The sequence below is a fragment of the Kocuria massiliensis genome (genome assembly GCF_900169715.1).
GTDB lineage: Bacteria > Actinomycetota > Actinomycetes > Actinomycetales > Micrococcaceae > Rothia > Rothia massiliensis.
The window spans coordinates 517416-574484 of sequence record NZ_LT835161.1 but is presented as its reverse complement, the minus strand read 5'-3'; the positions used below and the strand labels follow the sequence as shown (position 1 = coordinate 574484).

The window sequence follows — 57069 nt, the reverse complement described above, 5'->3', positions numbered from 1 at the left end:
CGACGTCGCGCTCCGATTCACCTCGGTCACGGTGGTAGTCACGGATCGCTTGCAGACCGGCGTACTCCCCCTGAGAGCCGGCATTCGGCTGAAGGGAAACGTCGGAATAACCGGTGACCGCGGTCAGCCACTCCTCCAGGTTCTGGATCAGTTCAAGCCAGCCTTCCGCTTGATCCCGCGGGGCGAGCGGATGGATCGAGGCGAATTCCGGCCACGAGATGGGCTCCATCTCGGCCGCGGAGTTCAGCTTCATGGTGCACGAACCGAGCGGAATCATCGTGCGATCGAGCGCGAGGTCCTTGTCGGACAGCTCCCGCAAATAACGCATCATCTGAGTTTCGCTTCGGTGTGCGTGGAACACCGGGTGACGGAGGTAGTCGTCCTGCCGCAGCACCTCCTCCGGGAGGTCGTACGCACCGGGGCTGTCTGAAGGCGCCGCGTCGAATGCGCTCAGAACGTCATCGAGTTGAGCAAACGTGTGCGGCTCGCCAATGCTGATGCCCACCCGGTCGTTATCGATCTTGCGGAGGTTGATGCCCTTGGCCAAGGCGGCGGCCATGACCTCATCGGCGCGGCCCTGGGTCACTGCCGTCACGGTATCGAAGAAGGTTTCGTGGGCGAGCTCGATGCCCGCGGCGTCGAGTCCGGCCGCAAGATATGCAGCCTTGTCATGGATCTCTTCGGCGATGCGACGAAGCCCCTCCGGACCGTGATAGACGGCGTACGCCCCTGCCACGATCGCCAACAAAGCCTGGGCCGTGCAGATGTTAGACGTGGCCTTTTCGCGCCGAATGTGTTGCTCGCGGGTCTGGAGCGACAGACGATAGGCGGGCCGTCCAGACGCGTCGGTGCTCACGCCCACCAAACGGCCGGGCAAGGACCTCTCGAAGCCGCGGCGAACGGCGATAAATGCCGCGTGAGGTCCGCCAAAGAAGAGGGGGATGCCGAAGCGTTGCGAGCTTCCGACGGCAATGTCCGCGCCTTGGGCGCCCGGAGAAGAGATCAGCGTCAGAGCCAACGGGTCGGTCGCGATCGTCACGAGGGCGTTGCGTTCGTGGGCTTGGGACGCGAGATCGGTGTTGTCGATGACTTGGCCTTCGGAGCCAATCTGGGCCGCGATCACCCCAAAAAGTTCCTCGTCAGGCAGACCCTCGGAGAGATCGACGATGCGGTGCTCGATACCGAGGGCGGTCAGACGACCCTCTACAATGCGGAGGGTCTGCGGTAGGAGCCGGGCGTCGACGGCGACCGCCCCGCCCTTGACCTTGCGATTGGCCCGGCGCATCATCACGACGGCTTCGGCGGCAGAGGTTGCCTCGTCCAACATTGACGCGTTGGCAATGTCCATGCCGGTCAGGTCCATGATGGCGTTTTGGAAATTGAGCAACGCTTCCAACCGGCCCTGCGAGATTTCCGGTTGATAGGGCGTGTATGAGGTATACCAACCCGGGCTCTCCAGGATGTTTCGCCGCAGAACGGCCGGCGTAATGGTCTCGGAGTATCCTTGACCGATCATTTGGACCTTGACCTGATTTCGGTGCGCGAGCCCGCGCAGTCGACGCGTTGCCTCGTCTTCGCTCAGCGGCTGGGAAAGCCCGGGAAGAGTCATGGGCTCGGAACGCCTGATCGAGGCGGGCACGGCCGCGTCGGACAACGAAGCCAAAGAGTCGTATCCCAGCTCGTTAAGCATGGAGGCGATGTCGGACGGGCGGGGCCCAAGGTGGCGGTCGATGAAGGACATGTGTACTCCGAGGTCGGCGAATGTGCCCTCCCCGCTCTGTGCCTTGACCTGAGAGTTTTCGACGCCGCGACGGTGCGACGTCTTGCCCCTTCGGCGGGACCGTGGGGTCCCTTTCCAGAGTTGCCTGACGTTTTCGGTTCATGGGCCTGAGAGTTTCCCGGGGAGGGTTTGCTCCTTCGGCGTCCGGTCGAGCCGAATCTCTCCCGAAAGCGCTTTCGCGGCAATTGACCTTAAGTTTGCCACACCACATCGGGACGTCCAACCACCAGCCCCGCTCCTCGGTCGGGTCACCGATAAGCGGGGCTGGTGGATGAATTTGGTGCACCTGCCGTGCACGGTCTGGCTCCTACATGATCCTTGCTCGACCGTGCCCGGAATGGTGCTTGGTTGATTCGACGACGGCGTTACCTCGAGGTGAGTTCGTGGCGGCGCCGAGTGCAGCGACAGGAATCCTGTTTTCCGGCCGCTACCCTCGGTACAGCTCCAGCGAGATAGCGCGTACAGAGAGATAATTCACCTGAGTTGGCAATAGGTGTACCAATGGCAGGTGGCGCCTCGGGGGTAGCCCTGAAGGTCGCCTTCGTGCCGGTTCGGGCCTAGGAATCGAGACCTACCCAGTCGATCGAGCCATTCCGGAGAAACTGCTCTTTCCAGATCGGAACCTCGGCCTTGATCGAGTCCGCGAGGTCCTCGCACGCACTAAAGGCTGCCCCTCGATGTGCCGCTGCCGCCATGACCGTCAACGCGGATTCGCCGATCTCCAAGGGGCCGATGCGGTGCACAGCCCAGAGACGTGCATCCGCGTGACGCGCCGATACCGTTTCCGCCGTGCGTCTCATGAACTCGCCCACGTCAGGGTGGGCCGTATACGTGAGGCCGCTGACGTCCCGGCCCCCGTCGTGATCGCGCACAATACCGTCGAAGACCACGAGGGCGCCCATGGCCCGGGTCATGGTCGCGGCACGCCCCTCCATCTGCAGGTGCTCCAGTGGCTCCTCGACAACGTCCGCGCGGATAACTCGCCCCGTTTCCTGCGCAACGCGCGATGGATCCCCGTTTGACTCATGAGTGGTCATGGCAATCCTCCAATTGGCTCAGGATATGCGGGTAAATGCCGTCCAGAACAGCGATCCCATCTTTGACTCCCCCACGAGAACCGGGCAACGTCACCACGAAAGTCCTCCCGACGACGCCAGCTACGCCTCGCGAAAGGACCGCCGTCGAAGTGGATCGTAAACCGCGTTCCCAGAGGGCGTGCATGATTCCGGGGATCTGCCGATCAAGGTATGGGGCGACGGCCTCTACCGTTCGATCATCACTGTTCAGACCCGTTCCACCGCTTGTCAGAATGAAAGTCGGGCGGTTTTCCGGATCCTCGATCACGCGGGCGAACGTCGCCTCGATCTGGGAGTCTTCGACGACCAGCGCATCAGGGGTCTCAAACCCAGCGCCTTGAAGCCATTCCACGGCAATCGGCCCGGACTGGTCTTCATAGATTCCCCGGGCAGCGCGGGTAGAGGCCACGATGACCAGTCCCGTCTTCTTGCGGGTATCGCTCATGAGGTGCGCTCCCGCTGCCAATCCCCGGATTTCCCTCCAGATTTCGCCACAACGTAGATCCCTTGCATTTCCGCGTGCTTATCCACGGCCTTAATCATGTCGTAGAGCGCGAGTAAGGCCGTATTCACAGCGGTCAATGCCTCCATCTCGACGCCGGTCACCCCCGAGGTCTTCACGGTGGCCTCGACCCGAATGCCCTCCTCCAACCGTTCGAAGTCCACCGTGATTTTGCCAAGCGGCAAGGGATGACACAGCGGGATGAGCTCGGACGTCTTCTTGGCACCCATGATTCCGGCGATACGCGCCACCGGCAACGCGTCGCCTTTCGGCAGGTCCGCCGCGTAGACGAGATCGATGACGTCCGGTCGAGTTTTCAGGGTTCCGGTTGCCGTGGCTTCGCGCTGCGTTACGCCTTTAGCGGTCACGTCAACCATATGGGCGGTTCCATCAGCCCGAACGTGGGTCAGCCCGGTAGGTTCTTCGGTCATAGTGTTGTCTCCATCAGTCAGTGGTGGTGCTCGGGGGGGCTAGCATCCGAGGTTGAGCAAGTGCGCTGTCACGACGTCGCCGTGGCTCAGTTGCGCGTTGGCCGGCACCTCAAGGAGACAGTCCGCCTCCGCCATCTGTGACAGAAGGTGCGAGCCGGCCCCACCGACGACGGCGACCCTGCGAGCTGATCCTTCATTCACAATTCGGCCCCGTCGAAACTGCGTCTTACCCTCGACCCCATGCACCGGAGTTTCGAGCACCGCCTGGACGGACTGCGGTTGCCGTGTCCCCCATACCGCCGCCGCGGCCGTGGCTATGACGACGCGGAAGGAAACGAGGGTGCTGACCGGGTTTCCCGGCAGACAAATCACCGGCACACCCTCACAGTCACCGTACCCCTGCGGCCCGCCCGGCTGCTGCGATACGTGACCGAACCACGACGTCGCGCTCGAACCGATGATCTGGCGGATGACCTCGAACGCGCCGTGGCTGATGCCTCCGGAGGTGATGATCACGTCAGGACGGTATTGCCGGACGGCCTCCCGGAGTCGAGACGCGCCATCCTCGGGCCGGTCGCTCGTATGGACCCGGCCCACGACGTCGAGCCCATATTCGACGCACAAAGCCGACAACATGGGTGCATTAGCGTCAAAGACTCCGGCTGCTCCGAGCGATTCCGCCGTCGAGTCCATTCCGAGAACTTCTTCGCCACCTGTGCAGATCAGCACCCGCGGTTGTGCACGGACCACAACTTCCTGGCATCCCATCCCCGCGAGGATTCCGAGTCTATGGGGCGTCACAGCTTGCCCACGCCCTAGAACCCTTTCACCTCGCATGATGTCGGAACCTGACGTCCGAATGAATTGCCCAGACGGTGCCTTGGGAACGGAAACTCGACGGCCAGCCTCCACGAATTCCGGCGGTTCGCAGCGTTCGACGGGAACCACCGCGCCAACCCCATCGGGAAGCTTCGCCCCCGTCATGATCGGGCAGACGGTTCCTTGCTCCAGGCCGTTCGGGTAGACCTTCTCCGGATCGGACCCTGCGGCCACCACGGGCCCCACGAGAAATACCCGGTCCTCCCGCTCGACATCGGAGGCAGCCAGGGCAAAGCCATCCATCTGGGAGTTATCGAAGCGCGGAGAGTCCAACGGTGCCAACACGTCTTCGGCGAGAACTCGACCGAGAGCGTCCGGACCCACCGGAATGGTTTCGCTGCGGGGCCGAGCACCGAAGGAGCGAAGGTGTTGGATCACCCGGTCGAGGTGTTCCCGAGGCGACCTGGCCTCGGTGGCAGATTTGGAGGGACGTTCGGACATCAGACTCCCTAACGTTGACGGAGGCCGCCGAGCCAGCGGGCCAGCACTAGCAGCGCCACCACGACGATGTACAGGGCAAGCAGCATGATGCAACTTCCCAACGCGGCGTCGACGTCGTCGGAGGACAGGCCCAGCTCAATATTCAGCGGGATGGTACGGGTAACGCCGTCTATATTGCCGGCGAAGGTGATAGTTGCCCCAAATTCGCCGAGGGCTCGGGCAAAGCTCAGCAAGGAGGCGGTGATCAGGCCGGGGGCCGCAATGGGTAACAGCACCTTGCGCATGATCTCTCCGCGCCGGGCCCCCTCCGTCGCCGCGATTTCCTCAAATCGACGAGGAATCGAGGAGAGTGCGGTCACGGCAGTGGACACGAAAAAGGGAAGGGAAACAAATACCTGCGCGAGCACCACCGCCCACGGCGTGAAGGAAACGCTCAATCCGGTGGAGGCAAGAAATTGCCCGAGAAGCCCATTGCGCCCCCAGAAATACATGAGGGCAAGCCCAGAAACCACCGGTGAGAGCACTAATGGGGCGTACACGACAAAGGCGACGCCTCCACCCATCACCGGAATAAGCGTTGAACCACGTCCCCCACGCGATTCACTGCGATGTCGAGCCCATTGCGCCAAGAGCAACGAGAGCGGCAGCCCCACCAGGATGCACAGCACCGTGGCAGTGACCGCCGTCCCGAGGGAAAGCTTGAGGGCCGCGACCGCCGAGGGTGCCGACAAGAGCTCCTCGGCTCGATGCCAGGGAATCTTGATGACCAACCCCAACAGCGGCCCCACCACCACCAGTACAGCGATGGCGGCTGGGACAAACATCCACAGCGGAAACGCGTAATTGCGACTATTCGCCCGGCTCAAAACCGTACTTCTTCAGGATCTGCTGGGCATCGTTGGACGCTAACCACTGGTAGAAGTCCTTAACGTCCGAACGGTCCTGACCGGAGGTGGTCATGGCCGCCGGGTACTTATTATTCGAGATCCCTTGGAGATCGATTGCGGTGACGTCCTTGCCACCATTCTTCAAATTCAGTGCGTCCGTCGAATAGATGAAGCCCGCGTCCACTTCACCCTGGCTCACCTTGGTAGAAACGGCCGAGACATTGGCTTCCTGGCTCGCCTTATTCAGGTGCACTCCCGCGGCATCCGTGGCTGATTTCGCCAACGTGCCACACGGAACCTCGGGGGCGCATACCGCCACCGGTCGATCCGCGGCGTCCTGGATACTGGAGACGTGCCCCGGGTTGCCCGGAGCCGTCACCAGCTGAAGCGTGTTGCTGGCGATGACTTTGGGCTCGGGCGAATTATGGAAGGCATCCGTTTTCAGAGCCTTATTCATATTGGCCTGGTCTGCCGAGATGAAAAGGTCGGCGGAAGCTCCCTCACGCATTTGCTGCACGAGCTTTGACGAACCGGCGAAGTTCCACGAAATCTTGACGCCCGGGTGGTCTGCCTCGTACTTCTTAGCGAGGTCCTCCCCGGCCTTGTGCAAGGATGCCGCGGCGAACACGGTAATCGTCTTCTGCTGCTCGCCGTCTGAGGCGGACGCGCTTCCGCTGGAAGTGGCGTCGCTCGCCCCTGAGCTTCCGCATCCCGAGAGCGCCAAGACGCCGATCGCCATGGTAGAAGCACCCATCAGAGCCCATCGGGTTTTCCGGTTCGAGCCCCCTGTGGTCGAGGCATTCATAGAGCTGTACTGATGCATAGGTGCTCCTTCGCAGGTGTGGTGATGCATCGCGATCCCAAGGATCGGACCGAAATTTAAGTATAGGCACGAGGCAATGCCCTTCACTTTTGTGACGCGGCCCACTGCGATGGGTGGCGCATCATAAACGGTCTTTCTCTCGGCCTGGACACGGCGAGTAACGTAGATAGAAAGGCCAAGACCCCAACGAATTGGCCGTAAGGAGGATTCGTGGGACTACTCGAAGATCGCCACGGACGCATCGCACATGATCTGCGCCTTTCCCTCATCGATAAGTGCAATCTCCGGTGCACGTATTGCATGCCCGCCGAAGGGTTGGACTGGCTTAAGAAGAACGAGATGCTCACCGCGGATGAAGCCGTGCGCATCGCGGACATCGGAGTCCGCCTCTTGGGCATTAGAGAGGTTCGCTTCACCGGAGGTGAACCCTTGGTCCGACGCGACCTAGAGCACATTATTGGCTCGTTACATCAAGCTCACCCGAACTTGCCCATGTCGATCACGACCAACGGCATCGGCCTGGAAAAACGCATCGATGATCTCGTCGCGGCGGGCTTGCAACGCATCAATGTTTCCTTGGACACCATCTGCCCCGAAACTTTTGCGAAGATGACCCGGAGACAACGCCTCCCTCAGGTTCTTCGGGGCCTAGAAGGCGCCAAAGAGGCCGGCCTTCACCTGGTGAAGATCAACGCCGTACTCATGAACGGCATCAACGACGACCAGGCGGCCGAGTTGCTGGAATGGTGCCTCGATCAGGGGTTCCAACTCCGGTTTATCGAGCAGATGCCATTGGACGCCGACCACGGGTGGACCCGAGACGGCATGGTCACCGCGGAACGAATGCGGGAACTCCTTTCGGAGAAATTCACCTTGGCTCCGCACACCGAACCCCGTGGCTCGGCCCCGGCTCAACTGTGGGATGTGTTCCCGGGCGCTTCCGACCCGTCGTCCCATCCCCTCGGGCAAGTCGGTATCATCGCTTCTGTGACCGAGCCCTTCTGCCAGTCGTGTAGTCGCACTCGGATCACGGCCGACGGCAAGATTCGCAGTTGCCTCTTTTCTCACGAGGAAACTGACCTATTGACCGCGATCCGGTCCGACGCCTCCGACGAGGAGATCGCCGAAATATGGCAAGCAGCCATGTGGGTAAAACCCAAGGCGCACGGTCAAGACACAGTGGGGCTGGACACCCCCGAATTTGTGCAACCGGATCGAAGCATGAGTGCAATCGGAGGATAACGCTGTGTTGACCGTCCACTATTTTGCCGCTGCCAAGGCGGCCCGCGGCGTCGAGACCGAAGAGTTAGATATATCGGCCCTAGGCAACGGCTCTCCTACGACCTTGGCGGATGTTTTGGCACATCTTGGCTCCACGCACACGGAAGGTCGGGCCTCCGGAAAAACCTTGACGGAGGTCTTCGCACGGTGCACCTTCCTGGTCGACGGCACATCCTCCCGTCGGGAAGACGCCGTCCCGTCCACCGGCCGGCTGGACATCATGCCCCCCTTTGCCGGTGGATGACGGCTCCGTGATTCGCCGAGAATATTTTGCGCTCATACTGGCCGGCGGGCGGTCATCGCGCCTTCATCACACAGCTCCCGCACCCACTCCCGATAAGCCGCTACTCCGCGATTCTTCGGGTACTTTGCTGGAGCACAGTCTCCGCGAGCTGAGCCGATGGGCAGACGTACCCAGTGAACGATGCGTCATCGTGGGGCCTCAAGACCTGCCCGTGCCTGCGGGCACCACAGTCACCCGCGAGGACCCGCCCTTTTCGGGGCCGGCCGCCGCAATCCATGCGGGGCTGGTCGCTGTGGGACGTCTGCTGTCGCCGCAGGACGACGCAGAATCCCGTACCGAACCATGGGTTTATCTGACGGCGGCGGATATGCCCCAGTCGGGACCCGGATTCACCGCGTTACGCAAGGCAGTCGAATCTACGGAGGCGACCGTGGACGCCGCCGTCGGCATTGACGATCACCATTGGCAACCGCTTCTGAGCTTGGTTCGTTGGAGCGCCGCACTCCAAGCTTTCGGGCCCGATTCCGCTGGAGCGTCGATACGGTCACGGCTCTCCAAGCTGAATCTCGTGGAGGCGCCGATTCCTCACGCGGCTGGAGCCGACGTCGATACGTGGGAGGATGCCGTGACTTTGGGCTTTACTTCGGTCACCGGCGAGGAGGACTCATGAGGAAGTCCTGGGAGGGGGCCCGCCAGGATCTCTACGCCGCTGCATCGCGACTCGGTGGCCTCGCTGAGACCACGAATCTGGACGTGTCCGCGGCTCTAGGCCACACCCTCGCCGAACCCATCCATTCGCCCGTACCCATCCCACATTTCGATTCTTCCGCGATGGACGGATACGCGGTGTCGGGACCGCCCCCGTGGCGGCTTCTTTTCGCTCCCCACGAGGCCTCCGGTCGAGAAAACCTTCATCGTGGCCATCACTCGGTTGCCGCGGGAACGGCCTGTCCGGTGCTCACCGGTTCGCTCTTGCCGGAGGGCACCGAGGGGATTCTTCGGTCGGAGCACGCGCACGTAAACTCCGGATATGTTCGGCCTCAGCCCGGGCACGACATCGTCCCGGGGCGAGACATCCGACGAACAGGCGAAGAGTTGCCCCTCGGAAGTCTGCTCCTACCGGCCGGAACCTTCCTCAACCCGCGCCATATCGCCCATCTGGGGGCCTGCGGCGTCGATACGGCACCGGTGTTCCGCCCGACTCCGGTTGCTCTTGCCCTCACCGGGAACGAAGTCATTGAACGGGGAATACCACGTCCTGGCGAGGTCCGAGACGCATTCTCCGACTCGCTTCCGGCGCTCATCTCCGGGTGGGGCGGCGCCGTCAACCACTGCGACAGACTCCATGACGACTATCGCGCCGTGGAGCAATGGATCGATACGTCGTCGGAACGGTTACTCATCCTCACCGGTGGTTCCGGAGGGTCCGGCCAAGACTTTGCACGACAGGTGATTGAGCAGAATGCCACACGAATCCTGGCCTCGTCCGTGGATATGCGGCCAGGCCACCCCACCTTGCTGGCCGAGCTCCCGAATGACCGCCTCGTTCTGGCGCTTCCAGGAAATCCGTTGGCCGCGTATACCGCCCTCTATTCCTTCGCCCCGGTTGCGCTGGCAGGACTCATGGGCAGGGAAGAACCAGCCGTTCACGACGCTCGGGTAGCGATGACCGTGGGACCGCTGTCCATGTCCGGGGTCCGGCTGATCCCGAGTATCCTTCGAGGCCATATGATCGAGCCTTTGCCTCGAGTTCAATCCCATATGCTCTCAGGCTTGGCCGCAGCCGACGCCTTCGCTCTCATACCTCATGAGGGAGCCGACGAAGGCGCCGTCGTGGGAATGATCCACCTGCGATCACCCTTCTGAGGCCCGCGGATCCTTGATACTCGCAGGGTGCCTAACCGTTAAACGGGAGAAGGCCTCCCCACCGCAAGGTGGGAAGGCCTTCAACCAAAGAATTCCGGAAGGAATTACTTGAGGGTGACGGTGGCGCCGGCGCCCTCGAGCTGCTCCTTGGCCTTGTCGGCGTCTTCCTTGGAAGCACCTTCGAGGACAGCCTTCGGAGCGCTGTCGACGAGGTCCTTGGCTTCCTTGAGGCCGAGCGAGGTCAAGGCACGAACTTCCTTGATCACTGCGATCTTCTTGTCGCCAGCGGACTCGAGAACGACGTCGAATTCGCTCTGCTCTTCAGCAGCAGCACCGGCGTCGCCACCGGCGGCCGGGGCGGCAGCAACTGCGGCCGGAGCAGCAGCGGTGACGTCGAAGGTCTCCTCGAAGGCCTTGACGAAGTCGGACAGCTCGATCAGGGAGAGTTCCTTGAAAGCTTCAATGAGTTCTTCGGTGGTCAGCTTAGCCATGTGTTTGGCTCCTTCTCATGTCTTGTTGCGGTGGATTCCCGCAACGGATCTTGCGTTCTCCTGCTCCCCAGGCTGAGGCGCAGGGCCAACGGTGTCCCGTTGATGACGTCCGGGGACGTCTTAGGCAGCGGATTCTCCACCCTGCTCCTCGACCTTCGCGCGCAGGGCCTCTGCGGTGCGAACGGTCTTGGAGAGCGGTGCCTGGAACAGTGCAGCAGCCTTGGACAGCGTGCCCTTTGCGGCACCTGCAACCTTGGCCAGAAGCACCTCGCGAGATTCAAGATCCGCAAGCTTCTTGATGTCGTCCTCGTTGAGCGTCTTACCTTCGAAGTAACCGCTCTTGAGGACCAGCTGGGGGTTGTCCTTGGCGAAGTCACGCAGGCTCTTGGTCGCCTCGACCGGTTCCCCGGTGATGAAGGCGATGGCGGTGGGGCCGTTGAGGTCATCGAAGTTCAGGCCTTCGATGCCGGCTTCCCTGGCCGCAATGGCGGTCAGCGTGTTCTTCACCACGGCATATTCAGCGTTCTCACCGAGGGAACGGCGCAGCTCTTTGAGCTTTGCCACGGTGAGCCCACGATACTCAGTCAAAACAGCGGCATCCGAGTTGGAGAAAAGCTCCTTCAACTCCGATACAGCGGCTGCCTTTTCCGGTGTCGCCATGGTACTCCTTCCGGTCTGATTGCCGGACGCCCATGAGCCTACAAAAAATGCCCCGCGCAGATGGCGGGGCACAGCAACCCTCAACGCACATGAGAATGCACGGAGGTTAGTGTGTCACGTTCACCTGCGCTGGCCGTTCCTTGCGGGAACTCTTATGGCGGATAAACACACCCTGACGGGCATGAGAAACATACGACCGGCGGTCTTTGGTGTTACCAGTAAACCACATCGGTGCCCTGAGGACCACCCTGAACCCTGAGATGCGGTGTAGTTCACTCTCTGTGGTCTCGCCTAAGATGCCAGAACTCTGTTTCCGGTCTTCGCGTCGAACTCATGGACGCGGCCTGGCGGTACGGACAATTCAACCCATTCCCCTCGCATGGCCCTTGCCGCCTTCTCCGAAGAAGGCACGATCGCCCGCAGCCGTTGCTGCTGAGACTCAGATTCCACATCGAGCAGGGTTTCTTCGCCCAGGAAACTGGATCCGGTCACGCGGACTCGAGTCCTGATCCCGTCAGTCATCGACGTGCCGTGACTCGCAGAGGGGACCGAGCGGACCACACAGTGCTCGGGTCTAAAACCCAGAAGCTTTCCCGTTGGCGACTCCACGAAGTTCATGGGGTAACTCCCCAGGAACTCCCCAACGAATCGCGTCGCGGGTTGGTTCCACAGTTCCCAGGGAGTCCCGAGCTGCTCCACCATTCCGTCCCTCACAACGGCTACGGTGTCGCCCAAGGCGAAGGCTTCCTCCAAATGATGCGTCACATACATCATGGTGAGCCCTTGCTGACGCTGAACGGAACGAAGATCTTCTCGAATGACTCTCGCCAACGCGGGATCCAGGTGGGCCAGCGGCTCGTCAAAGAGATACAGGTTGACGTCTCGCACAAGGGCCCGGGCAATACCGACGCGTTGACGCTGCCCACCGGAGAGTTGGTGAATACGACGGGGCCCAAGCTCACCGATGCGCATCATCTCCAGCGCTTGGTGAGCCCGACGACGCCGAGACGCTATGTCCCCTGCATTCTGGGAGCGGCCGGCTGCGAGCTTGAGCGGAAAAAGCACATTTTCCAAGACCGTCAAGTGTGGATAGAGCGGGGTGTCCTGGAATGCCACGGAAATCTCGCCCAGGCGCACCGGGCGACCCTCGATGGTGACGTGTCCGGCATCGGGGCGCTCCAACCCGGCGGCCAGTCTCACAAGAGTGGTCTTCCCTCCACCGGATGGCCCGACGACGGATAGCATCTTGCCGGTCTCTAGCGTGAGGTCGACGCCGCGCAGTACCGGCTCGCCACCGAAATTCTTTTCGATGCCCCTGAATTCCAAGCCCATACGACCGACTCCTCACCGAGTACAACCCCTCTAGTCTACGTCGCCTACCTCTCCACGCCGGTTGGATATGACAAGGCCCCGATCATCACATCGATGATCGGGGCCTTCATGCTGTGCCGCAGGTGCTCAGGCAACCTCCGGCGCGGCGGGGAACGTCTTACTTCTCGGCAACCGAGGGGTCGACGGGAACGCCGGGGCCGAACGTGGTAGCCACGGTGACCTTCGAAATGTAGCGGCCCTTCGAGGAGGACGGCTTCAAACGAACGATCTCTTCGAGAGCCGCGCGGAAGTTCTCTTCCAACTGAGCGGCATCGAACGAGGCCTTACCGATGATGAAGTGAAGGTTGGCGTTGCGGTCGACACGGAAGTCGATCTTGCCGCCCTTGATGTCGCCAACGGCCTTGACGACGTCCATCGTGACCGTGCCGGTCTTCGGGTTCGGCATGAGGTTACGGGGGCCGAGGACCTTACCGAGGCGGCCGACCTTGCCCATCATGTCCGGGGTAGCCACGGCGGCGTCGAAGTCGACCCAACCGTCAGCAACCTTGGCAATGAGCTCGTCCGAACCGACAAAGTCAGCACCGGCTTCTTCTGCCGCTGCGGCCTTGTCACCCTGAGCGAAGACGACCACGCGGGCGGTCTTACCGGTGCCATTCGGCAGGTTCACGGTGCCGCGAACCATCTGATCCGCCTTACGGGGGTCAACCGAAAGGCGAAGGGCGACCTCAACGGTCGCGTCGGCCTTGGAGGAGTTGATCTCCTGAGCCTTGGCGATTGCTTCGCCGATGCCGTAGAGCTTGTCCTGCTCAATCTTGGCTGCGGCTTCCTTGTACGCTTTGCTGCGCTGTGCCATCTGCTATTTCTCCTTGTGCAGTTGTGGTCTCTCGGACCGCGCGGGCCCTGCCACCGGCCCCTTCGTGTGGGGCCTCCCGCGACGTACGCGGGCTTAATTTATGGTCTATTTCGAGAAATCCCTAGTAGGGAATTACTCGACGGTGATGCCCATCGAACGGGCGGTTCCGGCAACGATCTTCGACGCGGCGTCGAGATCATTGGCGTTGAGGTCCGGCATCTTGGTCTCGGCGATTTCGCGGACCTGATCCATCGAAATCTTGCCCACCTTGTTGGTGTGGGGAACACCGGAACCCTTTGCGACGCCGGCGGCCTTCTTGATGAGGTCGGCGGCCGGAGGGGTCTTGGTGATGAACGTGAAGGAACGGTCTTCGTAGACCGTGATTTCCACGGGGATCACGTTTCCGCGCATGGATTCCGTTGCAGCGTTGTATGCCTTGCAGAATTCCATGATGTTGACGCCGTGCTGACCGAGCGCGGGGCCGACCGGAGGTGCCGGGTTAGCGGCGCCTGCCTGGATCTGCAGCTTAATCAGGCCTGAGACCTTTTTCTTGGGAGCCAATGGAGGTCCTTTTCGTAAACGGGGCTGACCGTCGCACAGGAGCGTACGGCGGCGGTGGGTCACCGTGGCGCGGCGACCCGGCGTGGAGGCTCGCCAAAGCTTAACGAGCACACGCGATCACCATCTTAGACCTTGCCTTCGCTGATTCTCCACCTGAGGGGACGAATCTCACCCTTTAACGCGACGACGCGGCCCTCCCCACGTGGGAAGGAGCCGCGCCGACGGTTTCCAGATGGAATCTTAGATCTTGGTGACCTGATTGAAGCTCAAGGTCACGGGCGTCTCGCGTTCGAACAGGGAGACGAGGACCACGAGCTGCTGAGCCTCGGGCTTGATCTCGGAAATCGTCGCCGGAAGCGTCTCGAACGGACCTTCCTTGACGATGACGGATTCGCCAACCTCGAAGCCGACATTGAGCTGCGGCGCAACCGCCTCCGGGATGGGCTCGCCTGCTTCCTTGGCCGCCTCGGCCTGCTCGGCCTCGAAGACCGGTGCGAGCATGTCGACGACCTCATCGAGTCGCAACGGCACCGGGTTGTAGGCATCTTGGCCCACGAATCCGGTGACACCCGGGGTGTGGCGGACGACGCCCCACGACTCATCGGTCAGGTTCATGCGTACCAGCACGTAACCGGGGATGCGCACACGGCGCACGGTCTTCCGCTGACCGTTCTTAATCTCGACGACCTCTTCCATGGGGACCTGGATCTCGAAGAGATCGTCCTCCATGTTCATCGACTGAGCACGCGTGGTCAGGTTAGTTTTCACCCGATTTTCGTAGCCCGCGTAGGTATGGATGACGAACCAGTCGCCCTCCTGACGGCGCAACTTGGAACGGAATTCCTGCATCGGATCGACCTCGTCGGCTGCGTCTGCCGCATCCGCCGCGTCCTGAACCGTGTCATCGAAGTCATCGGAAGCGTCGTCAGAGGCCGCGGAATCTTCCTGCGCGGAGGAGACCAGGGCCGATTCCGTTTGTTCGAATCCGGACTGGCTGGACTGCTCCGCAGCCGCGGCCTGCTCAGCCTGCTCGGGCGAGGCCTCTTCAACCTGGTTTTCGGCGGAGTTCTCGAGTTCCTGCTCGGACACTGCGTTTCCTGCTTTCTTGGGGGTTCTCACGCCCGCGCAACCAAACACCTGGTCGCCAGACGAGATCGTCTGAATGGTCTGGACTTAGCCTTGGCCGCCGGCGGGCTTTTGCCCGAAGGTTCCGTCACCGAAGAGCCAGAATGTTCCCTGGCCGAAGAGGTAGTCCAGGCCAAAGATCAGCAACATCATGAAGGCCACGAACACCAGGACGATGACGACGTAGTTTGCCAATTCGCGCCGAGTGGGGCTGACGACCTTTTTAAGTTCGGCAATGACCTGCTTGAAAAATAAAAGAATACGTCCGAAGAAGCCGCGCTTGCTCGTGCTGGCATCTTCCTCGGCGGCTCCCGTAGCGGCAGCTCTAGCCATTCGGTACCGCCCCTTTCTGACGTTATGGCTTGGACGTTGTGCAACGTTCTCGACTATATGCCACGAATGAGGTCTTCGTGAGGGGATGAATATGCAGGGCAGACAGGACTCGAACCTGCAACCTGCGGTTTTGGAGACCGCTGCGCTACCAATTGCGCCACTGCCCTTCGACGGAGACCGTCGTTCGCCGTTTCGCATCACCTCGTTGCCTTGCAGGCATGAGCGATCCGCGGTGGCGAGCACCGAACGTTCACTTTAGCGAGTTTGCCGAATCATCGCAATTTGCCGTGGATCACTCTGGAACATGAAGCCCCATGCGAAGCCTGAACGGTCGTCCACAGCCTGGTCACGAGCGTGTGTCGTTCCCGCCTTGGCACCTATGATGGGTATCACCGTCCCCGTCCTCAACGAAAGTGAACATCATGTCCACTCACGAGCGCATCTCCTCGCGCATCGCGGCCATCGCACCCTCTGCCACACTCGCCGTCGATTCCAAAGCGAAGGCGCTCAAGGCCGAAGGTCGCCCGGTGATCGGATTTGGGGCAGGCGAGCCGGACTTTCCGACCCCCGCCCCCATCGTGGACGCCGCGCGAGAAGCACTGAACGACCCCTCGAACTTCCGGTATACGCCCGCCACGGGCCTGCCGGAACTCAAGCGCGCCATTGCGGAGAAGACCCTGCGCGATTCTGGCTACTCGGTGGACCCCTCGCAGGTGATCGTGACCAATGGCGGTAAGCAGGCGGTCTATCAGGCGTTTGCGACCGTGATCGATGAAGGAGACGACGTCCTCCTTCCTGCGCCGTATTGGACCACCTACCCGGAAGCTATCCGGCTAGCCGGCGGGCGCCCGGTCGAAGTCTTCGCCGGCTCGGACCAGGAATACAAGGTTACCGTGGATCAGCTGGAGGAGGCATACACGCCTCACACCAAGGCACTGATTTTCGTCTCCCCTTCGAACCCGACGGGTGCGGTTTACACCCCGGAGGAGACCGCAGCCATTGGTGCGTGGGCCGCGGAGAAGGGCATCTTCGTCCTGACCGATGAAATTTATGAACACCTCACGTACGACGACGCCCCTTTCACCTCGATCGCTACCGCTGCGCCTGAGCTTGGAGAGAACGTCATCGTCCTCAACGGCGTGGCCAAAACCTACGCCATGACCGGCTGGAGGGTGGGCTGGATGATCGGCGCCCCCGACGTCATCAAGGCCGCATCCAACCTGCAGTCGCATCTCACCTCGAACGTCAACAACATCGCCCAGCGTGCCGCCTTGGCGGCACTCACTCTCCCCCAGGACGAACTAGACCGTATGCGAGAAGCCTTTGATCGGCGCCGTCGCACCATTGTCGACGGTTTGAACGCGATCGACGGCGTCACCTGCCCTACGCCGAAGGGCGCCTTCTACGCCTACGCTGACGTCACCGGTCTCCTTGGGGCCACCCTGGCAGGTCGCACGGTGACGACGTCCGCAGAACTGGCGGATCTCATTTTGGAGAAAGCTGAAGTTGCCGTAGTTCCCGGCGAGGCCTTCGGCCCGAGCGGGTACTTGCGGTTGTCATATGCCCTCTCGGACGACGACCTCCAGGAAGGATTGGGGCGCATCCAGCGCTTCCTCGCGACCGCGGAACGGTAGGCTCCCGCGCCGAAAATCCCACACAATCCCACATCATTTTCCAGGGGCATCCCGCATTTCATGACGCGGGATGCCCCTTGCCGATTCCACCGGTGTGGGGATCCACAAGTTCGCAACAATTCGCTACACTGGAATTAGCATTCTGGCTGGATCAATGCAAGGAGACCCCATGAAAATCGGACTTCTCACCAGCGGTGGCGACTGCCCCGGTTTGAACGCCGTGATTCGCGGCGCTGTTCTCAACGGTGTCAAAACATACGACGACGAATTCGTGGGGTTCCGCGACGGGTGGCGGGGCCTCCTGGAAGCCGACATCATGGACCTTCCCCGCGCCGAAGTCCGCGGCCTGGCCCGGACCGGCGGCACGATTCTCGGCACGTCTCGCACCAACCCCTTCGAGGGCCCCTTGGGCGGTCCGGAGAACATCTCCCGTGTCCTCGCCGAACACTCCATCGACGCGGTCGTGGCCATCGGCGGTGAAGGCACCCTCGCCGGCGCCAAACGCCTCTCCGATGCTGGCTTGCCCGTCGTGGGCGTTCCCAAAACCATCGACAATGACCTCAACGCCACCGATTTCACCTTCGGTTTCGACACCGCCGTGTCTATCGCAACCGACGCCATGGACCGGCTCCGCACCACCGGAGAGTCACATCACCGATGCATGGTTGCCGAGGTCATGGGTCGCCATGTTGGGTGGATCGCCTTGCATTCCGGGATGTCAGCCGGTGCCCACGCGGTACTGATTCCCGAACAAAAAGTTCCCATGACGCAGGTGGCCGACTGGGTTCGTGAGGTCCACGAACGCGGACGCTCACCGCTCGTCGTCGTCGCCGAAGGGTTCATTCCCGAAGGCATGGATGACGTTCTGCACGAGAAAGGACTCGAGCAAGACGGCCGCCCCCGTCTTGGCGGCATCGGCGAATACGTGACCCGGGAGATCGAGAAAATGACGGGCATCGAGACCCGCAATACAACTCTCGGTCACATCCAGCGCGGTGGCGCGCCGACGGGCTTCGACCGCGTCCTCGCGACTCGACTCGGCATGGCCGTGGTGGATCTCATTCACGACGGCGAGTGGGGCAAGATGGTCGCCCTTCACGGAACGGACATCGACCGCGTCGACTTTGCCGAAGCGCTCAAGGGCCTGAAATCTGTGCCCCAGCACCGCTGGGACGAGGCCAAGATCCTCTTCGGACGGTAATCCAGGCGACGGCACGTCCATTCGAGTCTCACGACGACGGGGCGCCGCTTCCAGCTAAGGAAGCGGCGCCCCGTCGTCGTGAGTCAGTGGACGCGTCGGATCATTTCAAGAAATCCCCGCGAGTTCGACGCCCGACGGCTTGTCCGGCGTCCGGACTGACCACAACAGTCTGGGCCGCCGCGTATTCCACGGTGACGGACCCTTCCGTCTCAGCCCCTGCTTCCACATGCGAGGTTGAATCTCGGATGATCAGAGATTCCTCCGGGTCCACCCCGCGCTTAATGACGGCGAGCGCAATGGGACCGGCTTCGTGATGGAGCGCGACGCTCGTGATCCGTCCCGCGGGACGTTTTCCGCCGGGTGCGAAGACCTCGGCCCCCACCTCGGGGAGGGTGTGTTCTGACCCATCTACATCAAGGAACACCAGGCGGCGCGGCGGATGGCCCAGGTTGTGAACTCGAGCGATGGTTTCCTGCCCCTTGTAACACCCCTTGCTGAGGTGAACGGCCGTTCGCATCAGGTCGAGTTCGTGCGGGATCGATTTTTCGTCCACTTCCGTCGCGTAGCGAGGCCTCCAGGCGGCAATGCGCAATGCTTCCAACGCCCAGCTCCCGCACCACTCGACGGTCAATTCACCGAGTAGGGTCCGGGGAACCAGAGTTTCCCAGTACTCCCATTCCTCACCAGGATGAGCTTCAACGGCGGAGTACGACGTGCCGCCCGGCCCAATCGCCGGCCACGGATCCTGCCACTCCGCGACGTCGTCGGGCACCCCGGCCCGCCCCGCCAGCGAACGGGTGGAACCCACCACGGCATAATTCGCCGTCACGTCATTGACCTCGACCCGCAACATGAAGCGCATGGAATCGAGGAAGGTCGCGAGCGCCTCTTGCTGCCCGGACTCCACGATGAGCCAGATGGCCTCTGCGCCGACGATCACGTGTGGTTGAAATTCGATGCGTCCTTGAGCGGAGAGGAGCGTCAGTTCCGAACTGGTGCCCACGGGCAATCCGGAGATGACCTGCGAGGACAAGGTCGTCAACCAGCTCGCACGATCGTCACCGGTGACGCTGACTACCCCTCGGTGGGATAGGTCAACGGCGGCAGGGCTTCCATCGGCGGAACGCTCGAGACGACGTTGTTCCTTGATGGGATCGCCATAATGAGCGGCCACGCCCGCATCAGGCCCGGAGGCCTCGACCGCTCCATGCACCGAGAGGATCGGGGAGGTATAGGTCATGCGGCCTCGTCCACCTTCCGCAGACGCGCCGAGGCGTGCGACGAAAGCTGCTGCCCCTGTGCGGCCATGTCCCAGGCCCACATGAGTTCGCCGTTGACGAGCCCAAACATTCGCGACGCGGCGGTGTACTCCTTGGCGTTGGCTCCTCGCATCACGGCGTCGGTGGCCATTTGGATGCGAGGTCCTTCGATGACTCCCACGTAGAGTTCGCTGACTCCCCCGGGATGGTTGATGGTCGCGAGGATGTCGAAACCGTTATCCGAGTTGCGGAGCTTCTCAACCTCCGAAGCCGTAGTGATAACGGCCTCCTCAGAGCCGGGCAAGAGGCCTGGGCCGAGGTCCGAGTCCCCCAGCTTCCGGTCAAGCTGCCAGAATCCGGTTTCTACGGTAATCAGACGAGTGCGGTTGCCCTCCTCATCCAGGAGATAGGACTCCGCTCGATATTCGAGGTATGGCTGGCCGTTGTGCGTGAAATCGACGATCTGGCCGAATTGACGCTCCTCGGCTTCTGCGTATCCCAGTACGCCAACACCCTCCCAATGGCCCAAAAGCCACGCGAAGGGAACTAGTTCGGGGGTCAAATCTGACGGAATCTCAATAGGCATATGACCATCTTAAACGCCGATAGCCCGAGCATCTATGCTCGGGCTATCGAATCGAAGAGTAGGGGCTACTTCTGTCCCCGGAAGAGGCCGCTGATCACCAATGCGGCGCATCCGAGAATCGACAAGGAGGCAAGCCCCAAGAGGGTCAAAAAGAGGATTTCCAGTGCAATGATCATGAGCTCAAACTATCACGCGCTCGATGAAGATCGCGCCGGCATATCCAAGAATTCCGAGGAAAGCCACTGGTGTGACGCCGAGGGTCATGGCTCCTCGCCTCGGCCCGCCCGAAGGCCCCGCGAAGATCATCCGTGCTCCGACGATCCCAATGCAGATCGCGACGACGACACCGCTCCCCCACACGATCACCGGGGCATGGCTATGACGATGCACGAGGGACATCCCGACCCACCCGGCCGCGCTCACCGAGGTTAAGACGCCCACCGAGGCGGTAATGATCGATTCGAGCCGGGCGGCGGCACCCTCGCCACGCAACAATTCCATGAGGAAAGCCACCACGATGCCTACGGCCACGACCGCCGGCAAGAGGGTCAACAGCCGTCCCACAGGGGCGTAATACACGACGGCGCAACTCACCCACCCGCAGGCCGCAAAAAGTATGTTGTGGGCTGGAACCCACTTGGCTCCGCGAAGGTCCGTGAGCCCCGACGCCGCCGGCCAGCCCCAGGCAATGATCGCAACCATCAAGGCGGTCGCGACGATGGACCACTCTGGCGACATGACGGCGCCAGCGAGCGACGCGACGAGCGCCACGATGCTCGACACGGCCACCAGCCAGTATCTTTGCTTGCCCTCGGTGCCGACGGTGCGCAACGAGTACGTACCCGTCGACGTCTCGCTGTGCGCCATGATCCCTCCGAAATGTTCTGCGGCGTGCTGTCTACCCGTCCCTGCGCCTTTCGACGCGGTTCGTCATTTTCAGTCTATCCAGCTCGAACCGTCAAACAACGCAACACATTGGCGGGCTTGATGGGACCCATCACCTTATACTGACGGACAATGGCAACGGTGCCACAGCGATACCTCGGCCCGTGGGCCCGGTATCTCCGTTCATCGTCCCCTGGGGCGCCCCGCGCCGCCGGGCATAACCGCCCGATCCGGAAGGTACAGGTTCATGGCCACAATCCTGGTGCTCAGTGACACCACGACGCCGGGTTCCGAACCGGTGCCCTCCCTCGAGCTTTTGAACCACAAGGTTTCGGCTCGTCCGGTGAACCTGCCCGCCGCCGAGATCGAATCGACTGACGTAGACGTCATTTTCCTCGACGGCCGTGAAGGCCTCGTCACCGCGCGCAATACCGCCCAAATGCTTAAGGGCGCCGGGCTTGGCGTACCGGTGGTCATGGTGCTCACCGAAGGGGGCATGGCCGCGGTCTCCGACTCGTGGATGGTCGACGACGTCATGTTGACCACCGCGGGACCGGCCGAGGTAGAGGCCCGGATCCGGCTCGCGGGAGTTCGAACCGATGATGAGCAGAGCGATTCGGACGTGCTGAGGTGCGGCGACGTCGTCGTGGACGAGGCTTCATACTCGGCCAAAGCGGGAACCCACACGCTCAACCTCACCTACAAAGAATTTGAGCTCCTGAAGTTCATGGTTCTGAACGCCGGCCGGGTGTTCACCCGGGCTCAACTGCTCTCCGAGGTGTGGGGCTATGACTATTACGGCGGAACCAGAACTGTCGATGTACATATTCGGCGCCTCCGCGCCAAGCTCGGCCCGGATCACGATCAGCTGATCACCACGGTCCGCAACGTCGGATACAGCTTCACTGAGTTGCGCCATCCGGCCTCGGATGCTTGAGGTTTAATGCCTCTTCACGGTGACGGCGACTCGGAGGGACTTTCGCCCCAGACCTCCTCCATGAGCCACCTTCCGAGTGGGTAGAGTGGGATATGACGCGTCGGGGCCGACCCGACCAGTTTGGAATCGACTCGGAATGGGTAGGTACGCGGTGAATTCTGCGCTCAATGGACCATCTTCTCGATACTCCGTTCGCCTCGCGAGGCCGACTAGCGACCTCGCGGAGAAAATCGACGACCTGACGCACACCGTTCGGGCCCACGACGGCGCGAGCCCTTTCTCCGAGCAGACCCTCGTGGAACTTCGCCGGGCTGCTCAGAACTCTGAAGACGCCACTGACCCCGTGATCGTCGCGGCCTACGATGGTGAAAAGCTCGTGGGCGTTGCCATCGCCACCGCCCCGGAAGACCCCGATTCCACGGGCACGGTGGAAGGCACCGTTCTCCCCGAGTACCGAGCAGGCGGCGTCGGCCGCAACATCGCCGAGTTCCTCCTCGGCAATGAGGGATTGGGAGATGCTGCCGCCCAATACCGCGTGTGGGTTCATGGCTCAGGCGAATCCGCCGAGTCGAAGGACTATTCGGCTCCCCTGGCTGCCGCGCATCTCGCCCAAGTCTTCGGATACACCCCCGTACGGGAACTCTGGAAGATGCGCCTCGAATTGAACCCCAAGACTCGCGCCCACATTGCGACCAAGGCCGAGGAGCACAGCCCCCGCGGACCAGTTCGGGTTCGGTCCTTCGAAGATTCCGACGCCGAAGCGTGGGTTCGACTCAATGCGCGGGCCTTCGCGGATCACCCCGAGCAAGGCCAGTTGGGGGTTTCCGATCTCCGCGACCGTCAGAAAGAATCCTGGTTCCGTCCGGAAGGATTCTTCCTCGCCGAGTCTCTGCAGGATTCGACCGGAAGTCCCGCGCTGCTCGGCTACCACTGGACCAAGATTGAGGACCAGCCAGACGGCGAGCGCGAGGGCGAGGTCTACGCCGTAGGCGTGTCCCCGGACGCTCAAGGAACCGGGCTCGGCCGGGCCCTGACGTTGCGGGGGATGGACTACCTAGCCAAGATCGGCAACGACGGTGCAGAGAGCCCGCTCGAGGCCATCGTCTTGTACGTAGACGCGGACAACCAGGCCGCCGTCGCGCTGTACCGTTCCTTGGGATTCCGCCCGTGGGATGTCGACACGATGTACGCGCCCGGCACGTCCACGAATACTTCTGCAGCTGGTGCAGGTTCCGACGGCCGAGCGGCTGAAGACAACGGTCAACACAATCTGACGCATCCCGGAGGAGCCTCAACCATCTCTAAGATCGAAAGAGCCGAGACCCGGGGCGACCGCATCGAGGCTCCCGAACACTATTCCATCCCGTTGTTGCAGGGAGACTTCGGCCCTGAACGATTCGCCGATCGTGAATCTTCATGGATCGATTTCAATACCCGCGTGCTCGAACTCGCCGAGGATCCGTCGCTCTACCTGCTCGAGCGTTTGAGCTTCCTATCGATCGTGGCCTCCAACCTGGACGAGTTCTTCATGGTGCGCGTCGCGGGCCTCAAGCGTCGCATCGCGACCGGAATCGCCGTACCCACGCCGGCCGGCCTGACCCCAGACGAGCAAATGGAGCTCATCAGCGAGTCGGCTCACCGTTTGCAGCTGCGTCACGCCGAGGTCTTCCAGAAGCAGGTCCTGCCGGAACTTGAAAAGGCCAAGCTGCACATCGTCGGTTGGGATGACCTGGAACCGGCCGCTCGGGAACGCCTCAGCGCACAATTCCAGGAGCGCGTTTTCCCCATCCTGACGCCTCTGGCCGTGGACCCCGCACACCCGTTCCCGTATATCTCGGGGCTCTCTTTGAACCTCGCGGTGATCGTCCGTAACCCGCAGACTGGCAAGGAACTCTTTGCCCGCATCAAGGTTCCGGATCAGCTGGACCGCATGATTTCGGTCGACGGCTCACGCAACGCGAATTCGCCGTCACGAACCGCCCGGTTCATTCCGCTGGAAGCCATCATTGCCCAGCACCTCGACCAGCTCTTCCCAGGCATGGAGGTTGTGGAGCACCACGTCTTCCGTGTGACTCGGAATGAGGACCTTGAGGTCGAAGAAGACGACGCCGAAAACCTGCTGCAAGCTCTCGAAAAGGAGCTGTTGCGCCGGCGTTTTGGGCCGCCCGTCCGTCTGGAGGTCGAAGACTCCATCAATCCGGCGATCTTGGATCTCTTGGTCTCCGAATTGCGCGTGGAGGATTCCGAGGTGTACCGCTTGCCGGCCCCGCTGGATCTGCGGGGAATGTCAAGCGTCGCGAAGGTCAACCGGCCCGCGTTGCACTATCCGAAGCACATCGCTCACACGAGCCGCTATTTGAATGCGGCGGAAACGTCGAAGGCTGCGGACGTTTTCTCTGCAACTCGCGAGCACGACGTCTTGCTCCAGCACCCGTACGATTCCTTCGCCACGAGCGTCCAGGCCTTCCTCGAGCAGGCCGCGGCCGATCCGCAGGTCATGGCCATCAAGCAGACGCTGTACCGGACCTCCGGCGACTCGCCGATCGTGGACGCTCTCATCGAGGCGGCAGAGGCCGGAAAGCAGGTTCTCGCGGTCGTGGAGATCAAGGCCCGCTTCGATGAACAGGCCAACATTTCTTGGGCTCGCAAGCTGGAAGAGGCCGGCGTCCATGTGGTCTACGGAATCGTCGGGCTCAAGACGCACTGCAAACTCTGCTTGGTCGTGCGCAAGGAGCCGGATGGCCTTCGCCGTTATTGCCACATTGGTACCGGCAATTACCACCCCTCAACCGCCCGCTTCTACGAGGACCTCGGCTTGCTGACCTCGGATCCCCAGGTCACCGAGGATGTCTCTCGGTTGTTCAACCAGCTGTCGGGCTATGCCCCCAAGACGTCCTTCAAGTCTCTCCTCGTTGCTCCGCGCTCGTTGCGCTCCGGACTCATCGACCGAATCAACCGAGAGATCGCTCACAAGCACGCTGGGCTGAATGCCAAGATTCAGGTCAAGTGCAATTCGATGGTGGACGAAGCGATCATCGACTCTCTCTACCGCGCTTCCCAGGCCGGTGTGGAGGTGAACGTCGTCGTTCGTGGCATCTGCGCCCTACGCCCCGGGGTACCCGGTTTGTCAGACAACATCACGGTGCGCTCCGTGCTGGGCCGATTCCTGGAGCATTCCCGGGTCTTCACCTTCGAAAACGGCGGCAAGCCGGTGGCGTACATAGGTTCGGCGGATATGATGCACCGGAATCTGGATCGTCGCGTCGAAGCGCTCGTCCGGATCAAAGATCCTGTACATATCAAGTACCTCTTGGACATGATGGCTTTGTATTTGTCGGACAAGACCTCCACGTGGCACTTGGATTCCGAAGGCACCTGGACTCGTCACTCGCGCGACGAGAACGGGAAGCCGTTGCGGGATGTCCAGTCGTACCTCATGGAGTCTCGTTCGCCTCGAGGTACTTACCCCGGTCAGTAAACCCCTGTCGGGTCATTCCGACTCATCAGTTCGCTCCCCCACCAAAGGAACCATTCCGCCGATGTCAGATTCTTCCAAAGCCAAGCCCGCGGTGATTGCTGCCGGAGCCCTCTGTTGGCGCGAGGGCTCTCTGGGCCTTGAACTCTTGATCATTCATCGCCCCAAGTACGACGACTGGTCCTGGCCTAAAGGGAAACTGGATGACGGCGAGTCGATCCCCGAGACGGCCGTGCGTGAGGTCCGTGAGGAAGTCGGCCTGAAGATCACACTCGGTGTGCCGCTGACGACGACGAGCTATCGCGTTTCCTCTGGCCTCAAGAACGTGTACTACTGGGCCTCCGAGATCCCCCAGAGCAAGAAGCCGCAGGTCGACGACAAAGAGGTGGACCGACTCGAATGGGTTTCCCCCGAGAAGGCTCGCTCTTTGTTGACGAATTCTTCGGATCGTTATCCCCTGGACCGGCTCGTGGAACTATACGAGGCGGATGATCTGCGGACCCGTCAGCTCATGATAGTGCGCCATGCCAAAGCCAAGCCGCGTTCTTCGTGGTCCCGCGCGGAAGGGGATCGTCCCTTGGCCGCCACGGGGAAACGACAGGCGCACGCGGTGTGGCGTCTGCTGGATGCATGGAAGCCTTCTCGCATTATCTCGAGCCCCTGGATGCGGTGCATGCAAACCGTGGCCGGTTATGCAAAGGCCAACGGGCTGCCCATCAAGGAGAAGAACCGCCTGACCGAAGCGGAGCACAAGCGCAAACCCGCCAAGGCGGCAAAGCTCATGGAGTCGCTCTTCGACTCGAATCATTCTACGGTGGTCTGCACGCATCGTCCGGTACTGCCCACAATCCTCAAGGTCGTGGGACATCACCTCCCGAAAGAGCTGAAGGCAAAATTGCCAGCGGAAGATCCATATCTGGCTCCCGGTCAGATGCTCGTGTCGGACCTCAGCATCAAGCACCGTGATCGCGTCATTTCGGTGGAAAAGATTGAGCCCTTCGATGACTGATACCTCCACGATCCCCACACCCTATGAAGACCTTCTCAGGGACATCCTCGCCCACGGAAACCACCGATCCGACCGCACAGGCACCGGCACCACGTCCGTTTTCGGACGCCAGCTGAGGTATGACCTTTCGACGTCGTTTCCCCTTCTCACCACGAAGACGGTGAGGTTCAAGGCCATCGCGATGGAGCTCTTGTGGTTCCTTCGCGGCTCGACCAACGTGCGCTGGTTGCAAGAGCGCAACGTCCATATCTGGGACGAATGGGCGGACGAAAACGGAGATTTGGGGCCGGTCTATGGCGCACAATGGCGATCGTGGCCTGCACCGAACGGTGAATCCATCGACCAAATCGACAAGGTCATCCAGTCTTTGCGGGCGAATCCATATTCGCGTCGGCACGTCGTGAGCGCTTGGAATCCCGCAGAAGTGGATGAGATGGCGTTGCCTCCGTGTCACGCGCTCTTCCAGTTCTATGTGGAGCCGACCGACGACGGACCGGATCGACTCTCGTGTCAGCTGTATCAGCGTTCGGCCGACATGTTCCTTGGCGTGCCATTTAACATCGCCTCCTATGCGTTGCTGACAAGCCTCGTCGCGGAGCAAGTGGGGATGCTTCCGGCGGAGTTCGTCTGGACCGGCGGCGACTGCCACATCTACGACAACCATCGCGAGCAGGTGGAATTACAACTTTCCCGTGAGCCGCGTCCCTACCCCACCCTCAGCATCGAGCCCAGAGAGTCCATCGATCTCTACGAGTTCGAAGACCTCACCGTCTCTGGATACAACCCGCACCCCGTGATCAGGGCGCCTAAAGCCGTATGAATTCGAGCTTGTCCGAAGTAGCGCCTCAGGCACCACGACTCTCGACGATATGGGCCCAGGCGGCAGGAGGGATCATCGGGGCCGCGGGCACCATGCCCTGGTCAGTCCCCGCCGACCTCGCATTCTTCAAGAAGCACACCTCAGGTTGCCCTGTCATCATGGGTCGCCCCACGTGGGAATCCTTTCCCTCTCGCTTTCGGCCGTTACCGGGGCGCACCAACATCGTCGTGACGCGCGCTCTCCCCGCCCCCAGTGAGGGTGACGAAGTGTCAGAAAACGTCCCGGAAGCCGTCTTGCACGACGGCGCCCTCTGGTGTTCGAGCCTCGAGGCCGCAATAGGCCTCGCCACCACGTCGTGTCCGAAGGCTCCAGAGATCTGGATCATCGGGGGTGCCCAGGTCTACGCCCAAGCCCTGGCCCTCACAGAGGTCCCGGGCGTGGTCGACGGTCGGGTGACCCGAGCACTCGTGACGGAGCTTCAGGTCAGGGTGGACGGCGATCGAACCGCACCGCAGTTGGGGTCCGAGTGGCATCCTCGCCTCCTGGGTGATGGCATCGAAGAACGCGGGGCCGTGGCCGATACTTCCGGCTCCCACGTTTCGGCCGCCGTCGCCTACCGGTTCCTCGAATACACCCGCTGAGCACGCCCTGCACATTTCTCTATGACGCCCCACCTCGTCTGTGACCGGCCGATGCAGACGCGGAACTATGTAACTCGCTAAAGTGGTAACCATGACTTTTCGGCCCGGAGATACTGTAGGTTTTGTCGGCTGGCGTGGCATGGTGGGATCCGTCCTCATGCATCGCATGGAGGAAGAAGGCGATTTCGCCGGAATCACCCCCGTGTTTTTCTCGACATCAAACGCTGGTGGCGAGGCCCCGAGCTTCCGCGGTGTCGAAGAACCTGGCGTTCTGCACGATGCTTACGATCTCGATGCCCTGGCACGCCTACCCATCATCGTGACCACGCAGGGCGGCGACTACACCCAAAAGATCCATCCGGAATTACGCGCCCGTGGTTGGAATGGCCTCTGGATCGACGCCGCCTCGACCTTGCGCATGAAGGACGACGCGGTCATCGTCCTCGACCCCGTTAATCGCGATGTCATCGACCAAGGCCTCGAACGCGGCATCAAAGACTTCATCGGCGGCAACTGCACCGTCTCCTGTCTCCTCATGGGCCTCGGCGGACTCTTCCGCCAGGGCCTCGTCGAGTGGACCACCGCCATGACCTACCAGGCTGCTTCTGGCGGCGGTGCGCGGCATATGCGCGAAGTGCTCAAGGGTTTCCGCGATATCTCCGGTAGCGTTGCGGCTGAGCTTGAAGACCCGGCGTCGGCAATTCTCGAGATTGATCGGAAGGTCCTCGATTTCCAGCGTTCCGACCGGCTCGACGTCGCGGAATTCGGCGCTCCCCTCGCGGGCTCGCTCATCCCCTGGATCGACGCCGATCTGGGCAATGGCCAGTCGAAGGAAGAGTGGAAGGCCGACGCCGAAACCAACAAGATTTTGGGCCTCGACGGCGCAGATCGGGTCATCATGGACGGCTTGTGTGTCCGGATCGCCGCCATGCGCTCGCACTCACAGGCTCTGACACTCAAGTTGACGGAAGATATCCCCGTTGAGGAGATCGAGCGGATCATTGACCAAGACAACGAGTGGTCGAAGGTCGTGCCCAATACCAAGGAAGATACGGTGAGGGATCTGACACCGGTAGCGGCATCTGGAACGCTCACGATCCCGGTCGGACGGATCCGAAAGCTGGCGATGGGGCCGGAGTATATTTCGGCCTTTACCGTGGGCGACCAACTCCTGTGGGGCGCAGCCGAACCGGTTCGTCGCATGCTCAAAATCGCCACCGGGTCTACCGAGATCTGATCTTCATGACCGATCGCCCAGCGACTCCACTCGCCCCGCTTCGCCCCCGGACAATAGATTGGGACGATCCGGAGGCTACCCGAACCTTTTTTGCCCTCAGCACGACCAACCGCGTACCTCCGTATGCTCAGGTGCGCCGTCGGCTCGTCGAAGCGCGCCATACTGGGGAGCTCGAATCAGGCACGCGCATTCCCCCCGTCCGAAAGCTTGCGGCCGCATTGGGGCTAGCGATTAATACCGTTGCCAAGGCCTATAAGGAGCTCGAGGCGTCAGGCGTGATCGAAACCAAGGGCCGGGCTGGAAGCTATATTCGGCCGAAATCCCAGGTGGAGACGAGGGCGTTGCGCATGACCCGGAAGTATCTTGCGTCTTTAGCGGAGATCGGCATCTATGGGGAGGAAGCGGAGGCGATTCTCCGCCGGGTCCTCGATGAGGATTCCCTCTAGACTTTCGGTAATCGCTGCAGACCGGCCCGTTCCCGCGACGCCGGAATCACCAAGGATTTGCTTCGAAGTGGACGGTGGGGAGCACAGTTGTGGCTCCGCCGGAACTGAGCGTCGAGGAATTCCCGGTGTTGGATTCGGGCGAGCCGTTCGCGTGTGCGACGGGCGCGTTTGGCCGCTCGACGTTCTTGACGATCAGCGCGCCAATGCATGAACCGGTGCCATGCCTGGACGACCTTAGCTTTGGCCCACTGATTGAATCGATGCACGATAGGGTACTCGGTCGCGAGAATTCCTAGGCCCAGAAAAATGGCAAGCCAACCTGGGCCAGGAGTCACCAGCATGACGATGCCGGCTAAAACGATGCTCCCGCCCACCACAGAGACCACGATTTTGTGGAACAGCGCAAGAAGCGGGTGCCGACTCGTGAACCGCCGGAAACGATGCAACGCCTGATGAAGGCGGCCCTCTTGCTGGCCTTGCTCGATTTCTCTCTCGATGCCCACGCGGCGCTCCTTCTCTCCGAGGTGGGTTCCGATGAGGGAACTTCGGCTCCCCCACAAGCCAGGCGAGACCCGCCCGCCACACTCCTCAGTTTACCGACGCCGATCTACCGATCACGGGGAATGCGATGAACGCAACCTCGGTGGTCCGAGTTTGACAGTGAAACCTGGTCGTTTCCCGACAATCTGGGTCAGAGGGAGAATCCCATGATGACCGGTTCGGCTTCCAAGGTGACGCCGAATTCCTCGCGTACGCCATCGCGCACCGCACGGGCAATCGCGAGAACGTCGCCTGAGGTGCCTCCCCCACGGTTCGTCACGGCCAGCGTGTGTTTGGTCGAGAGGCTCACGCGTCCACCGGCGAGCTTCCGTGCCTCGCCCTCCAAGCCGAAGCCCTTGTCGAAGCCTGCGTGCTGAATCAACCACGCGGCCGAGAGCTTGATCTTGGACGGGTCCACCTCCCCGTGCGGATCCAGCACCGGGTAACGTGGGGCGTCCTCGGGAACCCGAGATTGCTCGCTCGTGGGAATGATGGGGTTCGTGAAGAACGACCCGGTACTGTACGTGTCCCGGTCGGAACGATCCAAGACCATTCCCTTCCCCGCGCGCAGTCCCAGAACCGTTTGACGGACGGTCTCGGCCTCGGCCCGTTCACCTACGTCAACACCCAATCGACGAGCCAGCTCGGCGTACCGGATGGGTTGGGATTGACGGTTGCGTTCAACCCGGAAGCGCACGGACAAGACGACGTATCTGGGTGAACCGCCGTGAATTTCCCTTTTCAACAGGGAGTCGCGGTACGCGAAGTCGAGGTCGTCGCCGCGAAATGTCGTGGTCTCGGCCGTCTTGCGATCGTAAACGAGAGCGGATTCAAAGTGCTGAGAGATTTCGGTGCCGTACGCTCCCACGTTTTGCACGGGGGTGGCTCCCGCCGTCCCTGGGATACCGGAGAGGGTTTCGAGCCCAGTCAGGCCCTGCTCGACGGTGTAGCGAACGACGTCGTCCCATATTTCTCCGGCGGCCGCAGTCAGGATCACGAATTCGCCGTGGTCCTCGAGCGACATCCCGCGAGAGGCAACATGAATAACAGTGCCGTCGAACCCTTTGTCGGAGACGACGAGATTCGATCCGCCGCCCAAGAGAAGCACGGGTTCGCCGCGTTCGTCGGCCGCACGCACGGCATCGACGATTTCTTCCTCGCTGCCTGCGTGCACATAGCGGCGGGCCGGGCCGCCGACGCCGATGGTCGTCAATTCGCTCAAAAGGGTCTCAGTCACGCAGGCCATTCTACCCGGGAGCAATACTCAGAATGCGTTGGGCGCCGCCGTGACGAGCGAAGGCCCTGCTCTAAGCGATAGACGTGCCTGACACCGGCCCCCAGCATGGGTCGCTCCGCGATAGGAATCGTGAGCGACCCATCGCAGGTCACAACCGCACGACGGCTTGAGCTTTAACCAACACCTTCTGCGTGGTGCCCTCAGCATCGGGGGCAGAAACGGCCAAGTCGACACGCACGGTCGATTCCTCCGCGTTTATGGCACCAATTTTTCCTTCGACCGTGATGACGTTTCCGCCGTGGTCTGGGCCTTGGGCGCCGTCTGCGTCAGGTACCGGAACGGGCTTCGTAAAGCGTGTTTGATAGTCGACGACGCGTCCGGGGTCTCCAACCCATTCCTCAACGAGTTGCACGGCCGCGCCCATGGTGAACATTCCGTGAGCGATGACGCCGGGCAGCCCAACGGCCGTCGCGAACCGCTCATTCCAGTGGATGGGATTGAAATCTCCGCTGGCGCCGGCATAGCGGACCAAATCTGCGCGAGTCACGGGGATCTCGCGACGACCGATCACCTGCCCTTTTTCCAAGGACTCAAGAGTGGGATGCTGCATGTCTACTCCTCACCCCTCACCAGGAGGGACGATACGGCGGTCGAAACCGGCTCGCCGCGTTGATCGACGATTTCCTCGCGAGTTGTTACCAAGGCTCCGGCTCCCATGGTCCGTACGGAATCGACGTGAACGGTCGTGGAGAGCTCATCACCGGCAACGATCGGCCGATGATGAGTGAAACGCTGGTCCGCGTGCACCACCCGGGTGAAATCGATACCTGCCGTCGGGTCCTGTATGAACTCCGCATCGGCCGCCTGGCTGACAATAATTGCGAAAGTCACCGGGGCCACCAGGTCCGAGTATCCGAGTGCTTGGGCGGCCTCTAGATCAAAATGCGCCGGAGACTGTGCCTTGACTGCATTCGCGAATTCTCGAATTTTCTCTCGGGACACCGAATAGACCGGAGCACCCGTATAGGTGCGTCCTTGCAGGTCTTCGGCTATGCCCTTCGTTTCAGACATGCTTCTCCTCGTGCCATCGTTGGACTCCCGTCAGCGTGCGAACGAGAGCCGCTATGCCTCGGTCAACTCTACCGGGACTCCGCCCACACCGAAGACCTCGCTTGTCACCAGTAGTGATTATGGTGCAGTTCACACCCGAGAGTGTCAGACTGGCCCCATGAACCGAAAATATCTGTCCTTCATCGCCCTAGCTATCAGCATTTTCTACGGCGTAGGCTTTGCGGCCTTTGAGGTTCCTCCACGGGGTTACGCAGTCATCGGAGGTGCCCTGGTAGCTCTGGCGTGGGTAGCCGTGGGAGTGTTCGGCAAGGACGACACATCACAGAGGGATCGACGTCGACGCTAGGCATCCCCGACGGCGGTGGAGGTGACGTCACCCACCGTCGAACGGAAGGAAAACCCTGGAACCGCGCTACGGCGAGTTGAGGGGCGCTACCGGACGTATGCCCAGTGGAATTCGCAGCTCTCCAGCGCACAAAAATACCCCCGCCTGACAGGTTCTACCTCGTCAAACAGGGGTTCTTGTAGCGGTGGACGGGCTCGATCCGTCGACCTCACGATTATGAGTCGTGCGCTCTAACCAGCTGAGCTACACCGCCAGACATGAAAGCGCCCGCGTGAAGCATGTGCTCCACGCAGGCCCTCACCATGAGAGCCCCGACCGGGAATCGATCCCGGGACCTCCATCTTACCAAGATGGCGCTCTACCACTGAGCTATCGGGGCAACGACATATAACTTTACCGTCGCCTCAAGGCTTACACAAATTGAGGAGCCAGTGTTTCTCGCCACACGATGTCACCTCTGCCTGGCCCTCACCTCGTCCACTCCGCGTCAGAAACAGATCAGGCGGAGAGGGACCTTCTTGGCCCTTCCCCGCCTGATCTCAGCACCACCCGAAACCGCGCAGTGCGGCACAGCTCAAGCCCCACAGAGGCCCCTAGCTCACCGCTATACCCGAAGGGGCAACGCGCTCGTGCAGGTCGTCGCTATTAGTCTCGGTATCCGCCCTTACGGAAGCCACCACGGCCGCCACCGCGGTCATCACGGTAACCTCCGCGATCGTTACGTCCACCGCCACGGCCACCACGGTATCCCCCGCGGTCATCACGACCACCGCGGTCATCCCGGCGACCGCGGAAACCGCCGCGCGGCGACCGCGGAAACCGCCGCGGTCGCCGCGGAATCCACCGCGGCCGCCGCCACGGTTGCCGCCACGAGAGTTACCACCGCGGTCCGGAGCAATGTCAATGCTGTTGCCGTTGATCTGGATATTGCGCAGATCGTTCAGGTTGATGTTCTCGGGGAGGTCCACCAAGGAGAACCCGCCGCGAATGTCGATGTTGCCCACCTGAGAGCCGTCGAGGCCGCCTTCGTTGGTCAAGGCACCCACGATGGAGCCCGGAGAGACACGCTGGTCGTGACCCACCTGAATCTTGTAGGTGGTCAGGCCTTCGTCGCTGCCGCGGCGTCCGCCACGTTCGTTCTTGCCGCCACGATCCTCACGATCGCGACCGCGCCCTGCACCCTTATTCGGAAGCTCTTCGACCAGGAACGGGCGACCGTTCTGAGCGATGAGTGCAATCGCAGCTGCGACGTCCTCGGCCGGGACATCATGCTCTTCCACGTACTTCTCGACGAGCTCCTTGAACACGGTAAGGTCCTCGGACTCAATGGTCGTCGTGATCTGTTCGGCGAAGCGTTCCAAACGGTTCGCATTGACGTCGTCTGCGGTCGGCATAGCCATCTGCTCGACCTTCTGGCGCGTGGCCTTCTCGATCTGGCGCAGCATGTGCTTTTCCCGCGGCGTCATGAACAGAATCGCCTCGCCTGCACGACCGGCACGGCCCGTACGACCAATGCGGTGCACGTAGGACTCGGTGTCGTGAGGAATATCGAAGTTCACGACGAGGCTGATGCGCTCAACGTCCAAACCGCGAGCGGCGACGTCGGTGGCGACGAGAATGTCCACTCGGCCGTCGCGCAAGGATTCCACCGTACGCTCACGCTGATTCTGGGGAATGTCGCCGTTGATGGCCGCGGCCTGGTAACCACGGGCCTTCAGCTTGTCCGCAAGCTCCTCGGTTTCCCTCTTGGTGCGGACGAAGGCGATCACGCCGTCGTAGTCCTCCACCTCAAGGACGCGAGTCATGGCATCCAGCTTGTGGGAATGCATGACCTGCATGTACCGCTGGCGAATATTCGAGGCGGTCGTCGTCTTGGATTCGACCTTCACCTCAACCGGATCGTTCAGGTACTGTTCAGCGAGCTTGCGGATCGTGCGAGGCATGGTCGCCGAGAAGAGGGCCACCTGCTTATCACCGGGAGTTTCGGCCAGAATCTGCTCGACGTCGTCGGCGAAGCCCATACGAAGCATTTCGTCAGCCTCGTCGAGCACGAGGTGCTGGAGGTGAGAAAGATCCAGGGATCCACGCTTGAGGTGGTCGATCACGCGGCCCGGGGTTCCGACGACGACCTGCGCGCCACGGCGCAAGCCAGCCAGCTGCGGGCCATAGGGCGATCCGCCGTAGACGGGCAAAACGGTGAAGTTCGGCATTTCACTCGCGTAGGAGGAGAAGGCCTCACCGACCTGCAGGGCGAGCTCACGAGTCGGAGCCAGCACGAGAACCTGCGTGTTCTTGCTGGGACCGTGAACATCAGAGAGTTCGGCCAAGTGGGACAGGGCCGGAACCGCGAATGCCGCGGTCTTGCCGGTACCGGTCTGAGCCAAGCCCACGACGTCGCGCCCTTCGAGCAGCAACGGGATGGTTTCGGCCTGAATCGGTGAAGGCTTTTCGTAGCCGACCTTCTCGAGCGACGCAAGAACGCGCGCATCGAGGCCGAGATCGGTGAATTTCAGGGAGTTGTCCTCGGACTCCGCTGCTGCGGTCGAGGTGTTTTCGGGCAGGGTCTGGTTGGTTTCAGTCACCAATGAGTCCTTATGTGTGTTGGGGTTCTCGCGCCGTTCTTTCTGAACGGCGGCCGGATTATCCCCTGTTGAATCTGCCCGCGAACACCCTCTGAATAATTCAGATCCGCGTGTTCCTCCTATGGGCGCACCTCATGATCCGAAGTAGTGGGTCATTGACGGCCGGCCGATCCAAAATGTCGGCTCAAACCGGTGGGTGAGGTGTGCGCTGCGGCGAGCTATTACACGTCATGCAACGGCCGGGTCCTTCGAAGTTCAGGACTGACTCGGCACAAAACGGGGAATCCCGGTAATGACTTCCACATTACCGCATGGTTCTCGGATTCACGCCACGGGGTGACGCATCGCTCACCGGAATTGGGATATGACCACCACACCGTCTTCCCGGAACACTTCCCGATATTCGAGCCCGAAGTGGTCCTTCGCGAAAGCGGTCGGATCCCGCGGAGGCGCACCGTTCCAGGTATTCCCCTCAAGGTTCAAGATCACGTAGTCGGGTGCGGGATCCCCCGGTGTACCCATCCACCGAACATCATGGTGAGGCACCAAATACGCCAGGCTGGTCAAATCGCTCGACACGCTCGCCCCTGAGGGGATTCGCTCCATGGCCCGAGATTCCGCCTGAACAACATGCCGGCTTGGGCCATCATCGCCTTGCAGCGTGGGTAACAACGACGACGTCGGCACCAGAACCAGGGCCATGACACCCGCCAAAACCGGTCCCCAGGACGTCATACGCTCGACGCCGCCGCGCCATCTCCCCGGCGCATCGGCCCGAGCACGCAACGCCGCGTCGAATATCGCCGCGATGAGAACGGGCATGATCACCAGGTTGTAATGCCACGTGGGCTCCCAATACCCCGGGTGATCCGAGAGAAATCGCCAGACCAGCGTCGGTAGAGCCACGAACCACACCGGCGACCTCAGGCACACCAAAGCTCCCGTGACGAGGAGTAAACCGAGGGTCTGCGCCTTCGCCCAGGGGTACAGCATGAGAGCGAAGGATTGCAGTGGGTCGGCGATGGCGTCGAGGACGTTCACGGAACCGCCGTAATCGAAGCGACCTTCGGGGTTGAGCGACGGCACGATGACGAAGACTGCCAAAGCACTCCAGAGAATCCCCCATCCGACGAGGAATAGTCCCCACGCTGAGTCGCCGCGGACCAGGCTCCTCACGAGCCGCCTCACGGGGAAAGTCTCGGACGACCTCCCGCGAGCGGCCCGATACATGACCACGAGACCGATCATCGCCGCCGTCACGCCCAGGTCTTCCTTGACGAAGGCCAACGGGATCGCCCACAGCACGGCGGCACGTAGTTTTCCGACCGCCAGCAGACACAAGGATGCGCTCAGGAGGGGCATTGCGAAGGCCACCTCATGGAATTGCACCCTGACGGACTCGATCACGCCAAAACTTAAACCAAAGGCCAGCGCCACGCCCATTCCTCGCAGGACTCCCAAGAAACGGACACCAAACCAGCCGAAGAGGCCGACGGAGATCGCAAGCAGTGCGTCCTGGACCAACATCACGGTCAATCCAGACGGCCAGACAGCGTATATCGGCCCCAGCAAAACTAGGATCGGGTGAAAATGGTCACCCAGAAGGTTAAACCCGTATCCCTTGATATTGACGATCGGTGCGCTTCCCGACCCGTATGCCTTGGCCAGTTGCGTAAAAATGGCCAAGTCCCAGGACGGCGTGATCATGCGCCGCCATTGAAGCACCGACACCGTGGAGTAGAGCACCATCGCCAGAATCCCGAATAGTACGGCTATGCCCGTGGCACGGCTTCGCACGACATCCCGAAGGCTTCGGAACGCACTGCTTCGCCACACCCCACTGACCGTGGCGTAGGCGCCATGGTCGCGAGAGTTCTGTGACGGTCTCGACGGCGTCAAAACTGGTGGGTTGTTGTGGTTCATCATGGTGTGGATCTACCGGAATTTCCTTGTCCCGACGTGGCTCGCTGCGGCGCTGTCGGGCCGTGAGAGCATGGCGGTATGTCAGCCGTGCATCTCTCTGAGCGTCGATTCGTACCGCACGTGGCCGTCGATCTCGGACACACCCTCGCGGTCCTTCAGCGTGGTCGCAACGATCCCACTCTACGGATCAGTTCTGCCCCGACGCAGACCCGGGTCGCTCTCACCGCACGCATTAGTGAGCATGAGGGAGAAGGAGTCGCCGCACTACTCGAGCAAACGGCCGATACGACTCCTCGCCACCGAGCACCCATCAGGGTGATCGCGTGGGGTCATCTCGCGGCGGAGGTGGAAGCCTTTATGAGCTCTGTGGGGCGACTTCTAGGCTTCGACGACGACTGGTCTGAGCTGTTGGATTCGCCGTCGTACTCCCAGCTACCGCATGCAGTGCGATACGCGCGTGAGACCCACCCGGGACTCAGGCTGAGCGCCACACGATGGGTCTTCAAGCAGGGTGTCTCGGCCATTTTTGAGCAACGGGTCACCGGCAGTGAAGCCATCGGCGCGTGGCAACGACTAACAAAGCACCACGGAACGCCTCCCCCCCCCCCGCCTCGGGCAGGTCTCCCCTTCCCCAGCGACCTCCGCGTATTTCCGACGCCGCGCACATGGCTCGATATTCCGAGCTGGCAGTGGCGACAAGCCGGCGTCGATGCGCATCGTCGCGACGCCGTGCGGGCCTTGCGTGCGGGCCTTGGCAGACGCTGCGCCGGCTCTCGCGCGGCTCGAGGCCACATCGCCCATTGGGGCCGTGGCACGGGCTCTGGCCAACCTTCCCGGAATCGGCCCCTGGACCGTCGCGGAGACCCTGCAAAGGTCACACGGGCTTCCCGACGCCATCAGCATCGGCGACTATCACCTCGCACACGCGGTCTGTTACTGCCTGGAAGGCCGCCGTGGCGACGACGCACGCATGCTTGAGCTGCTCGCGCCCTGGTCGGGCCATCGGCAACGGGTGGTGCGCCTCATTGGCGTTTCGGGAGTTAACGAACCCCGGCGAGGACCAAGGGTTGCCCCTCGGTCACTCGCCGGGTAGTGGTGTGACGCCCAGACGGCGTCACTTTAAGAAGTGTGAGCGTTAAGCCTGACCGGGATCGGTGGCGGATTCACCCTTTTCCGCGGCTTCCTTTTCGGCTTCAGCGATCTGCTTGCGGACGTCGTCCATATCCAAGCCCTTGACGGCCTCGATGACCTGCTCGAGCTGTCCGCCATTCAAAGCGCCAGGCTGAGCGAAAACCAAAGTCTGCTCGCGGAACGCCATGAGGGTCGGGATCGACGTGATGCCGGCCGCGGCGGCAAGTTGCTGCTGATCCTCGGTGTCCACCTTGCCGAAGACGACGTCGTCGTACTTTTCCGAGGCGGACTCAAACACCGGGGCAAACTGCTTGCACGGACCGCACCATTCGGCCCAGAAGTCGACCAGAACGATGTCGTTCTGACCAATGGTGTCGTTCAAGTTCTCTTGCGTAAGTTCAATAGTCGACATGGCCTCGAGACTACAGATCGCCCCTGGGGGCGCCCAAAGACTTTCACCAACAGCTCAGCGTCGCCATCGTCAAAGAACCGGCAGGTGAACGGGCCTTAAAAGCATGACGCCGCAAACTCCAGAGAGTTTGCGGCGTCATAGCGGCGGTGGCAGATGAGGGATTCGAACCCCCGTAGGCAGTGCCAGCTGATTTACAGTCAGCCCCCTTTGGCCGCTCGGGTAATCTGCCGAGCGTTCCGCGGGTCAGAGACCCTGACAGAACAACGCCCCCGGCAACGGGAGCGGATACAACAGTACCCAAAGATCTTCGAGATGCACAAACCGACGCCGCCTCCTGATGAGGTTTGTGACGAACCGCATAATTCCTGACGTAGGAACCTAGGCAGAGGCCCCCGCTTGTTGCTCGGCGAGGAGGCGCACCTCCAAGCGAGCCAGAAATTTGGTGAGCTGATCCTCCGTAATTTCACCGCGTTCCCGGGAGGCCTCCAGGTCTTCTCGAACCCCTTCGAAACGCTGCACCAGCGAGGGCTCGACGAGCCGCTCGCACGTTTCACTCCCTCCGACGGAGGAAGGCGCATACCTCGGAATCGCGGTGTGGACCGGGGCACGATAGAGGTAACCCAGCGAAGGGCGGTCCCCTACCGGAAATCGGCGCGGTGCGTTCGGTCGGCTACTTCGTGCTGGGGAAGTTTTCATGGTTCCTAGTCTTCAACCTCCAGCTGTGAAGAGGTGCAGAAATACGTGACGATTCCATAACGATTCGGCCGATTGTGTCCACATACCGACCCCATCCATCCGCTCCGCCGCGGAACTTGGGTCCAGCGTGCCTTAAGCTAGTGGGCAACATCAGTTCCATCTTTTCCCCTTCGACAGGAGCCCACATGGCCAGCGAATCCTCGTTCGACATCGTCAGCAAGGTCGATTCCCAGGAAGTTTCCAACGCTCTCAACCAGGCGGCCAAAGAAGTCTCTCAACGCTACGATTTCCGCGGCGTCGGCGCCTCCATCGAATTCTCCGGCGAGAAGATCATGATCAAGGCCAATTCCGAGGAGAGGGCCAAAGCCGTGCTGGATGTCTTCGAATCCAAGCTCGTCAAGCGTGGAATCTCCCTCAAATCTCTCGACGCCGGAGACCCGTACGCCTCGGGCAAGGAATATCGCATCGAGTCCTCCATCAAGGAAGGCATCGCGCAGGACCAGGCCAAGAAGATCTCCAAGATGATCCGCGACGAAGGCCCCAAGGGCGTCAAGGCCGTCATTCAAGGCGACGAACTTCGCGTGTCATCCAAGTCCCGCGACGACCTCCAAGCCGTCATGGCGATGCTCAAATCTTCCGACCTCGAGGTGGATCTTCAGTTTGTGAATTACCGCTAAACCTCGTCGAGACATAGAGCTCAACACCAAAGTCCCGCCCTCTCCTGACGGAGGGGCGGGACTTTTCGTGGACGAATCGGTATGGGCTTCGGAAGCCCGTTCGGGCCTCAGCGGCGGGGAGCGTTGCCCCCGTATCCCGCCATATTCTCCAAACGCGCGATGCGCTTTTCCATGGGTGGGTGGGTCGAGAAGAGGTTCTTTGCCTGCGCCGCACGGAAAGGATTCGCGATCATCATGTGGGCCGTGTTGACCGTCTTCTGATTCTCGGGATTCATGGGAGCTTGCTGGGTCCCCTGCTGCAACTTGCGCAGGGCCGAGGCGAGCGCCAGCGGGTCATCCGTGAGTTTCGCACCGTCTTCATCGGCGTCGTATTCGCGAGTTCTACTGACGGCGAGCTGGATGATGGTAGCTGCCAACGGCGCGAGCAATGCCATCAAGATGGCCGCAATCGGATTTCCGCCGCGTTCGTCGCGACCGCCAAAGGCGCCACCGAAGAACATCATGAATTGGGCAACCGACGTGATAACTCCCGCAATCGCGGCAGAAATGGACGACGTCAAGATGTCCCGGTTGTAGACGTGCATCAGTTCGTGCCCCAAGACACCCCGCAATTCCCGCTCATTCAAGAGCTGCAGAATGCCCTCCGTACAGCACACGGCCGCATGATTCGGGTTACGCCCCGTCGCAAAGGCGTTGGGCGACATTGTCGGTGCGATGAACAGCCGAGGCATGGGCTGGCCTGCCTTGGCCGAAAGCTCCTCGACGATGCGGTACATACCGGGAGCCTCTTCCCGACTCACGGCCCGGGCTTGCATTGAGGCGATCGCGATTTTGTCGCTGTTCCAGTAGCTCACCCCGGTGGCGATGAGGCCGCCAATAGCAAATACCCAAATAAAGATGCTGCTACGGCTGCCCGCCGACAGCACACCGCCGACGGCCAACAAAACGGCAAACATGCCACCCATGAGGAGGGCGGTCTTAATCCCGTTGAAGTGTGAGTGCATAAGCGGTGGATCTCCTTGCGTAGCCGCGGTTGCGGCGCACGTTTCTTGAGGACTGTCGGCCTGCCGACTAGACAAGATGCTTCAACTGTAAAGCACTGGCCATCACGAAACGATTGCGATTTCATCGGTGAAGGCTGTGTATGCCCTCGAAAATCCTTCTGACCTGGGTGAACACGGCTCACACGATATCCACAGGAACTTCTTATTGTGAACCACTCAGAATAACTATATAGTGGTGCACATGACATTGGTTCAGCCAGACACCTCTCAGGAGCTCATGGGCGAGTCCCTTGAGTCTCTGCATGCGCGGTGGTCGGGCGAGCTCCGGGCCCACGGGCGAAGGGTTACTCGGCAGCGTCTCGCAGTCCTCACCGCGGTGCATCAACATCAGCACTCACCCGCCGAGGACATCGTGACGTTCGTCCGCAAAGACCTCCCCAACATTACGGTTCAGTCCGTCTATGTGGTCCTGGCCGATCTCACGGAGATCGAGATGTTGCGCAAATTCCAGCCCCCGAACACGCCGGCGCTCTATGAGACCCGCACGACGGACAATCACCATCACGCACTCTGTATCGGATGCGGCCGGGTTGAAGACGTCGACTGCGCCTTGGGTGAGGCACCCTGCCTCACTCCGAGTGAATCTCACGGCATGACGATCATCGCCGCCGACGTCGTCTTCCGTGGGCTGTGCGCCGCCTGCCAACAGCAGGCCCATGCCGAGGACTCTGAGGAGTCCACCGAGCGGGCGAAAACCACCGCTCCACCCCAAGTGTCCGGACTCGCTCCCCATTGAGTCTGGCGTCAACACAGCACGAGCACACACAAAGTAGAAGGAGATCAACGATGACTGAGTTCGTTTCGAGCCAGAGCTCCACAGATCCCAAGAAGGCTTCGACCACAGAGTCGGGCGCGCGTCGGGAATCCGACGCTAACTCGCTCTCCGTCGGAACTGACGGTCCGCTCATGCTTCACGACGTCGCCCTGGTCGAGAAGCTGGCACGCTTCGACCGCGAGCGCGTCCCGGAGCGTAGCCCCCACGCCAAGGGTTCCGGAGCGTTCGGTGAGCTGGAAATCACCGAGGACGTCAGCAAGTACACCAAGGCCAAGTTCCTGCAAAAGGGTGTCAAGACCCCGATGCTGGCTCGTTTCTCCACCGTGGCCGGCGAGCTCGGCTCGCCCGATACCTGGCGTGACGTGCGTGGTTTCGCCCTGAAGTTCTACACCGAAGACGGCAACTTCGACATGGTGGGCAACAACACCCCCGTGTTCTTCGTCCGCGATCCCATGAAGTTCCCGGACTTCATCCACTCCCAGAAGCGCACCCCTGATTCCGGTCTGCGGAGCCCCAACATGCAGTGGGACTTCTGGAGCCTCTCCCCCGAGTCAGCTCACCAGGTCACCTACCTCATGGGCGATCGTGGCTTGCCCCGCAACTGGCGCCACATGAACGGTTACTCCTCCCACACCTACATGTGGGTCAACGAGTCCGGCGAGAAGTTCTGGATCAAGTACCACTTCTTGACGGAACAGGGCGTCGAGAACATGACCAACGAAGAGGCCGACCAGTTGGCCGGAACCGACGGCGACTACCACCGCCGGGATCTCTTCGACGCCATTGAGCGGGGAGATTACCCCTCATGGCGCATGGAAGTTCAGATCATGCCGTACGAGGATGCGAAGACTTACCGCTTCAATCCGTTCGACCTGACCAAGACGTGGTCTCAGAAGGACTACCCGCGCATCCCCGTGGGCCGGTTCACGCTCAACCACAATCCGACCAACCACTTCGCGGAAATCGAGCAGGCGGCCTTCAGCCCCTCGAATACCGTTCCCGGAACGGGCGTATCCCCGGACAAGATGTTGCTGGGCCGCGTGTTCTCGTACCCGGATGCTCAGCGCAACCGTATCGGCACGAACTTCAACCAGCTGCCGGTCAACTCCCCGATCACGTCCACGAACTCCTACGACAAGGAAGGCCAGATGCAGTTCCGTCACAGCGGAAATGCGCCGGTCTACTCGCCGAACTCGTACGGTCGTTCGTACCAGGACGAGCAGGGTCCGGTCGAAAACGGCTGGGAGACCGACGGCGAGCTCGTGCGCGCCGCCTACTCCTTGCACTCCGAGGACGACGACTTCGGTCAGGCACACACCTTGATCCGCGAGGTTTACGACGAAGGTGCCCGCGAGCGTCTCATCAAGACCGTCTCGGGCATGCTGGGCGCCTGCGAGGAGCCGGTGCTCTCGAACGCTATCCAGTACTGGAAGAACATCGACCAGGAAGTTGGCGAGCGCATCGAGAAGGCCGTCCAGGAGAATGCCGGAGACGACGTTCCCGGCGCCTAATCTCGGCACGCCGAACCCCGGCTGACGTCCCGATTCCCGGATCGATGTCAAGCCACGAAGGGCTCCCCACCGTTTTCGGTGGGGAGCCCTTCCTCGTTCTCGGGAGGTATTACTCGCGGCTCAGCTTCTCTTGGGCCTCGACGATCTGCAGGAGCTCTTCGACCTGGGCGATCGGAAGGCGTGCGCTCGGGCCTAAAGCGTTGATCATGACGTAGGCGGCACCGGCGTCGACCGCGAATCGCAATGCATCGACGGCCTTCACAGAACGAACTTCGAGCCGGGGGTCCAGCGCCGCAACTTCGGGGGCGGAGGTAAAGAGCAGGAAAGTATCCGGGTCACGACCGTCTTCTGGCTGCGCGTAAACCGGACGCATGTCTTGGTCGCCGTGGCGCATTCCCAGGAGGAGCACCGCCGCCGGCCCCATGAAGGACCCCACGAGCTGTTGCATGCTCCCATTGAGGAGTGCGTTTTTCGCGGCGTCGTTCCGCGGCGTTTGAATGGCCCATGCGGCCTGTGGACCCTCGATGCGGCACGAGAGGCCCGCGTTCGGTTCGACGATGATGTCGGTGAGGGAATCGTCGTTGACGAAGTTCTGCAAGACGGCGACCGCAGGTTCCCGGCTGAGGACGAGCTCGTCCGGGTTTCTGCCAGAATTCGCGATGACTTGACGCGCGGTCTCCTCGCTCAAGTACACGGCCAACGATCGTTGACCATCCTTGTTGAGGACGGCTTGAACACGGATTTGAGACTCCGGTCCGGCCTGTTCACCGTTCGGTCCCGGCACGAAGGTCGACCCCGAAATATCGAGCAGAACTTCGCCTCCCATGAGGGTGCGCACGACGTTGGCGATCGTCTGTTCGGTGGGCTTGCGCCCAAAATGCGATAGTGCCCGATAAACCTCCGGATTGACGATGTCGTTGTCGACCTCCGTCGTGCCGAACGATGTTTCCGGGGCTGACCGGGCGGCGTCTGCACCGGCGTCGGCGGCCGAAACCGCCGCCATGGAGCTGGTGGCGGCCGTCGGTTCCGTGTGCCCTTGGGTCTCGCTTCTAGCTTTCAACGCGCCTCGGATACCTTCGGTGCGCTCTCGCATCCAGGACGGCATGGTGAACCGCTGCCTCGGGAAGACCTCCCAATCCGCAACGAGGTCCTCACCGGTGAGCGGAGCTTCTTGGGCCCACAGTTCCGGCTCTTCGTCAAAGTTGAGGTCCGATCCGACCTGGTATGCCGGTTCGGGCCAGCCCTCGGCCTGAATGATGAGGCTTGCCGAAAGCCAAGCTCCGGAATCTCGCGTATAGGTGGAGCGACGCAATTCCTCGAGGACCGGGACCACGGAGGATTCTTGGGACACCACACCGGTCGCGCCGGTCAGTTCTCGCTCTCCTCGTATCTCGGTAATTCTCGCCAGGTAGGCGCCCGGCTGCTGAGGAGCGGGCTTGAAATCACCAATCAGTTGGTCCCAGCCGGGTTCCGTGGTGGTAGAGGACAAAAGCCAGTGGCCCAGGCGGTTGACCGCGCTGCCGCTGCGGCTCTGGCGCTCCGTCTCGGGCAATTCTTCCACGGGTGTTCTGTGGGGTGTGCTCGGCATAGGTGATCCTCCGCTGGTCGGTGGGCCTCATGGGCCATCGCTGTGGCATCGTGTTCGTTTCGAGCCTACACAGTGGACGCCGCGGTACCGGCGTTTACTTGCTAGCCTGGCATCATGACGAAAACTCTCCAGGATCTGATTGACGAAGCCCTTTTCATCTCCACCGAGTATCAGGCTCGCTTGGCCGAGCTGACCGGTGATTCCGATTGGTCCGTGGACTTCTCCGCCCCGTCTTTCACCCTGAAGTCTGACCCCTCCGTTTCGCTGAGCCCTTCGCTGTTGGGCACCGAATCGGAACAGCGTGGATCGTGGATCTGGTCCTGGCAGGAACTGGGACATTTCCCGGATGAGGTCGTGACGGCTGCCGTGCAGGCTCGTGAGGCCGGCGAGAGCCTCGGCGTGCAGGAACTCACAACGGATGAGCTCGTGCTCTCCGAGGGACTGGCCCGCCGTCTGACGTTGGCCGCCAAGGCTGCGACCGGCCTCTTTGCTCACTACCCGGCCACCGCCGGTGGCGGCGTCCGCGCCTGGCTCTTGGTGGACGGGCCTCAACTCGAACTTCCCGAGCCCACGGTCAACCGGATGGGCCGAGTGATGGCTCAGGCGTTGCAGACCGATACGGCCGTCCACCATCAGCGGGCCGTCGATTCGTACGCGCGCCTCCGCGGAGCCCACATTTCCTGGGACACTGAAGCCTGCGCCGTCATTACCGCGACCGACGGCGCCTTGCGCCTGTGGTTCGATGAGCACCGCATCTCGGGCATCGAACCGGCCGAACCCGTGGTGGACCAGCGTGAGCTCGCGCGAGCCGCCCAAGATGCGCAGAAGCACCGTGCGGCATTGCGTGAGGATGCCACCCGTGCTCTGGCCATCGCCCACCGTGAGGCCGAACAGCAGCGACGCGCCCGCGAAGAAGCCGAAGCACGGCGCGTCGCGGCGACCGAAGCCGCGCTGACGGAGCAGTCCGGTCAGCCGATTGAGCAGACCGAAGGCGTTGAACGGGCCCACGCCGACGGCGGCAACGCCCCGTTCGATCAGGAGCCACGCCACGACGCCGAGCCCGGCATCGTGTCGATGCATGTGGTGCCGGACGAGGCCGAAGAGTCGGGTCAGACCGAGATAACCCGCGAAGAGCACGTGCCCGCCGCGGATGTCCCGGCGCAGGCCCCCGCTGCCGACGCGACCGTTTCGGGACCGGACGAGGCCGTCACGGATCAGCACCCGATCGTCGAGGAGTACACGGCCCCGATCGAGTCCGAGGAGGAGACTCACGAGGATCGGCGTACAGCATTGGAGCGTCTCCGCGCGGAGCAGCAGGCCGAGGGAGAGCGTCCCGACACGTCCCGTCCCGGGCGCGACGAGCGTTCCACCGGGGCCACGGCCGCCGGCCAGCGCACCCCTCAGCGGGACGAAGCGCCTTACGCCGAGCCAGTGTCCGAGCAGGAAGAGGCCGCCGAACGCGAGGCCGCTCGTGCCGAGGACGGCTCCAAGAAGAAGGGCTTCTTCAGCCGCTTCTTCGGGCTGTAACTCCGACTCGGCGGCCGCCGGGGGCCGCCGGGGGCCGCCCCAAAAAACTGCGGGCCACGATCCTCACGGTGAGGATCGTGGCCCGCAGTTTTTGTCGTGAACCTGGCATCGCCGGCGGCACGGCCCGGCGAAAGTTTTAAGACTCCCGGTGCACCACAGCTTGGGCAAAGGAGGCGAGCGCCGACTTCACGGTCGAATTCGGAAGGGGCGCCAGGGTTTCCACGGCATCGTCCGCCCAGCGGTAGGCAATATCCCAGGCCATGCGCGTGACGCGATGGGCCGACAAGGCTTCCACGGCTTCCGTCAGCGCCTGGTCTGAGCTGAGGTCTCGATCCATCAGCTCGACAACGCGACGGGCTTCCTCGTCGCCGTCGCGTGCAGATTGCCGAACCAAGATGCTGGGCAGCGTCGGTACGCCTTCCCGAAGATCGGTTCCTGGCGTTTTCCCGGAAGCCTGGTGCGTGGCGGTGATGTCGATGACGTCGTCGGCGAGCTGGAAGGCCACACCGACGAGCTCGCCGTAGCGGACCATCGTCTGAATCGTCGCCTCTTCGGCCCCGGCCAAATGCGAACCGTACTCGCAGGCGGCGGAAATCAGCGAGCCCGTTTTGCCTTCGATCACCTTGATGTAATGCGCGAGCTGATCTTCATCGGCCGCTGCACCCGCGGTTTCGTAGAGCTGCCCCAGGACGAGACGCTCGAAGGTCTTGGCCTGGGTCATCAAGGCCCGCGAACCCAGCTCCGAAACCATTAGGGATGCCCGGGAAAAAATCAGGTCGCCGGTGAGGATCGCGACGGAATTTCCCCAAATCGTGTGGGCCGCGTCGGTTCCGCGACGTTTAGTGGCGTCGTCCATGACGTCGTCGTGATACAGGGTGGCCAGATGGGTCAGCTCCGTGACGACGGCCGCATCGATCACCGAGGCATTAATGCCGCCGGAAATCTCCGCCGCCAAAAGCGTCAGCAACGGGCGGACCCGCTTGCCGCCAGCTTCCATGAGGTGGCGGGCCGCGACGTCGGCCAAGGCATCGGTGTACCGAAGGGCCTCGCTCAGACGGTCCTCGACGTCCGACAGGCCCTGAAGGATCCGGGGGCCGAGTTCAGGGTCCTCGGCGATGAGGTCAAATCCTTTGGGAAGGCGCAGTCCCTCGGCCTCGGCGGCAATCGCCGTCGGGCGGTACTGGGTCCGTTCATCGGGCTGTCCAGGCTGTGTATCGGTCACAGGTTAACACTAACCGTTTCTTCTCGGGGCCAAAGGCCGTGGTGGCTCGAGGTGTTATCGCGTGGGCGTCGCCGGGGTGAGGCGTTCGAGCACGTGAATCGCGCGGTCGGCGAGGGTGCGGGGTTCCTCTGGAGTCATGTCCGCCATCAGGCCTACCACGATCTTCATCAGTCGCGGCCAGGCCATGCCCAAGGAGACCGACGCACGCATCAAGACGGGGTGCCCGATCAACTCTGCGCACGCGCGCCCGAGCGTGAAATGGGACCCCCAGAGGTCTCGCACGATGTCGGGGTACTCATTGAGCTTCACTTCCCGTTGCAACGGGCCGTTCGCGGAGGCTGCCTGGTCGACGACGTCGGACGCGATTCGGGCGGAGCGCATCGCGTTGGCAATACCCTCACCGTTGAAGGGCGACACGAGCCCAGCGGCATCGCCCAACAGCATGAGGCCGGGGATGTAGTGCGGTGTCCGGTTGAAGGCCATGGGCAATGCGGCACCCAAGACTTTCCCGCTCCGGTGGTCGACGTCGAGGGTCCATTCCTCCGGCATGCCCGCCGTCCATTCCGCGAGGACCTGACGATAGTCCAGGGAACCAAACTGTTCGGAGGTATTGAGGATTCCCAAGCCAACATTCGCGGTGCCGTCGCCGACACCAAAAATCCAGCCATACCCCGGCAATAATTCGGGGCGTCCCGAGGGTCCCTGCCGACCGCCCTGGAGCTCGAGCCAGCCTTCCATCCATTCGAGGTCTCCCAGCGGGGAGTCGTAATACGCTCGGACGGCAACACCCATGGGGCGGTCGTCCCGTTTGCTCAGACCGGCCGTAACCGCCGCTCGCGACGAATTGCCATCGGCGGCGAGGACGAGTTCAGCATAAAACTCTCGCGTCTCGTCCGTTCGACGGCCGCGGTGGTCATTCAGTCGCGCCCGGACGCCGATGATGCGGTCCGGATCGGCCATGACGGCACGGGGCAGGTCGGTGATCGCGGAATCCACCTCGGAGGCCCGGATGACTTCCTGAACCGAGTGCCCTTCGAGTACGTCCGCGCCTTGGGCCCGTGCATGCTCGGCGAGTTCTTGATCGAAACCGAGACGAGTGCGCACGAGTCCATAGCCCGGGACATCACCCGCAGACTCGAAGGGTACGTCGAGGCTCGTCCCTGCGGCCCGAAGCCGAAGACCCTTCTGACGGTGGTACCCCTGATCCGTTCCGTGAGGCAGGCCCAAGAGGTTCATTTCGCGAACGGCCAGGGGCGTGAGGCCGTCCCCGCACACCTTTTCGCGGGGAAACCGCGTCTTCTCAAGAACGGTGACCTCGTGCCCTGAGCGGGCGAGCCAAGAGGCGGCCGTGGCCCCAGCGGGTCCGGCGCCGACGACGAGTATTCTCATGCGTCTAAGCCTTGAAGCCTCGGTGCAATGCCACGATCCCACCGGTGAGATTCCGGTACTTGACGTCCTGCCATCCGGCATCGGAGATCGCGGCAGCGAACGCTTCCTGTCCGGGCCAGGACTGAATGGTTTCCGCCAAGTAAGAGTATGACTCGGGGTTCGAGGAAAAGAGGCCCGCGGCCACCGGAAGGGCCTTGACCAGGTACTCCTGGTACACCCTGCGGAACAAGGGCCACGTGGGGTTAGAGAACTCGCAGACGACGATCCGCCCACCCGGCTTGGTCACGCGATGAAGCTCACGCAATGCTTGGGGATATTCGGCAACGTTTCGAATTCCGAAGGAGATGGTGACGGCGTCGAATTCCTCGTCGTCAAACGGGAGGTCCGTGACGTCCGCACGCACGAAGTGGATGCCAGGATGCCGACGACGCCCCTCCGCGAGCATCCCCTCGGAAAGGTCCGCGGCGACGACGTCGAGCCCGGCCTTCTGATACGGAACGGCCGAAGCCCCGGTTCCGGCGGCGACATCCAGGATGCGCTGCCCCTCGTGAGGCTCGACGGCCTCCACCGTCGCGCGACGCCAACCCTTGTCTTGTCCCAGGGACAACAAGGTGTTCATGAGGTCATACTTCGGCGCGACCCCGTCGAACATCGCGGAGACTTCCTCGGACTTCTTATCAAGATCAGCTCGGTTCACGATGTCCATTCTGTCAGACCCTCCCGCGGCCTCCCGTTTCCTGGGTGCCGGACGTGGGTTGACTTCCCCCGTTCACCCGAAATTCCGTCGACTCATGGCCATGAAGTGGTCAACCCCACACTTTCTGTCGTTGCACCGCCAAAGAATTTGCAATTACTGTAAATATATGAGCTTGATGCCACCACCCAGCGGGGATCGCCGCCATGCGCGCCGTGAGGCGACACGACAAGCAATCCTCGATGCGGCCGAGCACATCGTGGTGGAAGAAGGGCTCGAGGCCCTGAGGTCCAAAAATCTGGCCGAACGTGCCGGAACCTCGGAACGATCGGTGTTCAACCATTTCGCCAACCTCGACGACGTCGTGCTGGCACGCGTCACCTCGTATCTCACGCGTCTCCTCAACCAACCGGACATCCCGGCCGGAATCTCGCTAGCCGAGCTGCCGCACGCCATCGACCAAAAATTTCGGGAGAGCTTCAACCATCCCGAGGCAGACGAACTGTTCGCGGGTTTCTTGCGATTATCGATTTGCCTCAGCGCGGAAATGCTCGACCTGCTCGGGCAACACATCCTGTTGACCTTGGCCGACGTCTCGAGACAGCTCGTGGAGGACCTCATGGGCAAATACCCGTCCCTCGGCTCGGCGCAGGGTGTTGCGGTGCAAATGTACGTCCACAATTTGACGACCAGCATTGCCTTCGGCCTGCTCCACGGGTTGTACCGTCTGGGGTTTTTCGACCAAGAGGCCATGCCCGCCCCGGCTGACAGCTTCGCACTGCGCACTAATCTCCAGGACAACCCTCTTGAGGGCCGGTTGTCGCTGGATTCTTTGAAAGAAGACCTCTTCTGGGCCTTCGATCATGTTGCCCTCGGCAGACCTCGCATCTAGAACTGCCCACCCTATTAACGAGAGACATCATGGCAAAAATTCTGTACCGCATCGGCGGCTTTGCCGCCCGCAAGGCCTGGGTGATCATCAGCATCTGGATCGTGATCCTGCTGGCCTTGGGCGGCGCCTTCGCCGCTTTCAAGGGCGACCTCAGCTCCAACGTCACCATCCCTGGAACAAAGTCTCAGCAGCTTCAGGACCAACTCAGCGATAAATTCGACCTCAACGCCAATGCTGGAACCGGCCAGGCTGTCGTCAAGAACCCTGATGGTAAAGCCATCACGGCAGATCAGCAGAAGGCTCTGGCCTCTGCACTGCAAAAGGTTGGCAAGGAAGACGGCGTCGACTCGACCACCGACCCCTTTGCCCAGCAAAAGCAGCTTGACGACGGCAAGAATCAATTGAATCAAGCCAAGCCTCAGATCGACGCCGGTCAGAAGCAATTGGATGACGCCCAGAAGCAGATCGACGACGCCCGATCGAAGCTTCCCCCGAATGCTCCCGCACAAGCGACTCAGGAGATCGACGCCAAGCAGGGGGAACTCGACAAAAAGAAGGACGAGTTCAACACCAAGAAGACCGAATACGAGCAGAACAAGTCCAAGATGGACATGTCCAGCGGCTACTCCTCCATCTCGGATGACGGCTCCACGGCTATCGCCCAAATTAGTTTCAAAAACGACATCAATTCGGTCTCTCCCGACACCTTGTCGAAGGTCCGCTCGGACTTGTCCGACGCCGACCTCAAGGGCCTCGACATCCAGTTCGATCAGAACCTTGAAGGTCAGCCAATGCCCGGTGGCGTCGGCGAGGCCGCCGGAATCGTCGTCGCCTTCGTGATCCTGATGATCATGATGGGCACGTTCATCGCGGCGGGCCTTCCGATCCTCATGGCCCTTGTCGGCGTCGGATCGGCGATGTTGGCCACCTACGCACTGTCCGGCGTCGTCGAGATGAACTCGGCAACCCCAACCTTGGGCATGATGCTCGGCTTGGCCGTCGGCATCGACTACTCGCTATTTATCATCAATCGGCACCGCAATAATCTCGTGCGGGGCATGGACATGAAGACCTCGATCGCTTTGGCCACGGGCACGAGCGGCAACGCCGTCGTATTCGCCGGAGCCACCGTGATCATTGCGTTGTTGGCGCTCAATATCGCCGGGATTCCCTTCTTGGCCGTCATGGGTAACGTCGCCGCGATGGCAGTGTTCCTCGCTGTACTCGTGGCGGTCACCATGACACCGGCCATGCTGGGCCTTGTCGGCCGACGCATCATGACCAAGAAGCGATGGAAAACCATCCAGCGTCGGGCCGAGCTTCGCGAAAAGGCCGAGCAGGAAGACCTCGTGAACAGCGGGGAGTTGCAGGACCGAGCTCACCGGGCCAACCTCGAGCACGAGTCCACTCCTCACGGGTGGCTGAAGTTCGTCACCAAGCACCCGGTCATCACCACGATCGCTTCCGTGGCGATCCTGGCGATCGTGGCTCTCCCCATGACTCAGATGCGCCTCGGACTGCCCGATGCCACGAGCTCGAGCCCCGATTCGGGAGCGTATAAGAGCTACAAGACCATCGAGCAGGCCTTCGGCGCCGGTCGCAACAGCACCATGGTGACGGCCGCGGACCTCCCCCAGGGAACTACCGCCGACCAAGCCAAGGCGCTCCAGATCGAGGTGGGTCAGGAACTCCAGAAGCAGGACGACGTCAAGACGGTGGTCCCGGCGGCGATCTCCAAGGACAACAGCATGCTGATGTACCAGATCGTGCCTGACGGCGGCCCCAACGATGAATCCACCACGCAGCTGGTTAATAACCTCCGTGACCTCAAGGTTCACACCCAGGAGGGCGACGTCAGCTTCGGCGTTGCGGGCCAGTCGGCCATGAATATCGACATTTCCGAGAACCTCTTCGAGGTCTTGCCGCTGTACTTGGCCGTGGTTATCGGGCTGTCCTTGCTGGTGCTGATTCTGGTGTTCCGTTCGATTCTGGTCCCGATCACGGCGACCGTGGGCTTCCTGTTCTCGCTGCTGGCCGCCTTCGGTGCCACGGTGGCGGTGTTCCAGTGGGGCTGGCTGGGTCAGCTCTTCGGTGTCAATGAGCCTGGACCCATCCTGAGCTTCCTGCCCATCCTCGCCGTCGGAATCCTCTTCGGCTTGGCCATGGACTATCAGGTGTTCTTGGTGTCCGCGATGCGCGAGGCCTACAGCGACGGTCGCGGAGGCAAGAAGTCCGTGATCATCGGGTACAACCACAGTTCGAAGGTGGTCGTTGCAGCCGCCCTGATCATGTCGGGTGTGTTCCTCGGCTTCGTGTTTAGCGGGCAGGCGATGATCGCCTCGATTGGATTCGGACTGACCGCGGGTGTCCTCTTCGATGCCTTCGTCGTGCGGCTCACCCTGATTCCGGCGGTCATGTACCTGCTGGGCGAGAAGTCCTGGTGGTTGCCGCGTTGGATCGACAAGATCCTCCCGAACGTCGACGTCGAGGGGTCCTCGCTCGAGCAAGAGTAAGCGCCTCAGCCGACGCCAGACGCAGCGCACCGATCGTGTATTCGACCGGTGCGCTGCGCGCGTTAAGGCTCCTCACGGGGGGTCACCGCGTCCGATCGTCACACTCCGCCCCCAGCGCGTCACAGAGGCGCCGTAAGGGAACTTCACGTGAACAATCATCACGAATTCGGTAAAACCACGCGATTGAACCCCTAGTGCCGCTTAGCGTTGCAATGTACCGATCGGGAAGAGTCCCGAACGGGATCAATCGCTCCTCATCACCATGAAGTAGGCCATTCAGTGCGTCATCGCTTAGTCACCCGCGGAGCCGTGGCCCTCTGCATTCTCGTGGCCGTTGCCCTGATCGGCTATGGACTGGCTCAAGCCATGACCACCTCCCACCAGCAGACGGTTCAAGGCACCAGTGAGAACTCTCCTCACAGCGGCGACGGCACGAAGGCAAATCCCCGCCGCACCCGACTGGAGGTCGGACTCGACGGATGCACCAAGGGCTGGGACGACCCGGGGGCTGGAGCCCAGGTCTTCGACATCAAAAACACCTCGGACCGCCCCATGGACGTTGTGCTCCTCGGGACCGGCGACAAGGCCGCCGACCCTCATATCGATCCGCGAAAGACGCAGATCTACGCAGAGCTCGAAGCGCTCGGCCCCGGAGTGACGCGTTCCATGACCACGAGCATCGACGCCGGCCACTTCCACTTCTCGTGCATGCCGGAAGATGGCCCTGTGGTCGACGGCACGGACACCAACGTTCCCCAGCCGTCGGCGGAGCTCGCAAGTTCGCTGCCGAGTCCCGTCCAACATGCCGCGCCCGCAACCGAGCAGGAGCTCATTCCCTATACGCAGCAATACGAGGAATGGGTTAAGGGCCAGCTTCCCGACATTGCTTCGCAGGCAGATCAGCTGAAAGACGTGATTCAACGACGTGGCCCCAATTGGCGCGAGGAAGCCCAATCTATCTGGCTGACCGCGCATCACCGCTACATGACCCTCGGCGGAGCATATGGCGCCTTCGGTGATCTCGGCGATTCCATCGACGGGACGGCGGCCGGTCTCCCCCAAGGACCCAACGACCCCGATTTCACCGGCTTTCATCGCATCGAACGTGGCCTGTGGGCCAACGAATCCCCCGACGATCTGCTCCCCCTGGCACAGGGGTTGAGCAATGACTTATCGAGTCTCCAAGACCAAGACCTCGCCGTTGGCGCTCTCGAGATTGGTCTTCGCACCCACGAGGTCTCTGAAGATATCGCGACGCAAACTCTCAGCGGTGTCGACGATTTTGGTTCCCACTCAGGCGTGGACTCCGCGCGGGCACAGACGGAAGCCACGCAAAAGCTCGTCGAGATTCTTCGCCCCCTCTTGGCCGAGCGCATGCCGGCCGACCATCTCACGGCGATTGACCAGCGACTCGATGCTGCCCAAAAACGTCTCGACGACGCCGGCGCCGCGCATCCTCAGACGGCCCCAGCCGACCTTCCCGTTCCGGAACGCAACGCCGTGCGGTCCCAAATCGGCCAACTCTCTGAGCAGTTGGCCGAAGTTGCCGCCGTCACCGACATCAGGAGAGCCACGTGAGTTCACGCCGATCATTTCTTCTCGCGGGCGGTCTAGGGCTTGGTACCGCCGGCGTAGGCTTCGCCGCCCATGCCGCCGGCTCCGATAAACCTACGTCCGGAGACCACGACGCCGGATCACCGAACCCCGCCTTCCACGGAACCAACCAGGCAGGAATCGTAGAGAACCCACGGGCCGCGTCCACCGCCGTCGCCCTGGACCTGACGTGCACCAACCGAGCCGAATTGACGGACTTCTTCAAAGCACTCACCGACCGTGCTCGGGCATTGACGACCACCGGGATCTTCGATGACCAGGCCAACGGGGTAGCCTCTGCCCCTGCCGACTCGGGGACTCTCGGTGACTCATCACCGCGCGATGGGCTCGCCATCACGGTGGGTGTGGGTTCCTCGCTCTTCGACGAGAGATTCGGGCTGGAGCGCAAGAAACCTCGTCGGCTGATTCCCATGGAAACCTTTGACGGTGACCGACTCAAGGATGACCTGCGCGACGGGGATCTGTCTCTGATCATTTCCGCCGACGGACGGGACACCGTGCTTCATGCGCTGCGGGACATTCTGCGCAACACCCGCGGTGCCGCGACCTTGCGGTGGAAGCAAGACGGCTTCACCTCGACGCCGCGGCCCCAAGGTACGCCCCGCAATCATTTCGGCTTCAAGGATGGAATCTCTAACCCTGATACCTCCGACGCCGACACCATGAACAATCTCGTCTGGGCCCGAGACGCGGATCAACCCTGGACGGCCGGCGGCTCCTACCAGGTCATCCGCCTCATTCAGATGTTTTCCGAATTCTGGGATCGCATCAGCCTGACCGAGCAAAACAACATTTTTGGGCGCGACCGCTCAACCGGCGCGCCTCTCGACGGAAGCAAGGAAACCGACGAACCGAAATACGTGGATGACCCCCGTGGTTCCGTGGTTCCGCTAACCGCCCACATGCGATTGGCTAATCCCCGCACCGACGCAACCGCCCACCAACGCATTATCCGACGTGCGTTCAACTACGAGAACGGGATGAATACCAACGGTGATCTCGATCTGGGCCAGGTCTTTGTGTGCTACCAATCCGACATCGCGGGCCAGTTTTCGACTATTCAAAAAAGACTTTCCGAAGATCCCCTCAACGACTACATCTCGCACATCGGCGGAGGCTATTTCTTGGCGCTACCCGGTGTGCGTGATGCCCACGATTTCTTCGCTCGGTCTCTCATGACCTAGTGAAGACCGCCCACAACCGGGCAATGACCCACACACATTTCTACTCCTCACTCACCACAAACCTTTCGAGGGAAAACATGCGAACTTTTCGTTGGCGTTCCGTCATCAACACCACCACCGCGCTAGCTTTGGCCACCGGAACCGCATTGGTCGGTTTCCAAGCCCACACAACCCCCGCGTCCGCCGAAGGGCAGACAACGACGCCGATCAAACACGTCGTCGTGATCTTTGACGAAAACATTTCCTTTGACCACTACTTTGGGACTTACCCCAATGCGGCCAATAAGCCGGGAGAAGAATTGCAGGGAGGCGGCGCCGCCGGACAGTTCACGGCAGACCCAAACACGCCTCAAGATGTGAAGACGCTGACGGGGGATCACCTCGATGGCGACAAGAATCCCAATGCCGTGAAGCCGTTCCGCCTCACCCCCGAACAGGCGGTGACCTGCGACCAGAACCATAATTACGGTGCCGAACAGCAGGCCTATAACGGCGGGACGATGGATAAATTCGTCGAATCCGTATCCAAAGACAAGTGTGCCTCGGCCGGTTCCCAAATGTACGAAGCCAACGGCGAAACCATGGGTTACTACGACGGAAATACCGTAACCGCTCTATGGAATTACGCACAGAACTATGCGATGAGCGACAACTCGTTTTCCTCGAATTTCGGCCCGTCAACGCCCGGTGCCCTCAACCTCATCTCAGGTAATACACACGGCGCCACGTCACACGACCCCAAAACGGGTGACAAGACGGCCACCCCGGATCCTTACGCCATCCAAA

54 protein-coding genes, 4 tRNA genes, 1 pseudogene and 1 riboswitch (2 of these 60 running past the window's edge) are annotated in these 57069 nt (G+C 61.7%); of the genes and pseudogenes, 25 read left to right on the top strand and 34 right to left on the bottom strand.

The genetic code is table 11. The features are described from left to right. From gcvP to modA, 7 genes are all read right to left on the bottom strand, one after another. Nucleotides 1-1741, bottom strand: the 5' portion of a protein-coding gene (gcvP, locus tag B9Y51_RS06890) for an aminomethyl-transferring glycine dehydrogenase (protein WP_085529235.1). 1130 nt of this gene lie to the left of the window's left edge; 1741 of the gene's 2871 nt are visible here — the first part of the coding sequence; its start codon is at nt 1739-1741; the stop codon falls past the left edge of the window. 124 nt (nt 1742-1865) lie between these two features. After that, nucleotides 1866-1957, bottom strand: a riboswitch (glycine riboswitch). 380 nt (nt 1958-2337) lie between these two features. Further along, nucleotides 2338-2817 (bottom strand): molybdenum cofactor biosynthesis protein MoaE, encoded by a 480-nt coding sequence (locus B9Y51_RS06885; protein WP_048682961.1) that lies wholly within the window; start codon nt 2815-2817, stop codon nt 2338-2340. Next, nucleotides 2804-3301 carry a MogA/MoaB family molybdenum cofactor biosynthesis protein gene (locus B9Y51_RS06880; RefSeq protein ID WP_085529234.1) on the bottom strand — a complete coding sequence of 166 codons (498 nt, stop codon included), beginning with the start codon at nt 3299-3301 and terminating at the stop codon, nt 2804-2806. Before B9Y51_RS06880 ends, B9Y51_RS06885 begins: the two co-directional genes overlap by 14 nt. Further along, nucleotides 3298-3789, bottom strand: a complete 492-nt coding sequence (gene moaC, locus B9Y51_RS06875) for a cyclic pyranopterin monophosphate synthase MoaC (RefSeq protein ID WP_085529233.1) — start codon at nt 3787-3789, stop codon at nt 3298-3300. Before moaC ends, B9Y51_RS06880 begins: the two co-directional genes overlap by 4 nt. A 39-nt stretch (nt 3790-3828) precedes the next feature. Continuing rightward, nucleotides 3829-5109: a molybdopterin molybdotransferase MoeA gene (locus B9Y51_RS06870; RefSeq protein WP_085529232.1), complete on the bottom strand. Its 1281-nt coding sequence runs from the start codon at nt 5107-5109 to the stop codon at nt 3829-3831. Nucleotides 5110-5117: 8 nt separating this feature from the next. After that, on the bottom strand, nt 5118-5975 hold the full coding sequence (locus B9Y51_RS06865) for an ABC transporter permease (protein WP_245826090.1): 858 nt from the start codon (nt 5973-5975) through the stop codon (nt 5118-5120). After that, the gene (modA, locus tag B9Y51_RS06860) at nt 5959-6819 is read right to left on the bottom strand and encodes a molybdate ABC transporter substrate-binding protein (RefSeq protein WP_218189207.1); all 861 of its coding nucleotides are present in this window, start codon (nt 6817-6819) and stop codon (nt 5959-5961) included. The genes B9Y51_RS06865 and modA overlap by 17 nt, the downstream gene beginning before the upstream one ends. Before the next feature lie 210 nt (nt 6820-7029). On the opposite strand from modA, the gene moaA reads away from it, so the two are divergent. From moaA to B9Y51_RS06840, 4 genes are read left to right on the top strand one after another with little or no spacing between them, the layout of a single operon-like run. Continuing rightward, on the top strand, nt 7030-8061 hold the full coding sequence (gene moaA / locus B9Y51_RS06855) for a GTP 3',8-cyclase MoaA (RefSeq protein ID WP_085529230.1): 1032 nt from the start codon (nt 7030-7032) through the stop codon (nt 8059-8061). A 4-nt stretch (nt 8062-8065) separates the two neighbouring features. Continuing rightward, nucleotides 8066-8344 carry a MoaD/ThiS family protein gene (locus B9Y51_RS06850; RefSeq protein ID WP_218189206.1) on the top strand — a complete coding sequence of 93 codons (279 nt, stop codon included), beginning with the start codon at nt 8066-8068 and terminating at the stop codon, nt 8342-8344. A gap of 7 nt (nt 8345-8351) precedes the next feature. After that, nucleotides 8352-9014 carry a molybdenum cofactor guanylyltransferase gene (gene mobA / locus B9Y51_RS06845; protein WP_158088266.1) on the top strand — a complete coding sequence of 221 codons (663 nt, stop codon included), beginning with the start codon at nt 8352-8354 and terminating at the stop codon, nt 9012-9014. Further along, the gene (locus B9Y51_RS06840) at nt 9011-10210 is read left to right on the top strand and encodes a molybdopterin molybdotransferase MoeA (protein ID WP_085529228.1); all 1200 of its coding nucleotides are present in this window, start codon (nt 9011-9013) and stop codon (nt 10208-10210) included. Before mobA ends, B9Y51_RS06840 begins: the two co-directional genes overlap by 4 nt. A gap of 104 nt (nt 10211-10314) precedes the next feature. Here B9Y51_RS06840 and rplL read toward each other — a convergent pair whose 3' ends face one another. The 8 genes from rplL to B9Y51_RS06800 all read right to left on the bottom strand — a co-directional run bounded on the left by rplL (nt 10315) and on the right by B9Y51_RS06800 (nt 15732). Beyond that, the gene (gene rplL, locus B9Y51_RS06835; protein ID WP_048682981.1) at nt 10315-10701 is read right to left on the bottom strand and encodes a 50S ribosomal protein L7/L12; all 387 of its coding nucleotides are present in this window, start codon (nt 10699-10701) and stop codon (nt 10315-10317) included. 120 nt (nt 10702-10821) lie between these two features. Then, complete coding sequence (rplJ, locus tag B9Y51_RS06830; RefSeq protein ID WP_048682983.1) at nt 10822-11361, bottom strand: 50S ribosomal protein L10; 540 nt, start codon at nt 11359-11361, stop codon at nt 10822-10824. 291 nt (nt 11362-11652) lie between these two features. Then, nucleotides 11653-12693, bottom strand: coding sequence for an ABC transporter ATP-binding protein (locus B9Y51_RS06825; protein ID WP_085529227.1), 1041 nt, complete (start codon nt 12691-12693; stop codon nt 11653-11655). Between the two features lie 157 nt (nt 12694-12850). Continuing rightward, nucleotides 12851-13546: a 50S ribosomal protein L1 gene (gene rplA, locus B9Y51_RS06820; RefSeq protein ID WP_048682988.1), complete on the bottom strand. Its 696-nt coding sequence runs from the start codon at nt 13544-13546 to the stop codon at nt 12851-12853. A 132-nt stretch (nt 13547-13678) separates the two neighbouring features. Continuing rightward, nucleotides 13679-14107: a 50S ribosomal protein L11 gene (rplK, locus tag B9Y51_RS06815; protein WP_030015100.1), complete on the bottom strand. Its 429-nt coding sequence runs from the start codon at nt 14105-14107 to the stop codon at nt 13679-13681. Between the two features lie 240 nt (nt 14108-14347). Next, complete coding sequence (gene nusG, locus B9Y51_RS06810; RefSeq protein WP_085529226.1) at nt 14348-15196, bottom strand: transcription termination/antitermination protein NusG; 849 nt, start codon at nt 15194-15196, stop codon at nt 14348-14350. 84 nt (nt 15197-15280) lie between these two features. After that, complete coding sequence (gene secE, locus B9Y51_RS06805; protein WP_048682992.1) at nt 15281-15565, bottom strand: preprotein translocase subunit SecE; 285 nt, start codon at nt 15563-15565, stop codon at nt 15281-15283. 94 nt (nt 15566-15659) lie between these two features. Beyond that, nucleotides 15660-15732: transfer RNA gene (locus B9Y51_RS06800), tRNA-Trp, on the bottom strand. A 255-nt stretch (nt 15733-15987) separates the two neighbouring features. Here B9Y51_RS06800 and B9Y51_RS06795 point away from each other — a divergent pair. Both B9Y51_RS06795 and B9Y51_RS06790 read left to right on the top strand, forming a co-directional pair. Continuing rightward, nucleotides 15988-17199: a pyridoxal phosphate-dependent aminotransferase gene (locus B9Y51_RS06795; RefSeq protein ID WP_048682994.1), complete on the top strand. Its 1212-nt coding sequence runs from the start codon at nt 15988-15990 to the stop codon at nt 17197-17199. Nucleotides 17200-17368: 169 nt separating this feature from the next. After that, a complete protein-coding gene (locus B9Y51_RS06790; RefSeq protein ID WP_085529225.1) occupies nt 17369-18400 on the top strand; it encodes a 6-phosphofructokinase in 1032 nt (343 codons plus the stop codon). Nucleotides 18401-18500: 100 nt separating this feature from the next. Here the strand turns inward: B9Y51_RS06790 and ygfZ are convergent, their stop codons facing one another. The 3 genes from ygfZ to B9Y51_RS06775 form a co-directional block, all read right to left on the bottom strand. Continuing rightward, the gene (gene ygfZ / locus B9Y51_RS06785) at nt 18501-19640 is read right to left on the bottom strand and encodes a CAF17-like 4Fe-4S cluster assembly/insertion protein YgfZ (protein ID WP_085529224.1); all 1140 of its coding nucleotides are present in this window, start codon (nt 19638-19640) and stop codon (nt 18501-18503) included. After that, complete coding sequence (locus B9Y51_RS06780) at nt 19637-20245, bottom strand: nitrobindin family protein (RefSeq protein ID WP_048683000.1); 609 nt, start codon at nt 20243-20245, stop codon at nt 19637-19639. The genes ygfZ and B9Y51_RS06780 overlap by 4 nt, the downstream gene beginning before the upstream one ends. A 180-nt stretch (nt 20246-20425) precedes the next feature. Beyond that, nucleotides 20426-21112: a hypothetical protein gene (locus B9Y51_RS06775; protein ID WP_048683004.1), complete on the bottom strand. Its 687-nt coding sequence runs from the start codon at nt 21110-21112 to the stop codon at nt 20426-20428. Nucleotides 21113-21377: 265 nt separating this feature from the next. On the opposite strand from B9Y51_RS06775, the gene B9Y51_RS06770 reads away from it, so the two are divergent. From B9Y51_RS06770 to B9Y51_RS06740, 8 genes and pseudogenes are all read left to right on the top strand, one after another. Beyond that, entirely contained in the window at nt 21378-22067 is a 690-nt protein-coding gene (locus tag B9Y51_RS06770) for a winged helix-turn-helix transcriptional regulator (protein WP_085529223.1), read from the top strand. A gap of 136 nt (nt 22068-22203) precedes the next feature. Then, nucleotides 22204-23244 (top strand): annotated as a pseudogene (gene mshD, locus B9Y51_RS11350) (mycothiol synthase); the annotation flags it as partial. A gap of 6 nt (nt 23245-23250) precedes the next feature. Further along, a complete protein-coding gene (locus B9Y51_RS11345) occupies nt 23251-25545 on the top strand; it encodes an RNA degradosome polyphosphate kinase (RefSeq protein WP_425432075.1) in 2295 nt (764 codons plus the stop codon). Between the two features lie 61 nt (nt 25546-25606). Continuing rightward, nucleotides 25607-26551, top strand: a complete 945-nt coding sequence (locus tag B9Y51_RS06760) for an NUDIX hydrolase (protein WP_085529221.1) — start codon at nt 25607-25609, stop codon at nt 26549-26551. Continuing rightward, nucleotides 26544-27371 (top strand): thymidylate synthase, encoded by an 828-nt coding sequence (locus B9Y51_RS06755; protein WP_085529220.1) that lies wholly within the window; start codon nt 26544-26546, stop codon nt 27369-27371. Before B9Y51_RS06760 ends, B9Y51_RS06755 begins: the two co-directional genes overlap by 8 nt. Before the next feature lie 8 nt (nt 27372-27379). After that, complete coding sequence (locus tag B9Y51_RS06750) at nt 27380-28012, top strand: dihydrofolate reductase (protein ID WP_245826089.1); 633 nt, start codon at nt 27380-27382, stop codon at nt 28010-28012. A gap of 91 nt (nt 28013-28103) precedes the next feature. Then, nucleotides 28104-29249: an aspartate-semialdehyde dehydrogenase gene (asd, locus tag B9Y51_RS06745; RefSeq protein WP_085529218.1), complete on the top strand. Its 1146-nt coding sequence runs from the start codon at nt 28104-28106 to the stop codon at nt 29247-29249. Between the two features lie 5 nt (nt 29250-29254). Continuing rightward, nucleotides 29255-29695: a GntR family transcriptional regulator gene (locus B9Y51_RS06740; protein ID WP_082156875.1), complete on the top strand. Its 441-nt coding sequence runs from the start codon at nt 29255-29257 to the stop codon at nt 29693-29695. Here the strand turns inward: B9Y51_RS06740 and B9Y51_RS06735 are convergent. The 4 genes from B9Y51_RS06735 to B9Y51_RS06720 all read right to left on the bottom strand — a co-directional run bounded on the left by B9Y51_RS06735 (nt 29692) and on the right by B9Y51_RS06720 (nt 32543). After that, complete coding sequence (locus B9Y51_RS06735) at nt 29692-30198, bottom strand: PGPGW domain-containing protein (RefSeq protein ID WP_085529707.1); 507 nt, start codon at nt 30196-30198, stop codon at nt 29692-29694. The two genes, B9Y51_RS06740 and B9Y51_RS06735, sit on opposite strands and share 4 nt — an antisense overlap. Nucleotides 30199-30386: 188 nt before the next feature. Continuing rightward, entirely contained in the window at nt 30387-31472 is a 1086-nt protein-coding gene (locus tag B9Y51_RS06730) for a UDP-N-acetylmuramate dehydrogenase (RefSeq protein ID WP_085529706.1), read from the bottom strand. A gap of 148 nt (nt 31473-31620) precedes the next feature. Then, nucleotides 31621-32082 carry a MaoC family dehydratase gene (locus tag B9Y51_RS06725; RefSeq protein WP_085529217.1) on the bottom strand — a complete coding sequence of 154 codons (462 nt, stop codon included), beginning with the start codon at nt 32080-32082 and terminating at the stop codon, nt 31621-31623. A 2-nt stretch (nt 32083-32084) separates the two neighbouring features. Then, nucleotides 32085-32543: an FAS1-like dehydratase domain-containing protein gene (locus B9Y51_RS06720; RefSeq protein WP_085529216.1), complete on the bottom strand. Its 459-nt coding sequence runs from the start codon at nt 32541-32543 to the stop codon at nt 32085-32087. Nucleotides 32544-32700: 157 nt separating this feature from the next. Between B9Y51_RS06720 and B9Y51_RS06715 the strand changes: the two genes are divergently transcribed. Beyond that, nucleotides 32701-32889, top strand: a complete 189-nt coding sequence (locus B9Y51_RS06715) for a hypothetical protein (RefSeq protein ID WP_082156876.1) — start codon at nt 32701-32703, stop codon at nt 32887-32889. A 179-nt stretch (nt 32890-33068) separates the two neighbouring features. On the opposite strand, the gene B9Y51_RS06710 is transcribed toward B9Y51_RS06715, so the two are convergent. The 4 genes from B9Y51_RS06710 to B9Y51_RS06690 form a co-directional block, all read right to left on the bottom strand. After that, nucleotides 33069-33142 (bottom strand) — tRNA-Met (locus B9Y51_RS06710). A gap of 54 nt (nt 33143-33196) precedes the next feature. After that, a tRNA-Thr gene (locus B9Y51_RS06705) sits at nt 33197-33268 on the bottom strand. Between the two features lie 214 nt (nt 33269-33482). Next, nucleotides 33483-35471 carry a DEAD/DEAH box helicase gene (locus tag B9Y51_RS11075; RefSeq protein WP_483868441.1) on the bottom strand — a complete coding sequence of 663 codons (1989 nt, stop codon included), beginning with the start codon at nt 35469-35471 and terminating at the stop codon, nt 33483-33485. Between the two features lie 348 nt (nt 35472-35819). After that, a complete protein-coding gene (locus B9Y51_RS06690; protein WP_085529215.1) occupies nt 35820-37397 on the bottom strand; it encodes a DUF2079 domain-containing protein in 1578 nt (525 codons plus the stop codon). Nucleotides 37398-38145: 748 nt separating this feature from the next. Here B9Y51_RS06690 and B9Y51_RS11340 point away from each other — a divergent pair. Continuing rightward, nucleotides 38146-38487, top strand: a complete 342-nt coding sequence (locus B9Y51_RS11340) for a DNA glycosylase family protein (RefSeq protein ID WP_245826088.1) — start codon at nt 38146-38148, stop codon at nt 38485-38487. 42 nt (nt 38488-38529) lie between these two features. Here B9Y51_RS11340 and trxA read toward each other — a convergent pair whose 3' ends face one another. From trxA to B9Y51_RS06670, 3 genes are all read right to left on the bottom strand, one after another. Next, nucleotides 38530-38937, bottom strand: a complete 408-nt coding sequence (gene trxA / locus B9Y51_RS06680; RefSeq protein WP_048683024.1) for a thioredoxin — start codon at nt 38935-38937, stop codon at nt 38530-38532. Between the two features lie 147 nt (nt 38938-39084). Beyond that, a tRNA-Tyr gene (locus B9Y51_RS06675) sits at nt 39085-39166 on the bottom strand. A gap of 149 nt (nt 39167-39315) precedes the next feature. Continuing rightward, nucleotides 39316-39633, bottom strand: a complete 318-nt coding sequence (locus B9Y51_RS06670) for a hypothetical protein (RefSeq protein WP_048683027.1) — start codon at nt 39631-39633, stop codon at nt 39316-39318. Between the two features lie 185 nt (nt 39634-39818). Here B9Y51_RS06670 and B9Y51_RS06665 point away from each other — a divergent pair, with 185 nt between their 5' ends. Next, nucleotides 39819-40310, top strand: a complete 492-nt coding sequence (locus tag B9Y51_RS06665; protein WP_085529214.1) for a YajQ family cyclic di-GMP-binding protein — start codon at nt 39819-39821, stop codon at nt 40308-40310. 107 nt (nt 40311-40417) lie between these two features. Here the strand turns inward: B9Y51_RS06665 and htpX are convergent, their stop codons facing one another. Then, the gene (gene htpX, locus B9Y51_RS06660; protein ID WP_048683031.1) at nt 40418-41314 is read right to left on the bottom strand and encodes a zinc metalloprotease HtpX; all 897 of its coding nucleotides are present in this window, start codon (nt 41312-41314) and stop codon (nt 40418-40420) included. Nucleotides 41315-41555: 241 nt separating this feature from the next. On the opposite strand from htpX, the gene B9Y51_RS06655 reads away from it, so the two are divergent. Both B9Y51_RS06655 and B9Y51_RS06650 read left to right on the top strand, forming a co-directional pair. Continuing rightward, nucleotides 41556-42110, top strand: coding sequence for a Fur family transcriptional regulator (locus B9Y51_RS06655; protein ID WP_425432062.1), 555 nt, complete (start codon nt 41556-41558; stop codon nt 42108-42110). 50 nt (nt 42111-42160) lie between these two features. Next, a complete protein-coding gene (locus B9Y51_RS06650; RefSeq protein WP_048683034.1) occupies nt 42161-43660 on the top strand; it encodes a catalase in 1500 nt (499 codons plus the stop codon). Between the two features lie 109 nt (nt 43661-43769). On the opposite strand, the gene B9Y51_RS06645 is transcribed toward B9Y51_RS06650, so the two are convergent. Then, the gene (locus B9Y51_RS06645; RefSeq protein WP_085529213.1) at nt 43770-45248 is read right to left on the bottom strand and encodes an SseB family protein; all 1479 of its coding nucleotides are present in this window, start codon (nt 45246-45248) and stop codon (nt 43770-43772) included. Between the two features lie 114 nt (nt 45249-45362). Between B9Y51_RS06645 and B9Y51_RS06640 the strand changes: the two genes are divergently transcribed. Continuing rightward, nucleotides 45363-46775 carry a DUF6882 domain-containing protein gene (locus tag B9Y51_RS06640; RefSeq protein WP_085529212.1) on the top strand — a complete coding sequence of 471 codons (1413 nt, stop codon included), beginning with the start codon at nt 45363-45365 and terminating at the stop codon, nt 46773-46775. A 136-nt stretch (nt 46776-46911) separates the two neighbouring features. Here the strand turns inward: B9Y51_RS06640 and B9Y51_RS06635 are convergent, their stop codons facing one another. The 3 genes from B9Y51_RS06635 to B9Y51_RS06625 all read right to left on the bottom strand — a co-directional run bounded on the left by B9Y51_RS06635 (nt 46912) and on the right by B9Y51_RS06625 (nt 50092). Then, nucleotides 46912-47940: a polyprenyl synthetase family protein gene (locus B9Y51_RS06635; protein ID WP_245826169.1), complete on the bottom strand. Its 1029-nt coding sequence runs from the start codon at nt 47938-47940 to the stop codon at nt 46912-46914. A gap of 111 nt (nt 47941-48051) precedes the next feature. Then, entirely contained in the window at nt 48052-49386 is a 1335-nt protein-coding gene (locus B9Y51_RS06630; protein WP_085529211.1) for an NAD(P)/FAD-dependent oxidoreductase, read from the bottom strand. Between the two features lie 4 nt (nt 49387-49390). Continuing rightward, the gene (locus B9Y51_RS06625; protein WP_173834742.1) at nt 49391-50092 is read right to left on the bottom strand and encodes a demethylmenaquinone methyltransferase; all 702 of its coding nucleotides are present in this window, start codon (nt 50090-50092) and stop codon (nt 49391-49393) included. A gap of 157 nt (nt 50093-50249) precedes the next feature. On the opposite strand from B9Y51_RS06625, the gene B9Y51_RS06620 reads away from it, so the two are divergent. The 5 genes from B9Y51_RS06620 to B9Y51_RS06600 all read left to right on the top strand — a co-directional run. Continuing rightward, nucleotides 50250-50972, top strand: coding sequence for a TetR/AcrR family transcriptional regulator (locus B9Y51_RS06620; RefSeq protein ID WP_158088265.1), 723 nt, complete (start codon nt 50250-50252; stop codon nt 50970-50972). 29 nt (nt 50973-51001) lie between these two features. Continuing rightward, nucleotides 51002-53485: an MMPL family transporter gene (locus B9Y51_RS06615; RefSeq protein WP_085529209.1), complete on the top strand. Its 2484-nt coding sequence runs from the start codon at nt 51002-51004 to the stop codon at nt 53483-53485. A 279-nt stretch (nt 53486-53764) separates the two neighbouring features. Further along, nucleotides 53765-55063, top strand: a complete 1299-nt coding sequence (locus tag B9Y51_RS06610) for an EfeM/EfeO family lipoprotein (RefSeq protein ID WP_085529208.1) — start codon at nt 53765-53767, stop codon at nt 55061-55063. Then, nucleotides 55060-56283, top strand: a complete 1224-nt coding sequence (locus B9Y51_RS06605) for a Dyp-type peroxidase (protein WP_085529207.1) — start codon at nt 55060-55062, stop codon at nt 56281-56283. The genes B9Y51_RS06610 and B9Y51_RS06605 overlap by 4 nt, the downstream gene beginning before the upstream one ends. 77 nt (nt 56284-56360) lie before the next feature. Next, a protein-coding gene (locus tag B9Y51_RS06600) for a phospholipase C (protein WP_085529206.1) crosses the window boundary here: on the top strand, nt 56361-57069 show its start. The gene runs 1376 nt beyond the window's last position; 709 of the gene's 2085 nt are visible here — the first part of the coding sequence; its start codon is at nt 56361-56363; its stop codon lies beyond the right edge, outside the window.

Bases quoted from the DNA above. Each gene is read 5' to 3' on its own strand.
- rplA (WP_048682988.1), bottom strand. From the start codon at position 13,546: ATGGCACAGCGCAGCAAAGCGTACAAGGAAGCCGCAGCCAAGATTGAG.
- asd (WP_085529218.1), top strand. From the start codon at position 28,104: ATGACTTTTCGGCCCGGAGATACTGTAGGTTTTGTCGGCTGGCGTGGC.
- secE (WP_048682992.1), bottom strand. From the start codon at position 15,565: ATGGCTAGAGCTGCCGCTACGGGAGCCGCCGAGGAAGATGCCAGCACG.
- modA (WP_218189207.1), bottom strand. From the start codon at position 6,819: ATGCATCAGTACAGCTCTATGAATGCCTCGACCACAGGGGGCTCGAAC.
- B9Y51_RS06725 (WP_085529217.1), bottom strand. From the start codon at position 32,082: ATGCAGCATCCCACTCTTGAGTCCTTGGAAAAAGGGCAGGTGATCGGT.
- moaC (WP_085529233.1), bottom strand. From the start codon at position 3,789: ATGACCGAAGAACCTACCGGGCTGACCCACGTTCGGGCTGATGGAACC.
- B9Y51_RS06615 (WP_085529209.1), top strand. From the start codon at position 51,002: ATGGCAAAAATTCTGTACCGCATCGGCGGCTTTGCCGCCCGCAAGGCC.
- B9Y51_RS06825 (WP_085529227.1), bottom strand. From the start codon at position 12,693: ATGGGCTTGGAATTCAGGGGCATCGAAAAGAATTTCGGTGGCGAGCCG.
- B9Y51_RS06640 (WP_085529212.1), top strand. From the start codon at position 45,363: ATGACGAAAACTCTCCAGGATCTGATTGACGAAGCCCTTTTCATCTCC.
- B9Y51_RS06760 (WP_085529221.1), top strand. From the start codon at position 25,607: ATGTCAGATTCTTCCAAAGCCAAGCCCGCGGTGATTGCTGCCGGAGCC.
- B9Y51_RS06790 (WP_085529225.1), top strand. From the start codon at position 17,369: ATGAAAATCGGACTTCTCACCAGCGGTGGCGACTGCCCCGGTTTGAAC.
- B9Y51_RS06625 (WP_173834742.1), bottom strand. From the start codon at position 50,092: ATGGACATCGTGAACCGAGCTGATCTTGATAAGAAGTCCGAGGAAGTC.
- B9Y51_RS06630 (WP_085529211.1), bottom strand. From the start codon at position 49,386: ATGAGAATACTCGTCGTCGGCGCCGGACCCGCTGGGGCCACGGCCGCC.
- B9Y51_RS11345 (WP_425432075.1), top strand. From the start codon at position 23,251: ATGTACGCGCCCGGCACGTCCACGAATACTTCTGCAGCTGGTGCAGGT.
- B9Y51_RS06755 (WP_085529220.1), top strand. From the start codon at position 26,544: ATGACTGATACCTCCACGATCCCCACACCCTATGAAGACCTTCTCAGG.
- B9Y51_RS06780 (WP_048683000.1), bottom strand. From the start codon at position 20,245: ATGCCTATTGAGATTCCGTCAGATTTGACCCCCGAACTAGTTCCCTTC.
- B9Y51_RS06775 (WP_048683004.1), bottom strand. From the start codon at position 21,112: ATGGCGCACAGCGAGACGTCGACGGGTACGTACTCGTTGCGCACCGTC.
- B9Y51_RS06690 (WP_085529215.1), bottom strand. From the start codon at position 37,397: ATGATGAACCACAACAACCCACCAGTTTTGACGCCGTCGAGACCGTCA.
- B9Y51_RS06770 (WP_085529223.1), top strand. From the start codon at position 21,378: ATGGCCACAATCCTGGTGCTCAGTGACACCACGACGCCGGGTTCCGAA.
- B9Y51_RS06880 (WP_085529234.1), bottom strand. From the start codon at position 3,301: ATGAGCGATACCCGCAAGAAGACGGGACTGGTCATCGTGGCCTCTACC.
- ygfZ (WP_085529224.1), bottom strand. From the start codon at position 19,640: ATGACCTATACCTCCCCGATCCTCTCGGTGCATGGAGCGGTCGAGGCC.
- htpX (WP_048683031.1), bottom strand. From the start codon at position 41,314: ATGCACTCACACTTCAACGGGATTAAGACCGCCCTCCTCATGGGTGGC.
- B9Y51_RS06665 (WP_085529214.1), top strand. From the start codon at position 39,819: ATGGCCAGCGAATCCTCGTTCGACATCGTCAGCAAGGTCGATTCCCAG.
- B9Y51_RS06650 (WP_048683034.1), top strand. From the start codon at position 42,161: ATGACTGAGTTCGTTTCGAGCCAGAGCTCCACAGATCCCAAGAAGGCT.
- B9Y51_RS06720 (WP_085529216.1), bottom strand. From the start codon at position 32,543: ATGTCTGAAACGAAGGGCATAGCCGAAGACCTGCAAGGACGCACCTAT.
- trxA (WP_048683024.1), bottom strand. From the start codon at position 38,937: ATGTCGACTATTGAACTTACGCAAGAGAACTTGAACGACACCATTGGT.
- B9Y51_RS06740 (WP_082156875.1), top strand. From the start codon at position 29,255: ATGACCGATCGCCCAGCGACTCCACTCGCCCCGCTTCGCCCCCGGACA.
- B9Y51_RS06795 (WP_048682994.1), top strand. From the start codon at position 15,988: ATGTCCACTCACGAGCGCATCTCCTCGCGCATCGCGGCCATCGCACCC.
- B9Y51_RS06620 (WP_158088265.1), top strand. From the start codon at position 50,250: ATGAGCTTGATGCCACCACCCAGCGGGGATCGCCGCCATGCGCGCCGT.
- B9Y51_RS06645 (WP_085529213.1), bottom strand. From the start codon at position 45,248: ATGCCGAGCACACCCCACAGAACACCCGTGGAAGAATTGCCCGAGACG.
- B9Y51_RS06885 (WP_048682961.1), bottom strand. From the start codon at position 2,817: ATGACCACTCATGAGTCAAACGGGGATCCATCGCGCGTTGCGCAGGAA.
- B9Y51_RS06870 (WP_085529232.1), bottom strand. From the start codon at position 5,109: ATGTCCGAACGTCCCTCCAAATCTGCCACCGAGGCCAGGTCGCCTCGG.
- rplL (WP_048682981.1), bottom strand. From the start codon at position 10,701: ATGGCTAAGCTGACCACCGAAGAACTCATTGAAGCTTTCAAGGAACTC.
- B9Y51_RS06715 (WP_082156876.1), top strand. From the start codon at position 32,701: ATGAACCGAAAATATCTGTCCTTCATCGCCCTAGCTATCAGCATTTTC.
- B9Y51_RS06840 (WP_085529228.1), top strand. From the start codon at position 9,011: ATGAGGAAGTCCTGGGAGGGGGCCCGCCAGGATCTCTACGCCGCTGCA.
- B9Y51_RS06670 (WP_048683027.1), bottom strand. From the start codon at position 39,633: ATGAAAACTTCCCCAGCACGAAGTAGCCGACCGAACGCACCGCGCCGA.
- rplJ (WP_048682983.1), bottom strand. From the start codon at position 11,361: ATGGCGACACCGGAAAAGGCAGCCGCTGTATCGGAGTTGAAGGAGCTT.
- B9Y51_RS06655 (WP_425432062.1), top strand. From the start codon at position 41,556: ATGACATTGGTTCAGCCAGACACCTCTCAGGAGCTCATGGGCGAGTCC.